Source organism: Ideonella sp. (genome assembly GCF_035254525.1).
In the GTDB taxonomy this organism is placed as follows: domain Bacteria; phylum Pseudomonadota; class Gammaproteobacteria; order Burkholderiales; family Burkholderiaceae_C; genus Ideonella.
On record NZ_DATFAN010000174.1, the window covers coordinates 1 to 57514 of the forward strand.

A 57514-nucleotide genomic window follows, 5' to 3' on the forward strand; every position below is an offset into this window, starting at 1 on the left:
GCTCGAGGAATCGGTGGTCTACCCCGAGGCGCAGCGTCGCGGCTGACAGCCTCGCCGGGCCTCGCCCGCCCCGGCCTGTGCGCCGTCAGATGTCGGACGACACCGGCAGCGCCGTGGTCTTCTTGACGGTGCGCAGCACCAACATCGAGTTCGAGCGCTCGACACCGGGCAGCCGCATCAGCACCTCGGTGTGGAAGCGTTCGAGGTCTTCGGCGTCGCGGTAGGCGAAGCGAATCAGGTAGTCGTTCGAGCCGGCCACGTAATAGCAGTCCAGGACCTGCGGTTCGTCGCGCACCGCCTGCTCGAAAGCATGCAACAGCGCATTGCTCATGTTCTCGAGGTTGATGATCGTGAAGCTGGTGCCGTGCTGGCCGATCGCCTTGGGGTTGAGCAGCGCCACGTACTGGGCGATGACCCCTTCGTCTTCGAGTTGCTTGACGCGACGCAGGCAGGCCGACGGCGACAGGTGCACTCTCTGGGCGAGCTCGACATTCGAGAGTTTGCCGTTGGCCTGCAGTTGTTCCAGGATCTGCCGGTCGATCGCATCCAATTGCGGTGTTCTGCTTGTCTCTCGCATATCGTTCTGAGTATCTCAGATTCCTTCGCAGAATATTGCGCCAACAAGGGTTGCCCCGTGCAGATCGCGCAAGCACATTGCGCGCCCGTTTCTCTAGACTCCATTCCCTATGAATACGCCACTCGACGCCTCCCTGGACGCGTACTGGATGCCGTTCACGGCCAACCGCCAGTTCAAGAAGGCTCCCCGCCTGTTCACCCGCGCCGAGGGCATGCACTTCTGGACCGATGACGGCCGCCAGGTGCTCGACGGTGTCGCCGGCCTGTGGTGCGTCAATGCCGGCCATGCACGCCCGAAAATCGTGCAGGCGATCGCGAACCAGTCCGCCGAGCTGGACTACGCCCCGCCCTTCCAGATGGGCCACCCCAAGGCCTTCGAGCTTGCGCAGAAGGTGGCCGAGTTGTCGCCGGCGGGGCTGAACAAGGTCTTCTTCACCAACTCGGGATCCGAGTCGGTCGAGACGGCGCTGAAGATGGCCATCGCCTACCACCGCGTGCGCGGCGAAGGCCAGCGCACCCGGCTGATCGGCCGCGAGCGCGGCTACCACGGCGTCAACTTCGGCGGCATCTCGGTGGGCGGCATGGTCGCCAACCGCAAGATGTTCGGCAACATGCTGGGCGGCGTGGACCACATCCGCCACACGCACGACCCGGCGCGCAACGCCTTCAGCGTCGGCCAACCCGCGCATGGGGCCGAGCTCGCCGACGACCTCGAGCGCCTGGTCGCGCTGCACGACGCATCGACCATCGCGGCGGTGATCGTCGAGCCGATCGCCGGATCCACCGGCGTCCTGATCCCGCCCGTGGGTTACCTGAACCGGCTGCGCGAGATCTGCGACAAGCACGGCATCCTGCTGATCTTCGACGAGGTCATCACCGGCTTCGGTCGCACCGGCGCGCCCTTCGCCGCGCAGACCTTCGGTGTCACGCCGGACCTGATCACCGCGGCCAAGGGCCTGACCAACGGCTGCGTGCCGATGGGCGCCGTGATCGCCAGGCAATCGATCTACGACACCTTCATGCAGGGGCCGGAGCACCTGATCGAGTTCTTCCACGGCTACACCTACTCGGCGCACCCCCTGGCCTGCGCGGCGGGCCTGGCCACCCTCGAGACCTACGCCGACGAAGGCTTGCTGACCCGCGCCGCCGAGCTGCAGGGTTACTTTGCCGAGGCGCTGCATTCACTCAAGGGATTGCCGAATGTCATCGACATCCGCACGATCGGCCTGGTCGGCGGCATCGAGCTGAGCTCCCGGCCGAATGCGCCGACGTTGCGCGCGTTCGATGTTTTCCTGGATTGCTACGAGGCCGGGGTGCTGATCCGCACCACCGGCGACACGATCGCCCTGTCGCCGCCGCTGATCATCGAGCGGGCGCAGATCGACCAGATCGTCGGCACGCTGGCCACCGCCCTGAAGCGCGTGGCTTGAAGACAGCGGCAGACGGAAAGATCAACGAACCGAGGGCTTGCCTAGCGCCTACCTTATGAGTTTCCTCAGCATCGACCGCGATCTCGCCCGCGATTCCTACTACGCTGCCACCACGCAGCGAGGGCCGGGGTTCCCCGCGTTGTCAGGGTCTGTCGACTGTGACGTTGCCATCGTCGGCGGCGGGCTCGCCGGCCTCAACGCCGCGCTGGAGCTGGCGGCCAGGGGTTTCAAGACGGTGCTGCTGGAAGCCAAGCAGGTGGGCTGGGGCGCGAGCGGGCGCAACGGGGGGCAAGCCATCCACGGCCTGGCGTGCGACCAGGAAACCATCGAGGCCCAGCTCGGCCTCGACGACGCCAAGCGCGTCTGGGCCATGTCGATCGAAGCGCTGGACCTGATCCGCGAGCGCATCGCCACCCACCACATCGATTGCGACTGGCGCGACGGCTACCTCGGCCTCGCGACGACGCGGCGCAAGGCGGCCGACCTCGCCACCTGGGCGGACCGCATGACCGCCGTCTATGGCGCCGAGTTCACTCCCATCGGGGAAGCCGAGGTGCCGCACTGGATCGCCAGCCCGCGCTACCGCGGTGGCATCCACGACCCCCGCTCGGGCCACCTGCACCCACTGAAGTATTCGCTCGGCATCGCCGCGGCGGCGGCCGGTGCCGGCGTGCAGATCCACGAGGACAGCCCGGTCACTGCGGTCGAACCGCAGGGCGCGACGGTGCGCGTGCGCACTGCCCAGGGCGAAGTACGCGCCCGGCAGGCGCTGCTGGCCGGCAACGTCTACCTGCAAGGCATGGCGCCGCAGCTCGAGGCGCGCATCATGCCCGTCGGCACGTACATCGTCTGCTCGGAGCCGATCGAGCCGCGGCTGTGCGATTCGCTGGTGCCCAGCCGCTCGGCGGTGTGCGACACCAACTTCGTGCTCGACTATTTCCGCCCGACCAACGACCACCGCCTGCTCTACGGCGGCCGCGTCAGCTACAGCACGATGACGCCGCCCAACCTGGCCGAAAGCATGCGCCAGCGCATGGCCGGCACCTTCCCGCAGCTGGCCGGCACCAGGATCCAGTACGCCTGGGGTGGTTTCGTCGACATCACGATGAACCGCGCGCCGGATTTCGGCCGCCTGGCGCCCAACCTGTACTACCTGCAAGGCTTCTCCGGCCATGGCCTGGCGCTGACCGGCCTGGCCGGCAAGCTGGTCGCCGAGGCGATGAGCGGCGACGCCTCGCGTTTTGACGTATTCGCACGCCTGAAGCACCATGCCTTCCCGGGCGGCCGCTGGCTGCGCACGCCGGCACTCGTGCTCGGCATGGCCTGGTATCGCCTGAGAGACCTGCTCGGATGAACGACATGACCCTGCCCCCAACCACCTCGCCCGACGTTGCGCCGGATGCCGCGGCGGCTGCGGCCAAGCCGGTCGTCCTGGTGCCCGCCTGCAACCGCATGCTCGGCGAACACCCCTTCCACATCGCCGGCAAGAAGTACCTCGATGCGGTCCGCCTGGCTGGAGGGTTGCCGTTGATCGTGCCCTCGGCCGAGCCGGCCGAGATCGACGTGCTGCTCGACATGGCCGACGGCGTGCTGCTGACCGGTTCCCCGTCGAACGTCCACCCGAGCCACTACGGCGAGGAGGTGCTCGACCCCTCGCTGCCGCAGGATCCGCTGCGTGACAGCTGGACGCTGCCGCTGATCCGCCGCGTGGTCGACCGTGGCATTCCGCTGCTGGCGATCTGCCGCGGGACACAGGAAACCAACGTCGCGCTCGGCGGTTCGCTGCACCAGGCGGTGCACACGATCGAGGGCCACGACGACCACCGCGGCGCCGAGGGCGCACGCGCGACCGAGCTCTACGGGCCGGCGCACGACGTGCTCGTCAGCGAGGGCGGCCTGCTCGAGAAGATCGTCGGCCAGCCGCGCTTCGAGGTCAATTCGGTCCATGGCCAGGCGGTGAACCGGCTGGCCGACGGCCTGCGCGTGGAGGCGCGCGCGCCCGACGGGGTGGTCGAGGCCTTTTCGGTCGCCGACTCCGCCGGGTTCGCGCTGTGCGTGCAGTGGCACCCCGAGTGGCTGGCGGCCGACAACCCGGTGTCGATGAAGCTGCTCGGTGCCTTCGGCGAGGCGTGCCGCCAGTACCGGCAACGTTGGCGGGAGGGGCGCCGCGGCCCGCACCCGTAGCGGGGCCCGCCTGACCCACCGCGGGGCCCGCGCGGCCCGCGCCCCGGCTCGATGCCGGGGGTACACCCGCGCGCAGTGAAACTACAGCAGGTGCCGATCATGGCCAGCAGAGAACACTTCAATTTCAGCGAGCTCGAACAGTGGCTCAACCAGAACCGCGTCACCGAGATCGAGTGCCTCGTGCCCGATCTGACGGGCGTGGCCCGCGGCAAGATCCTGCCGCGCCAGAAGTTCACCGAAGACCGCGGCATGCGGCTGCCCGAGGCCATCGTGGGGATGGGCGTGACGGGCGAATTCCCTGACGAGGGCCCGTACTACGACGTCATCAACCCGACCGACCGCGACATGCACCTGCGGCCCGACCCGGCCACCGTGCGCATCGTGCCGTGGGCGACCGACCCGACCGCCCAGGTCATCCACGACTGCTACGACCGCGACGGCAACCTGGTGCCCTTCGCGCCGCGCTCGGTGCTGCGCCGCGTATGCGACCTCTTTGCCGCCGAAGGCTGGGAGCCGGTGGTGGCGCCGGAGCTCGAGTTCTACCTCGTCGCCCGCAACACCGACCCCGACATGCCGCTGAAGCCGCCGATCGGCCGCAGCGGCCGGTCGGAAACCTCGCGCCAGGCCTATTCGATCGACGCCGTCAACGAGTTCGATCCGTTGTTCGAGGACGTGTACGACTACTGCGAGAAGATGGAGCTGAACGTCGACACGCTGATCCACGAGATCGGTGCCGGCCAGATGGAGATCAACTTCTTCCACGCCCACCCGCTGGGCCTGGCCGATGAGGTGTTCTTCTTCAAGCGCACGGTGCGCGAGGCGGCCCTGCGGCACGACATGTTCGCCACCTTCATGGCCAAGCCGATCGCCGGCGAGCCGGGCAGCGCGATGCACGTGCACCAGAGCCTGGTCAACAAGAAGACCGGCCGCAACCTGTTCAGCAAGGAAGACGGCACGCCCAGCGACGAGTTCTACTGGTACATCGGCGGGCTGCAGAAGTACATCCCGGCGGCGATGGCGCTGTTCGCGCCCTATGTGAACAGCTATCGCCGCCTGGCCCGCTTCACCGCGGCGCCGATCAACATCCAGTGGGGCACCGACAACCGCACGGTGGGCATCCGCTCGCCGGTGGCCTCACCGAGCGCACGCCGCATCGAAAACCGGGTGATCGGCGCCGATGCCAATCCCTATGTCGCGCTGGCCGCCACGCTGGCCTGCGGCTACCTGGGCATCAAGAACAGGATCCAGCCGACCCCGGAGTGCAAGGGCGACGCCTACCTCGGTGACTACCAGCTGCCGCGCAGCCTGGGCGAGGCGTTGAACCTGCTGCGCAACGAGAAGGCACTGGCCGAGGTGCTGGGCGAATCCTTCATCACCGTCTACACCGAGGTGAAGGAGATCGAGCACGCCGAATTCATGAAGGTGATCTCGCCGTGGGAGCGCGAGCACCTCTTGCTCCACGTTTGAAGCGAATCGAGGTCAACACATGAGCAACATCACCATCCAGGCGCCCGCCGTGGCGTCCAAGCGCTCGACCCGTGAATGGCAGCAGGCCGACACGGCGCACTTCCTGCACCCCTTCACCGACTTCGCCGCGCTGGCGCAGAAGGGCTCGCGCATCATCACCAAGGCCGAGGGCATCTACCTCTGGGACAGCGAGGGCAAGAAGCTGCTCGACGCAATGAGCGGCCTGTGGTGCGTTAACGTCGGCTACGGCCAGCAGGCCCTGATCGACGCGGCCACGCGGCAACTGAAGGAGCTGCCCTTCTACAACGCCTTCTTCCAGACGGCCACGCCGCCGGCCATCGAGCTGGCCGAGCTGCTCGCGCAGGTCTCGCCGCCGCAGTTCCAGCACGTGTTCTTCGCCGGCTCGGGCTCGGAGGGCAACGACACCATCGTCCGCATGGTGCGCCGCTACTGGGACATCCTTGGCCAGCCGGAGCGCCAGGTCATCATCAGCCGCAAGAACGGCTACCACGGCTCGACGATGGCCGGCGCCTCGCTCGGCGGCATGAGCTACATGCACGCCCAAGGGGGCCTGCCGATCCCCAACATCGTGCACATCGACCAGCCCTACGCGTTCGAGAACGGCAAGGGGATGGACCCGGCCGAGTTCGGCAAGGTGGCGGCCGGCTGGCTGGAGGCGAAGATCCTCGAGGTCGGGCCCGAGAAGGTGGCGGCCTTCATCGGCGAGCCGGTGCAGGGTGCGGGCGGCGTGATCGTGCCGCCGCGAACCTACTGGCCCGAGATCCAGCGCATCTGCGACAAGTACGGGATCCTGCTGGTCAGTGACGAGGTCATCACCGGCTTCGGCCGCACGGGTAACTGGTTCGGTTGTGAGACCATGGGTATCAAGCCCGACCTGATGACCTTCGCCAAGGGCGTCACCTCGGGCTACATCCCGCTGGGCGGGGTGATGGTCGGCGATCGCGTGGCCAAGGTGATGATCGAGCAAGGCGGCGAGTTCGAGCACGGCTACACCTACTCGGGCCACCCGGTGGCGTGTGCGGTGGCCGTCGCCAACATCAAGCTGATCCAGCAGCTCAAGCTCGTCGAGCATGTGCGCGAAGACGTTGGCCCGTATCTTGCAGAGCAGTTCGCTGGGCTGCGCGACCACCCATTGGTCGGCAGCACCGAGACATGCGGCTTGATGGGCGCGATCCTGCTGGTCAAGGACAAGGCGAAAGGCGAAGCCTTCGCCAGCCATCTCGAAGTCGGCATGCTCTGCCGCGGCCACTGCTTCGGCAACGGGCTGATCATGCGCGCCGTCGGCGACCGCATGATCATCGCGCCGCCGCTGGTGATGACCCGGGCGCAGGTCGACGAGATGATGGCCCTGATCCGCCGCTGCCTCGACCTGACGCTGGCAGACGTGCAGGCCAAGGGCTGGATCTGACGCCAACCGCGGATACCCTAACGCCTTCGTTCTCTTCCTGGTCCCCCTCCCTTCGTCACTCGGAGACTCCTTCATGAAGCTCAACAACGTCCGATCGGCCCTGACGCTTGCCACTGCCCTGCTGGTTGCCGCCAGCGGCGCTGCGCAGGCGCAGGAAGAAGAAAAGGTCCTGAACATCTACAACTGGTCGGACTACATCGCTGACGACACGGTCAAGAACTTCGAGAAGGAAACCGGCATCAAGGTCCGGTACGACAACTTCGACAACAACGAGATCCTCCACGCCAAGCTGGTGGCGGGCAAGACGGGCTACGACGTCGTCGTCCCCTCATCCAACTGGGCAGGTCTGCAGATCCTCGGCGGCCTGTTCACCAAGCTGGACAAGTCGCAGCTCCCGAACCTCAAGAACGTCGACCCGGCGATCGCCGCGCAGCTGGCCAAGATCGACCCGGGCAACGAGCACCTGGTCGACTGGCTGTGGGGCTACACGACGGTCGGCATCAACGTCGACAAGGTCAAGGCCGCGCTGGGCTCGACACCCATGCCCGACAACGTCTGGGATCTGGTCTTCAAGCCCGAGTACATCAGCAAGCTGAAGTCCTGCGGTGTCTCGTTCCTCGATTCGGCCGACGAAGTGGTGCCGGCCGCCATGCACTACCTCGGCAAGCCGCGCGTCTCGAAGAACGCGGCCGACTACACCGCCGCGCTGAACCTGCTGAAGTCGGTGCGGCCGCACGTGACGCTGTTCAGCTCCTCGGGATACATCAACGACATGGCCGGCGGTTCCATCTGCGTGGCATTGGGCTGGTCGGGCGACATCAACATTGCCCGCCAGCGCGCGATCGACGGCAAGACCGGCCAGAAGATCGAGGCGCTGCTGCCGAAGTCCGGCGGCCTTCTGTTCTTCGACGTGATGGCCATTCCCGCCGACGCGCCGCACCCGGGCAACGCGCACAAGTGGATCAACTACATCCTGCGCCCGGACGTAAGCGCGTCGCTGACCAACAAGGTCTTCTACGCCAACCCGACCATCGAGTCGAAGAAGTTCATCAAGCCCGAGGTCGCGAGCAACCCGACGGTGTTCCTCTCGGAAGAGAACGTGAAGAAGATGATCGGTTCGGCCGACCTGCTGAACAACGAGATCCGGCGCCAGCAGAACCGCGTCTACACCTCCTTCAAGACAGGACTTTGAGAGCTGCTCGGTTTGAATCGCATCAGCCAGAACCAAGTGGTTTGCGCGGATCCGGCTCTGCCGGTCCGCTGCAAAAGCCCCCTCGGGGGGCAGCGACCGGAGGGAGCGTGGGGGCACCAATGAATGACAACTCGAAGTACCTTCAGATCAAGGACGTGGTGAAGGACTTCGGCGGCTACAAGGCCGTCAACCATGTGAACCTCGACATTGCCAAAGGCGAGATCTTCGCGCTGCTCGGGTCCTCCGGCTGCGGCAAGACCACGCTGCTGCGCATGCTCGCGGGCTTCGAAACGCCCACCTCCGGCAGCATCATCCTCAACGGTGTCGACCTGGCCGACATGCCGCCCTACGAGCGGCCGCTGAACATGATGTTCCAGTCGTACGCGCTGTTCCCGCACCTGACGGTGTGGGACAACATCGCGTTCGGGCTGCGGCGCGACGGCTTGCCCGCGGATCAGGTCGCGGCGCGGGTCGAGGCGATGCTCAAGCTCGTGCAACTGGGCAAGTTCGCCAAGCGCAAGCCGCACCAGCTCTCGGGCGGCCAGCAGCAGCGGGTGGCGCTGGCGCGCAGCCTGGCCAAGCAGCCTCAGCTGCTGCTGCTCGATGAGCCGCTCGGTGCGCTGGACAAGAAGCTGCGTGAAGAGACGCAGATCGAGCTGGTGAACATCATCGAGCAGGTCGGCGTGACCTGCGTCATGGTCACCCACGACCAGGAGGAGGCAATGACCATGGCCTCGCGCATCGCGGTGATGAGCGAGGGCCGCTTCCTGCAGGTCGGCTCGCCGAGCGAGATCTACGAGACACCCGCCTCGCGCTTCGTGGCTGATTTCATCGGCAACGTCAACCTGATGGAAGGCACGGTCGCGGCCGACGAGCCCGACCACGTCATCATCGACTGCGCCGATTGCCGGCACTACGTAGGCCACGGCATCACCGGCACGCTGGGCATGCCTGTGGCGGTGGCGTTGCGGCCCGAGAAGATCCAGCTCAGCCCCGACCGGCCGAGCGGCGAGTTCAACGCCGTGCGCGGCACGATCGAGGAGCTGTCGTACTTCGGCAGCTTCACCGTCTACCGCATCAAGCTGGCCAGCGGGCTGGTGCTGGCCGTGAGCCAGGCCAATACCGAGCGGCACCGCGCGCATGAATTCACCTGGGGCGACACCGTGTGGGCGCACTGGACCGACGGTGCCCACGTCGTGCTGACCCAATGAAAGGCCGGCCATGAGCTTCGTCTGGCGCAAGCCGCGCTGGTGGCGCGGTCGCACGGCCGTGATCGGCCTGCCCTACGCGTGGTTGCTGATCTTCTTCCTCGCGCCGTTCCTGATCGTGTTCAAGTTCTCGGTCTCCGAGATGGGCGCGGTCGCGGTGCAGGATGTGCTGACGGTCGCCGACGGTGCCGTCAAGCTGGCGGTCAAGTATTCGAACTATGTCTTCATCACCAGCGACGACCTGTATTTCAAGGCCTATGTCTCGAGCCTGAAGTACGCGGCGGTGACGACGGCCTGCTGCCTGTTCATCGGCTACCCCTTCGCCTACTTCATGGCCCGCGCGCGCGCCACGCTGCAGCCGATGCTGCTGATGCTGGTGATGCTGCCGTTCTGGACCTCCTTCCTGCTGCGCGTCTATGCCTGGAAGGGCCTGCTCGACGAAGGCGGCTGGGTGGCCGACCTGCTCAGTGCGCTGCACGTCGATGCCTTCCTCCAATGGGCCGGCATGATCGAGGCGGCCGGCATGTACATGCACACGCCGTTCTCGCTGGTGGTGGGCATGACCTATACCTACCTGCCGTTCATGATCCTTCCGCTGTACGCCAACCTGGCCAAGATGGATCTACGGCTGCTCGAAGCCGCGGCGGACCTGGGGGCCACACCCTGGGTGGCGTTCTGGAAGATCACGGTGCCGCTGTCCAAGGCCGGGATCATCGCGGGCTCGATGCTGGTATTCATCCCCTGCGTCGGCGAGTTCGTCACCCCCGAACTGCTCGGCGGCCCGCAGACGTTGATGATCGGCCGCGTGCTGTGGGACGAGTTCTTCTCCAACAACGACTGGCCGATGGCCTCGTCGGTGGCGGTGGTGCTGGTGCTGCTGATCGTCGTGCCGCTGGCGGTGTTCAACAAGTACCAGGCCGAGGCCCAGGAGGCGCGCAAATGAGCAGCCACCGCGCTGTGTTCGGCGCCCGCTTCGCGGCGGGCTTCAGCCGGCTCTGGCTGGTGGGGGGATACCTGTTCCTCTACCTGCCGATGCTCACGCTGATCATCTACTCCTTCAACCAGTCACCGCTGCCCACCAAATGGGGGGGCTTCACGCTGGAGTGGTACGGCAAGCTCGCGCACGACAGCGAGATCCTCTCCGGGCTGTGGCTGTCGGTGAAGATCGCCTTCATGTCGGCCTGCCTGTCGGTGGTGTTCGGCACCCTGGCAGCCTTCGCGCTCGTCAAGTACAAGCGATTCTTCGGCCGCACGCTGTTCTCCGGCATGGTCAACGCGCCGCTGGTGATGCCCGAGGTCATCCAGGGGCTGTCGCTGCTGCTGATGCTGGTGTCGATCCAGAAGGCGATCGGCTTTCCCGAACGCGGGCTGATGACCATCCTGCTCGGCCACCTGATGATGGGCCTGGCCTACGCGTCGGTCGTCATCGCCGCCCGCCTGCAAGACCTGAACCCGCAGCTCGAGGAGGCGGCGATGGACCTGGGTGCCAAGCCCTGGCAGGTGTTCTACCTGGTCACGCTGCCGATGATCTCGCAGTCGCTGGTCTCGGCCTGGCTGCTGACCTTCAGCCTCTCGCTCGACGACGTCGTCGTGTCGGCCTTCCTGTCCGGCCCCGGCTCGACCACCATGCCGCTGGTCATCTTCTCGCGCGCCCGGCTGGGGCTGAACCCCAGCGTCAATGCGGTGGCCACCGTGATCATCGTCGTGGTCGCGGTGTGCGTCACCGTGGCCAGCATTCTCGTTGCCCGAGCCGAACGCAGGCGTGCTGCCGAAATCAGCGCGGCCCAGCGCGATATGTCCTGAAAGCCTTCACCCCGGAGACCCTATGAAGAAGATCCGACTGACCGCCCTGTCCGCGGCCTTGCTGGCCGCCTTCGCCGCACCGAGCGCCATGGCCCAGAGCAACGAGGAGTTGCTCAAGGAACTGAAGGCCTTGCGCGCCCGCGTCGAAGAACTCGAGAAGAAGGTGGCGACGCAGCCCGCCGCCGCGCCCGCCGAGCCCAAGTGGGGCATGACGCCCGAGCAGGTGCAGGAGTTCAACCGCATCGCGGTGAAGACCGAGGCGCTGGAAGACGTGATCGAGAGCCAGGGCTTCAAGGGCCTCAAGGTGTCCGGGTTCATCGAGCCGGTGTTCATCTACAACCAGCGGCAAGACCGCGCCGGCTTCCAGTTCCTGAACCAGCAGGGTGACGGCTATTACTACGACACCTCGTTCATGGGCTCGGCCACGCTGGACCTGCTGAAAGAGACCGAAGGCGGCACGTTGTGGCACCTGACGCTCACGCCCAATCGCGGTGTCGGTGCGGGCATCGACGGCCTGTCGATCATCCAGGAGGCCAGCGTCTCCGTCCCGCTGGGCAGCCTGCAGACCCGTCTGATCGCCGGCCAGATCCCTGACTGGTCGGGGTACGAGTACCAGCAGCCCACGCTGAACCCGTTCACCACCCACAACCTGCTGTACGACTTCACCCTGCCCTTCGGCTACACCGGCGTCGGCCTGGACATCAAGGAGGGCAAGTGGTGGGTGCGCACCGCGCTGGCGAACGTGAATGCGACCATCCGCAACGCTGGCGAGAAGTCGCCGGTGTGGGCCTTCCGCGTCGACTACGCCAAGGGCGAGTTCAACGGCTGGGGCTTCGCGAGTCTGGTGGGCAAGTCACCGAACTTCAACACCGGCAACAACACGATGGCCTACCTCGCCGAGCTGGATGGCTACTTCATCCGCGGCGACTGGACACTGCAGGGCCAGGTCAGCGTCGGCAAGCAGAAGGACGGCGCGATCACGCCGGCGGCCGACGGCTCCTGGCGCGATTCGCAGTGGGCCGGCATTTCCGGCCTGGCCGGCTACATGTTCACCCCGCGGCTGCAGGGCCTGGTGCGCGCCGACTACATCAAGAACGACAAGAACGGCGGCGGCCTGTACACCTACAACGGCTACACGAGCTTCGACGAGGAAACCGGTGCCCCGGTGTACGGCAACGATGACCGCAACGGCATCGGGCCTGATCTGAACGGCGACGTGAACCGCGGCGCGAACCGCTACGCTCTGAGCCTCGGCCTGAAGTACGCCTTCGACAAGGCCACGACGATGAAACTCGAGTACCGCCTTGACGGCGCCGACCGCCGCGTCTTCTACGACGTGACCGACGGCACCTACAAGAAGAACAACTCGTTGCTCGGCGCGTCGATGGTTGTCGCGTTCTGACGGTCGGGCGCCGCGCCGGTGGCCGCCAACCGGCGGCCACTTTCACTTCCACAGCAGGATCCTCACCATGTCCACCATCGACTGGGCCCAACGCGCCGCCACCTTGCACATCGACGGCCGCAGCGTGATCGACGGCAAGCGCGTCGATGCCGCCGACGGCCAGACTTTCGCCAAGCATTCACCGATCGACAACCGCCTGCTCGGCCCGATCGTGCGGGGCCAGGCGGCCGATGTCGACGCCGCCGTGCGCAGCGCCCGCGCCGCCTTCGAAGACCGCCGCTGGGCCGGCAAGTCGCCGGCGGCGCGCAAGAAGATCCTGCAGCGCTTTGCCGACAAGATCCTCGCCGCCAAGGAGGAGCTCGCCCTGCTCGAAACGCTGGACATGGGCAAGCCGATCCAGTATTCGCTGTCCGTCGACGTGCCCTCCACCGCCCGCTGCATCGCCTGGTACGCCGAGGCGGTGGACAAGATCTACGACGAGATCGCGCCGACGCCGGATTCGGCGCTGGCCCTGATCACCCGCGAACCGATGGGCGTGATCGGCGCCATCGTGCCCTGGAACTACCCGATGATCATGGCCGCCTGGAAGCTCGGCCCCGCGCTCGCGGCCGGCAATTCGGTGGTCCTCAAGCCCAGCGAGAAGAGCCCGCTGACCGCGCTGCGCCTGGCCGAGCTGGCGGTCGAGGCGGGCCTGCCGCCCGGCGTGTTCAACGTGGTGCCGGGCTACGGCCACGAGGCCGGCGAAGCGCTGGCGATGCACATGGAGGTCGACGCGATCGGCTTCACCGGCTCCACCCGCGTGGGCCGCCGCATGTACGAGTACGCGGGCAAGAGCAACCTCAAGCGCGTCTACAACGAGCTGGGCGGCAAGTCGGCTTTCCTCGTGTTCGACGACTTCGGCGACATCGAGCGCGCCGCCCGCACCGTCGCCGGCAGCATGTTCTTCAACCAGGGCGAGAGCTGCAACGCGCCGTCGCGGGTACTGGTTCAGGCCGGCATCGCGGACGAGTTCGCCAGGCTGGTGGCCGCCGAGGCACCGAAGTACGCCCCCGGCGACCCGCTGGATGCCGGCACCGAGCTGGGTGCCCTGGTCGACGAGGGCCAGATGCGCACCGTGCTGTCGTACATCGACGCCGGCCACCAGGAGGGCGCGAAAGTCCTCGCCGGCGGCCGCCAGGCCCGCAGTGAGACGGGCGGCTACTATGTCGAGCCGACTGTCTTCGCCGAGGTCAACAACGGGATGAAGATCGCCCGCGAGGAGATCTTCGGCCCAGTGCTGGGCATCATCAAGTTCCAGACCGAAGCCGAAGCCGTCGCGCTCGCGAACAACTCGACCTACGGCCTGCAGGCCAGCGTGTGGAGCGACAACATCAACCGCGCCCACCGCGTGGCCCGCGCGCTGCGCGCCGGCACCGTGCACGTGAACCAGTACGACGAGGACGACATCACCGTGCCCTTCGGCGGCTACAAGCAGAGCGGCAACGGGCGCGACAAGTCGCTGCACGCCTTCGACAAGTACACCGAACTGAAGACGACCTGGATCCGTCTGGGCTGATCGCACGCCCCATGATCGACATCCAACAGCGCTTGGCCTCTCAGGGCGTGCACACCGTGCTCGCCCAGTTCACCGACATGCACGGCGTGGCCAAGGGCAAGTACGTGCCCCTGGCCAAGCTGCCCGAGTTGATCGAGACCGGCGCCGGTTTTGCCGGCCCGTCGATCTGGGGCACGGCGTTGCCGCGCACCGGGGCGCGGGCCGAGTACTACGCGCGCGCCGACGCCGGGCGCATCCAGCCCATGCCGTGGATGCCGGGCTATGCGCGTGCCGTCTGCAGCGGCTATGTCGACGGCGAGCCTTTCGACGCCTGCCCGCGCCAGGTGTTGCAGCGCGCGACCGCCCGCCTGGCCGAACGCGGCTGGCTGCTCAATACCGGCATCGAGCCCGAGTTCTTCCTGCTCAAGCACGAGGCCGGCCAATGGCGCCCGGCCGACGATGCCGACCGCCTCGACAAGCCTTCGTACGACCTGAAGTCGCTGCCCCGCCAGGCGGGCTTCCTACATGCGCTGCACGACGCGCTGGCGCGCTGCGGCCTCGACGTGCTGCAACTCGACCACGAAGACGCGCACGGCCAGTACGAGGTCAATTTCGCGTTCGACGAGGCGCTGGCCAGCGCCGACCACCTGATGCTGTTCAAGCTCGCGGCCCAGGCTCTGGCCGAAGAGCGCGGCATGGTGTTCTCGATGATGCCCAAGCCCTTCGCGAACCAGCCGGGCAGCGGGCTGCACTTCCACCTGTCGCTGTGGGATTCGTCGGGGCGCTGCGCCTTCGCCCCCGCCAGCCAGGGCGGCGGGGACCTGCTGTCGCCGCTGGGCCGGCAGTTTCTCGCCGGCGTGCTCGCGCATTCGCCGGCACTGTGCGCACTCGCCGCGCCCACCGTGAACAGCTACAAGCGGCTGGTCGTCGGCGAATCGCTATCGGGCACCTCCTGGGCGCCCGCCTACATCGCGCACGGGCCGAACAACCGCACGGCCACCTTGCGCACCCTGCCCGGCCGCTTCGAGTGGCGGCTGCCGGATGCGAGCGCGAACCCTTACCTGGCGACCGCTGCGCTGATCGCCGCGGGGCTGGATGGCGTCGACCGCGGCCTGGACCCGGGCCCCGACTGCACCGAAGACCTGTTCAGGCTGTCGCCCCGCGAGATCCGCGAGCGCGGGTACGGGCTGCTGCCGCAGTCGCTGGAGCAGGCGGTCGATGCGCTGGCGGCCGACGCGGTCGTGCGCGGTGCCCTCGGCGACACGCTGGCCGGTGAGTTCATCCGCCTGAAGCGCATGGAGTGGGTCGAGTTCGCCCGCCATGTCAGCGGCTGGGAACTGCAGCGTTATGCGGCCACCTTCTAGCGGTGGCCCACGGCTGCCCCGGCGTTCCCGGCACTGATGGGCCGGCCCACCCCCTGGCTGGCCTACGCCTGCCTCGCGGCCAGCATGGCCCTGGTGGGCAGCTACGTGGGCCTGTCGCGCGCGCTGGTGGCCGCGCTGCCGGTGTTCCTGTTGGCGTGGCTGCGTTTCGGCATCGCCGCGGTCGCGATGGCCGGCTGGGTGACGCGGCGCCCGAGCGATGTCGCCCTGTCTCGCCACGAGCGGGTGCTGCTGTTCTGGGAGAGCTTCCTCGGCAACTTCCTGTTCTCGATCTTCATGCTGTACGGCGTGGCCGCCACCTCGGCGGTCGCCGCCGGCGTGGTCATGGCGGGCATCCCTGCCGCCGTGGCGCTGCTGTCCTGGCTCTTCCTGGGCGAGCGCATCGGCCGGCGGGTGGGCGCCGGCATCGCCTGCGCCGTCGGCGGCATCGCCTGGCTCGCGCTGGCCCGCACGGGCACGGCCACACGCGCCGGCGCACCCGGCCATGAGCCGCTTTGGGGCCATGTGCTGCTGCTGGGCGCGGTGTTTTGCGAGGCGGCCTACGTGGTGATCGGCAAGCGCCTGACCGCGCAGGTCTCGCCGCGGCGCATCAGCGCGCTGATCAACCTGTGGGGCCTCGCGCTGGTGACACCCCTGGGCGTGTGGCAGGCCTTGCAGTTCGACTTCGCCACGGTCGCACCGGCCACCTGGGGGCTGCTGCTGTTCTACGCCCTGGCCGCGAGCGTCGTCACCGTCTGGTTGTGGATGCAGGGCCTGCGCAGCGTGCCCGCGCCGCGCGCCGGCGTCTTCAGCGTTCTGCTACCACTTTCGGCCACGGCTGTGGGTGTTCTTCTACTCGGCGAAACCTTGAGTTCTGGGCAGTTTTTCGCACTTCTCCTGGCATTGGCAGGACTGCTGCTGGCCACTTGGCCGGACCGTGCATCTGCCAAGTAACGCCACGACGCGCTCGGGCATTGAGGGATTTTGTAACAAGGGGGTCCCTTAGGATCCGCCCGCCTTTGCCGACCTAAGCGCCCATGCCCAGCCAAAACGCCTCCCGCTCCCTCCCGTTCCGCCAGCTGCTGGCGGCCGTCATGTCAGCCGTGCTGGTTTCCTGTGGAGGAGGCGGTGGAGGTGCCACCGACACCTCCGGCGGCACCGAGAGCGTCCCACCGGAGGAGGGGCAGGGATCCGACCAGACCCAGGCCCAGGCCACGAACTGGTCAGACCCGGCCACCTGGGGGGGCACGCTGCCGACGGCAGGTGCCGCGGTCGTCATTCCCGCGGGCAAGTCCGTCGTCCTGGACACCATGACGCCGGCGCTGGGCGATGTGCGCATCGAAGGCACGCTGAAGCTGGCCGAGCGCGACGTGGCCCTCAGCGCCGCATCGATCACCGTGACCGGCACGCTGCAGGCCGGCTCGGCCGCCGCACCGTTCACCCACCGTGCCACGCTCACGCTGACCGGCAAACCGACCGGCACCAACGATGGCGTCTCGCGCGGGCTGCGTGTCAACGGCGGCAAGCTGCTGCTGTACGCCACCTCGCCGCAGCCGGCCTGGACCAAATTGAACCAGCATGCCGACGCCGGCGCCAAGCAGCTCACGCTGAAGCAGAGCACCGACTGGAAGGCCGGCGACCAGATCGTCGTCGCGCCGACCGACCACTACGGCATCTCGTCCACCGAAGCCTTCACGCTGGCCTCGGCCGGCGGCGCGACCGTCACGACGACCGCCGGCCTGGCCAAATCGCGCTGGGGGCGGCTGCAATATCCCACCTCCAGCGGCCTGTCGCTGACGAAGGATGCGAACTACACCCCGCCGGCCGCGCCGGCGCCGACCGAGCTCGACGAACGCGCCGCCGTCGGCAATCTGAGCCGCCACATCGTGATCGAGGGCGTCGACGACGACGCCTGGCGCAACCAGGGGTACGGGGCCCATGTGATGGTCATGAGCCTGAAGTCCCAGGTGCAGATCGACGGCGTCGAGTTCCGCCGCGCCGGCCAGGCCGGCCAGCTCGGCCGCTACCCGGTGCACTGGCACTTGCTGAGCTACGACATCGGCACCGGCGCCGAGCTGGGCGACGCCGTCGGGCACTTCATCCGCAACAGCACCATCTGGAACTCGGCCAACCGCTGCGTCGTGATCCACGCCACCAACGGCGTCAGCGTGCAGAACAACATCTGCTACGACATCAAGGGCCATGCCTTCTTCCTCGAGGACGCGGTCGAGCGGCGCAACGTGTTCGACGGCAACCTGGCGCTGAAGATGCGCGCGCCCCAGGACAAGAACGTGCTGAAGATCCACGAGAGGCCGGATCTCTTCCAGGGCGGCCCGTCGGGCTTCTGGATCACCAACCCCGACAACACGGTCACCAACAACCACGCCGGCGACGCCCAGGGCAACGGCATCTGGCTGTCGTTCCCGCTCAAGTCGCTGGGCCTGTCGCGCACGGTCAAGCTGTGGCCGCGCTACACCCCGCTCGGCAAGGTCGAATACAACACCGTCCACACCTCTCGAACCCCCGGCATCATGATGGAGTGGGTGCCGGTCGACGACAACGTCGCGCACCCCGAGGAGACGCAGGGCACGCTGGTCCCGCAGCGCTACGTGCCGATGAAGAACGGCAAGGCCTGCCTGGACGGCAACGGCCAACCGTACGACTTCTGCCCGGACGACCAGATTCGCGTGACGGTCAAGCGCACCACCTCGTTCAAGAACAACGACGGCGCCTACCGCAACCGTGTCACCTGGCCGGACTACCTGGAATGGGCAGTGGCCGACAACGTGGGCCTGGCCTTCGGCGGCCAGGTGATGAAGGGCACGATCCAGCGCGGCCTGATGGTGGGCACGAGCCTGAACCACACGGCATCGAAGTACCCGAGCGGCGCGGCGCTGCCCGCGGGCATCGCAACCTACCACTCGACGGTCGGGATCCTGAACAACACCTTTGTCAGCTTCCCGTTCGTCGATGGCGCGACCAGCGGCGCGTTCAGCACCGAGGACTACTACACCACAGCGGTCGAGCGCGGCAAGGCCCGCAACGGCAACAACCTGCTGATTGCGAGCGCCGCCGGCTATCGCACGCTGCAACCCGGGCTGCGCAAGGACCACCTGGCCAGCGAGAACTGGGCACTGGCCGGCGCGCTGTGGGACACCGAAGGCCAGTGGGGCCCGAAGAACTGGTACACCGTGCCCGATTCCCCCTTCCTGACGCTCGGCGCGAACTGCGTCGACGCCAAGCCGGCGGGCCGCAACGGCAAGAGCTGCGAAGGCGAGTTTTACGGCATCGAATCCATCCAGACGGATTTCGACTCCTCGCGCTTCCAGTTCGCTGCGGCGATCAACGCGTCGCGGCAGGACAGCAACGGCAACGAGGTCGCCTCGTGGCGGGTGGAGAACGGCTACAACCACTATGTGAATTCCGACGTGGCCAAGAACTATGCCTGCGACCCCCATGTCGCCCCGCCTCCGGGCAACTTCTGTTCCTGGGAGCTGGGCTGGATGCGCCACTTCGCCGCTCGCCCCGGTGGCCGATACGTGCTGAGCTTCCCCGGCTGGCCGGCCGCCAAATGGGTGGCGCTGAACATCACCAACGCCGCCGACGCGTCGGACAACGTGCTGATGGCGGTGAAGTTCAACGGCGGCGTGACCGCTGCCGCCTACACCGTCGCCGGTTCGCAGTGGGACCGTGAGCAAGGCAGCTACGACCCCAACTACCTGAAGCGCAGCAACGTGCGGACCATGACGGCCACGACCAGCGTGGCGGCCGTGGCCGCTTCTTCGGGCGACAAGTTCTACCAGGACAAGGCCAACAACCTGGTGTGGTTCAAGCACGTGGGCAACATCCCCTTCCCGGGCCTGGACGGGATGGAGAAGAACAGCGACGACGATCTGTACCGCGTCTATTCGGCAGTGGTGTACCCGAAGGACACCTGCACCGGCGCCGGCAGCCTCGACGCCTGCCTGGCGCGCATCAAGAACCTGCCGTGACGCGCGCTTCACGCTGTCGTGTGGCCGCCCTTGTCGCCGCTGCTGCCGCGGCGGCGGCGGCCATGCTGGCCGGCTGCGGGCCGGTGGCCGGCCAGCCGGCGGCCCCGCAACGGCAGGTCGAGCAGCTCGTCGCGCGCTGTGTCGACGCCATGTCACGCGAGGTCTGCGTGGCTCAGCGCGATGGCGCCGCCAACGCCAGCACGCCCGCCGCCAGCCAGGTCTTCGTGGCGGGGGCCGGCGCGATCGATGCGCGGGCCTACAGCGAGATACGCGCGGCCGGCGAGGCGATGTGTGGCCTGGTCAAGCAACGCTGCAGCAGCGGCTGGAATGATGGTGCCTGCAAGACGGCGCGCAGCCTGTGGCCCGAGCAGGTCAAGTCCTGACCAGCAGCAGCCGCGCCAGTCATTCAGCGCGCCGCAGTCGCCTCGCGCGGCTTGAGGATCAGCGCACGGGTCGTGCCGTAGACGCGATTCACGCCCGTGGCGGCAATCAGCCCCTTGTCGCTGATCGCGCTGGCGGCGGTGATCGTCCAGTTCGCCCGATGGCGTTCGACCAGCAACTCGTTGAGGTCGAAGACGGCGCTCCCCTCGACCAGGAACCCGCGCTGCTCGCCCGACGAGGTGGTCGCCACCCCGACGACCTGACCGTTGCCATTGACGCCGCTGGCGCAGGCGTAGCTGCCGCCCAGTGACGGCAGGGCCGTCATCACGCCGCCGACGTAGCTGAACGCCTGCGTCACCTCGCCGCCCGCGAGCTTCGAGCAGCCGACCACCTGGCGCGCCTCGTTGAGTGCATAGGCCTGTGCCCAGTCGCCCCCCAGGTGGCCCAGGTCGCGCATCTTTCCGCGGTGGATGATGAAGGCATGCGTCGTATCGGCAGCGGTGCTCCCGTAACCGACAAGATCACCACGGTCGTTGATCGCCGTGGCCACGCTTCGGCCGCCGCCCAGCGTCCCCAGTTCCTGCACGCCCGTCGAGGCGGACCAGACGAACGCGCGCTCACGCCCGTCGACCCCGAACGCACTACCGACGACCTGCCCCTGGTTGTTGACGTCGTTGCCGTAGCTGTCGTTGGCGCAGCCCCCGCAGTAGTCATCCGGCAAGCCGCCGATCGCATGGCTGCTGACACCATCGAAGTAGTAGGCATGGGTCGTGTTGGCGATGTCCGCTGACGTGCCGGCGACCACGCCGGCGTCGTTCATTCCGCCGACCGAGGCGAAGGGCCAGTGCGGGATGTACAGCGGCGGGATGTACTCGCAATTGAACTTGTCGCAGCGGTAGCCTACCGAGCCCCCGAGCTGGGACCAGACGAGTGCGCCGATGACACCGTGCTTGTTGATCGCCGCACTCGACGAACCCGAGGTGGTGTCCGGTGGCCAGAGCAGCGGCGGTTCGATCACCCGGTAGGTTGTTGCGGCTTCCGCGGCGCCGCAGGCGATGCAGGCGGCGGCCGCCAGGGCGACCTGCAGGATTCGATGGGTTCGCATCAGATTCTCCCTTGAGAATGAACCGGAACCGAGCATGAACGATCACCGCCCTGACGGCATGACAGGCATCAACGGCGCGGCGGCCAGTGACACCCCCCTGGCCTGCTGGCTGACCTGCGTCGGGGTCTCGCCCTTCAGGTGGTGATCGGACCAGACCTGCCGCCAGCGCCGCGCACCTGGTTGGCCGTGACGCAGGCCCAGCATGTGGCGCGCGACATGCGCCCAGGGGATGCCGTGGCGGCCGGCCAACTGCTCCATGTGGGCGACCATCGCGGCCTCGACCGCGTCACGCTCGGGCACCGGCCCGGTCTCGCCGTAGAAGCGTGTGTCCCATTCGGCCATCAGCCAGGGATTGTGATAGGCCTCGCGGCCGAGCATCACGCCATCCACATGCTGCAGTTGCTCGGCGATCTCGTCGTTGCCCTGCACGCCGCCGTTCAGCACAATGGTGAGCGCGGGGAAGTCCTTCTTCAACTGATGGACGAACTCGTAGCGCAGCGGCGGAACCTCGCGGTTCTCCTTCGGCGACAGGCCCTTCAGCCAGGCATTGCGGGCGTGGGCGATGAAGACGCCGCAGCCGGCCTCGGCGACGATGCCGACGAAGTCGCGCACAAAGCCGTAGCTCTCCTCCTTGTCGATGCCGATGCGATGCTTCACGGTCACCGGCACCGCACCGCCGGCCGCGTCGACCATCGCTTTCACGCAATCGGCCACGAGCTGCGGCTCGTTCATCAGGCAGGCGCCGAAGGCCCCGCGCTGCACGCGCTCGCTCGGGCAGCCGCAGTTGAGGTTGACCTCGTCGTAGCCCCAGTGCAGCGCCAGCTTGGTGGCGAAGGCCAGTTCCTCCGGCTCACTGCCGCCGAGCTGCAGTGCGAGCGGGTGTTCCTCGGGGCTGTAGTCCAGGTGGCGCGGCTGGTCGCCATGGCGCAGCGCGCCGGTGGTCACCATCTCGGTGTACAGGCGCGTTCGCTTGGTGATCAGGCGATGGAAGAACCGGCAGTGGCGGTCGGTCCAGTCCATCATCGGGGCGACGGACAGGCGCCAATCGGGTGCAGGGGCAGTCACCCCGGGATTATCGGCGGCGCGCCATCATCGGGCTGCCCGCGCGGCATTGCGCTCCAGGCCCTCGGCGTAGCGCGGCAGCAGCGCCAACGGCAGGTCGTGGCCCATGCCGGCGATGAAATCACTGGTCGCGCCGTGGATGCGCCGGGCCAGGTCGCGCCCGTTCTCGACCGGGATCAGGGGATCCGCCTCGCCATGGATCACGTGGGTCGGCGTGACGATGCGCGCCAGCAGTGGCGTGCGGTCGCCGTCGGCCGCCACCGCGATGAGCTGGCGCAGGGTTCCGGCCGGACGCCAGGCGCGCTGGACGTCACGCAGCATGCGCGCGCGAAACGCCTGGGGTTCGGGCGGGTAGGCCGGGCTGCCGATCACCCGAAAGAGCTGCTCGTAGTGCTCGAGCAGCGCCGCGATATCGTGCCGCCGCGGCCGTTGCAGCAACACCCGGCGCGCAGCCAGCGTGGCCTGCGGCAGGCGGCGCGCGCCGCTGGTGGTCATCATCAGGTTCAGGCTGCGCACGCGCTCGGGGAACTCGGCCGCCAGGTGCTGCGCGACCATGCCGCCGAGCGATGCACCGAGGACGTGGGCCGAGCGCACGCCCAGCGCATCGAGCACGCCGATCGCGTCGCGCGCCATGTCGATCAGCCGGTACGGCGCCTTCACCGGCCAGTGCAGCATGTGTTGCAGCGTCGCGATGCCAAGGTGCGGCACCCCCAGATGGTCGAAGCCCTGGCTCAGCCCGGAGTCACGGTTGTCGAACCGGATCACCCGAAAGCCGCGCGCCACCAGCAACTGCACCAGTTCGTCGGGCCAGCTCGTGAGCTGCATCCCGAGGCCCATGATCAGCAGCAGCGGCTGCCCGCCGGGCGGGCCTACGTCCTCGACTTCGAGGGCGATGCCGTTGGCGCTGACCTGCATGGTCAGGCGGCGGCCGGCTCGGCGCGCGCCGGCGTCGGCTTGAAGAACCAGCGCTTGGCGCCATCGGCCTCGAACCGCTGCCAGCGCCCCGCCGGCTGGCGCAGCCGATCGGCGATGAGGTACATCGTCAGCGGGTTCAGCCCCATGCCGACGTGGCTGGCGCGGACCTCGATGTTCTCGGTGTGCGGCAAGTCGGGGTTCTGGCTGCACTGCCAGGCGACGACGCCGTCGCTGCGCGAATAGATCGAGGTGGTCGGCACGGCGGGCGGCTGGCGGATGCCTGCGATCACCTCGGGGTCGTGCGCCGACTGGCCGCTGACGAATTCGAAGAAGCGCCAGGCGTTGGTGGCCCGCGGATGCCCGGCGAACGGCGAGCCGAGCGTGATCACGCAGCGCACCAGGTCGGGGTGCTCCTTCGCGAGTTCGCGCGCGTAGATGCCACCCAGGCTCCAGCCGATCAGGCTGACCCCCTGGCCATGCCGGTAGTGCAAGGCACGCAGTTGCTCGACACAGGCCTCGAGCACCCCGTGGCGGGGTCCGAAGTTGAAGCCTTGGCGCCACGGGTGCGGCTCGTAGCCGCGGTCGCTGAGGAAACTGCGCATCGGCACCGTGCTGAAATCCGATACCCCAAGGCCGGGGAAGACGATGACCGGGTGGCCGTCGCCCGACGGCAGCTGGCGCAGCCATGGGGCCGCCGCGAGCAGCGCGGCAAATTCCCAAGGTGCGCGCCCTTCGAGCGCGAGTTTCAGCAGACCCGGCGGGCGCAGCGTGGAATCGGAATCGGTGTCGGCAGATACGGGTGCGGGCATCCAGCCATCTTAGCGAGCCGCGCTGCGCCGCGGTCGGGCGCTTGCCCTAGCCGGCGGTGTCGCCATGGCGACAGGCAGGGTCTGCATCTCCTCGTAAGCCTGGCGCACGCAGTCGGCGAACCGGGTCACATCCGGCATCGCGACCGCGTCGGCCATCATGCCGAAATCCATGTGCCGGTCGTAGCTCTGCACCGTGACGTTCAGGGCCAACCCGTGCACGATGATGCTGGTCGGGTAGTTGGTCAGCATGCGCGCGCCGGCCAGGTACAGCGGCACCTGCGGCCCGGGCACGTTCGAGATCGCGAGCGTCGCCACCGGCGGGATCTTCTCGGCCACCTTGGCCCGGCCGTAGACCGAGCGCGCCGCCTCCATCAGCCAGGGCACGCCGATGCTCGGGAAGTCGGTCGGCAGCACGCTCTTGAGCGAGCCCATCGTCGCCTTCATCGAGGCCGACGCGGCGCGAATGTGGGCCAGGCGCCGCAGCGGGTCGGCCAGGTGCGTGCCCAGGCTGATGAAGCTCAGCGAGGCCTGGTTGTCCGAGCTCGTGTCGCCCGCCGCGCGCAGCGAGATGGGCACGGCGGCGATCATCGGCTTGCGGGGGACTGCGAGGTGGTGGCTGGCGAAGTAGCGCCGCAGGCCGCCGGCGCACAGCATCAGCACCACGTCGTTCAGCGTGCACTCGTGCGCCTTGGCCAGCGCCTTCATCTCGGCCAGCGGCAGCGACAGGCTGGCGAACGCCCTGCCCGGCCCGACCGACACGTTCAGCAGCGTGCGCGGCGCAAGCGCCAGGTTGCTGACCTTGCTGCCACCCTTGGCCCTGCCCAGCAGCGAGGTATTGGAGATGACTGCACCGGCAGCGCGCGTCAGGCTGGTGACGGTGCCCGGCAGCTCCCGGATGATCTGCCCCACCTGCAGCGCTTCGCTCGCCAGGGCACCGCGCAGCATCTCGGCCATGTCGTGGCGGAAGACCTTGGTCCGCTTCGACGGCCTCGCCTCGATGGCGCGCGGCTCGGGCGTCAGGTCGAACAGGATGTTGGCCAGCGCGACGGCGGCCTGGCCGTCGACCGCGGCATGGTGAACCTGGCTGTACAGGCCGACGCGCTTGTGCCCGTCCGTCGACTTGCCCAAACCTTCGAGCACGTGGAAACGCCAGAGTGGGCGGCTGCGATCCAGCAGCTTGGGGTGCAGCTCGCCGACCGCGGCCTGCAACTCGGCCAGGCCGTCGCCCTTCTTCGCCGACGCCGGCAGCTTCACCTCGACCACGTGGTGCTCGAGGTCGGGCGCCGCATCGACCCAGGCCGGGTTCGCCAGGTTCAGCGGCATCCACCACAGGCGCCGGCGCAGCGCCGGCATCAGGGGCAGCCGGTCGGCCATCAACTGCCGCAGGTGCTTGACGAAGAGACCGCGGTAGCCGGCCGGCAGCTCGAAGATGTGCAGCGCGCCGACATGCATCGGCATCTCGGGCGACTCGAGGAAGAGAAAGCTCGCGTCCAGGCCGCTGAGTTGGAGCATGGCGTGTCGATGCGCTGAGGGGACGGGCCGATGCTAGGCCCCCGCCCTGCCCGCGGCGCTCGGGTGTCGCCCTAGGAGCGCCCCGGCACGATGCGCTCAGCGCAGGCCGGCGAGCGGATGCGCGTGAGCCGGCCAGGGGCTCGCGAAGAAGGCATCGATCATCGCCTGAGTCACCTCGGCCACCTGCGGCGGGTTCCAGCGCGGCGCGTGGTCCTTGTCGACCGCGAGGGCACGGATGCCCTCCACCGTTTCACTGGCCGCGCCGGGGCGCAGTTGGAAGCAATGACGCACCAGGTCGCGTTCCATGCGCAGGTCGTCGGCCAGGCTCATCGTGCGGGCGCGGCGGACCTGCTCCACCGTGACCGCCATCATCAGCGGCGAGCGCTGGGCCAACGCGGCCCGCGTGGCCTCGGCCCAGGCGCTGCCATCGTGCCGCAGCGATTCCACGATGCCGGCCAGATCCGCCGCAGCGAAGTGCCGGTCGATCGCCTCACGGTGCGCCGACAACGCAGCCGGTGCAGGCGCGGCCACGGCGTGGGCACGCAGCGCGTCGGCGATCGACTGCATCGTCAACCACGGCAACGCGGCCAGCGCGCCGATGACCTGCGCCAGTGCGCTCGAAGGCAGCTCGATGTCGGCCAGGCCGGCGGCGATCGCATCCGCTGCGTGCAGGGTGTGGCCGGTCAGTGCGAGGTACTCGCCCAGGCGCCCGGCGCAGCGCGAGAGGAACCAGCCGCCGCCCACATCGGGGAACAGGCCGATGTGGGTCTCGGGCATCGCGAGCTTGCTGTGCTCGGTCACCACGCGGTGCGAGGCGCCCTGGCTGATGCCCATGCCGCCGCCCATGCAGATGCCGTCCATCCACGCGATGTAAGGCTTGGGGTAGCCGTGGATCAGGTGATTGAGCGCGTATTCCTCGGTGAAGAAGTCCTCCAGCCGCGGGTCGCCGGAGAGCGCGGCCACGTGGAAGAAGCGGATGTCACCGCCGGCGCAGAAGGCCGGCGCCTTGCCGGGCCGCCCAGCGCCGTGCACCAAGACAGCATCGATCGTGTCGTCCTGTTCCCAGGCGCGAAGCCGGTTCGCCAAGTCGCGGATCATGCCCAGCGACAGCGCGTTCAGCGCGGCGGCGCGGTTCAGCGTGATCACCCCCAGGCGGCCGCGTTGCTCGGCCAGGAGGTGCGTTTCGGCGGGTGAAATCACGGCGTCGGTCATCGGGAGAACCACGTCAGAAGGCGGCGCCACGCCGCGTCAGCGCAATCAGTTCGTTGGCAGCCAGCGCGCCCAGCACCACGGCCCCGCCGCCGAGCGCCGCGGTGGACGGCGCCTCGCCGGCGCCGAGCCAGGCCCAGGCGACACCGAACAGCACCTCGAGCAGCGCCAGCAAGGCGACTTCGGGGGCGGCGAGCGTGCGCGCGGCCGTCACCGCCATCACGCAGGGAATGGCCAGCTGGCCGACACCGAGCGCGGCGAGCCAGGCGACGTCGCCGGCCGAGGCCTGCAGCGGCCAGGCCAGCGGCAGCGTGACCGCCGCCGACAGCAGCGCGCCGATCAGCAAGGCGGGCAGCATGTCGGCCGGCGCATCGCCGTGCGAGGCATGCTGGATCAGCGTCCAGTTGATGGCCGAGGCGGCCGGCACGCCGAGCGCGACCAAGGTGCCCAGCACGTGCTGCTCACCGGCACCGCTGATGTCGGCGCCGTACATCCAGGCAATGCCCGCACCGGCGGCGATGATCGCGGCCCAGGTCCGTGCCGGCAGCCGGTGGTGCAGGAAGAACCGCGACAGCAGCGCGGTGAACAGCGGCGCCGTGGCCATCACGACCAGCACGTTCGCCACCGTGGTCATCGTGATCGCCACCATGAAGGCGGTGAACATCACGCTCCAGCACAGGCCCGAGAACCACAGCAGCCGCCCACCCGTGCGCAGCCGCCCGGCCAGCGCCGCCGGCCCACGCAGCCAGGCCAGGATCGCGAACAAGCCGACCCCGTTGAACAGGCTGCGCCAGAAGGTCACCTCGAACGAGCGCGCTGCCTCGAGCTGTCGCGAAACCACGCCCGCCGTGCTCCACAGCAGCGTGACGAGGACCATGATGAAGACGGCGCGCCGGTGCGTCATGCGCCTTCGCGTGAGGCGCGCTTGCGGTCGTGCTCCTTCAGGTGGCGCTTGCGCAGGCGGATGCTCTTCGGTGTGATCTCGACCAGTTCGTCGTCCTCGATGAACTCGACGCCATACTCCAGCGTGAGGTCGATCGGCGGCGTGATCTTGATCGCGTCTTCCTTGCCGCTGACACGGAAGTTCGTGAGCTGCTTGGTGCGCGTCGCGTTGACCACGAGGTCGTTGTCGCGGCTATGCACGCCGACGATCATGCCTTCGTAGACCGGATCGCCCGCCTTGACGAACATGCGGCCGCGGTCATCGAGCTTGCCGAGTGCGTAGGTGAAGATCTCGCCGTCGTCCATCGAGATGAGCACGCCGTTCTTGCGGCCGGCGATCTCACCCTTGTAAGGCTCGTAGCCGTCGAAGATGTTGCTGATCAGGCCGGTGCCGCGGGTCAGGTTCATGAACTCGTTCGAGAAGCCGATCAGGCCGCGCGCCGGAATGCGGTATTCCAGCCGCACGCGGCCGTTGCCGTCGGTCTCCATGTTGACGAGCTCGGCCTTGCGCTCGCCGAGCGCCTGCATCACGCCGCCCTGATGCGTGTCTTCCACGTCGGCGGTGACCAGCTCGATCGGCTCGTGCTTTTCGCCGTTGACCTCGTGGAACACCACGCGCGGCTTGGACACGGCCAGCTCGTAGCCCTCGCGGCGCATGTTCTCGAGCAGAATGGTCAGGTGCAGTTCGCCGCGGCCGGAGACCTCGAAGATGCCGTCTTCGTCGGTCTCCTTCACCCGCAGCGCCACGTTGCTTTGCAGCTCCTTCTGCAGCCGGTCCCAGATCTGGCGGCTGGTGACGAACTTGCCTTCACGGCCCGCCAGCGGCGACGTGTTGACGCAGAAGTTCATGGTCAAGGTCGGCTCGTCGATCTTCAGCATCGGCAGCGGCTGCGGATCCAGCGGGTCGGTGATGGTGACGCCGATGCCGATGTCCTCGATGCCATTGATCAGCACGATGTCACCCGGGCCGGCCTCGGTGGCCTGGACGCGCTCCAGGCCCTCAAACTTCAGCACCTGGTTGATGCGGCCCTTGATCGTCCGGCCGTCGGGGCCCTCCATCACCAGCACGTCCATCGACGGCTTGATGGTGCCGGCGTTGACGCGGCCGACGCCGATGCGGCCGACATAGGTGGAATAGTCGAGCGACGAGATCTGCAGCTGCAAAGGCGCGTTGGGATCGCCCTCGTGGGCGGGCACATGCTGGAGCACGGTGTCGAACAGCGGGGTCATGTCGGTGCCCCATTGCTCACCGGGCGTGCCTTCGGTCAACGAGGCCCAGCCGTTCAGGCCGGAGGCATAGACCACGGGGAAGTCCAGCTGCTCCTCGGTGGCGCCGAGCTTGTCGAACAGCTCGAAGGCCGCGTTGATCACGTAGTCGGGCCGCGCGCCGGGCTTGTCGACCTTGTTGACGACGACGATGGGCTTCAGGCCGAGGGCCAGCGCCTTCTTCGTGACGAAGCGGGTCTGCGGCATCGGGCCTTCCTGGGCGTCGATCAGCAGCACCACGCCGTCGACCATCGACAGCGCACGCTCGACCTCGCCGCCGAAGTCGGCGTGCCCCGGGGTGTCGACGATGTTGATGTGGGTGTCCTTCCAGCTGACCGCGCAGTTCTTGGCCAGGATGGTGATGCCACGTTCCTTTTCGATGTCGTTGCTGTCCATCACGCGCTCGGCGACCTTCTCGTTCTCGCGGAAGGTGCCGCTCTGGCGCAGCAGTTGGTCGACCAGCGTGGTCTTGCCGTGGTCGACGTGGGCAATGATGGCGATGTTTCGGATCTGGCGGGTCATGTCGTTCTTTCAGGATTCGTCAGCAGAGCCTGCACCTCGATGGGGCTGAGCAGGCGGTCGGCGATCAGTTCACCGGCGGTGATGTGGGCGCTGCCCAGGAAGGCAGCAAGCTCGGGGCCATAGACGCGGACGGCGGCACGGTCGGGCTCGTCGACGCGGCGGCGCAAGCCGGAAAGGAATCGCGCCGCCTCGGCCTCGGCCAGCCGCAGCAGCGGCCAGTCGCCGAGCAGGCAGTCCGGCGGGTGCAGCAGCGCGTCGCGTGCCGGCTCGTCGAGCCCGGCCAGTGCATCGAGCGTGATCGCGCCGGCCAGCGTCAACGCGCCGGTGCCGGTGCGGCGCAGCGCGGCCAGGTGCGCGCCGCAGCCCAGTCGCTCGCCAATGTCTTCGGCCAGCGTGCGAATGTAGGTGCCCTTGCTGCAGCGCACGCCAATCGTCAGCTCCAGCGACGCATCGTCCCAGCCGAGCATGTCGATCGCGTGAATCGTGACCCGGCGCGCTTCACGTTCGACCTCGATGCCGGCCCGGGCGTATTCGTACAGCGCCCGGCCGTCCTTCTTCAACGCCGAGTGCATGGGCGGCACCTGGTCGATCGCCCCGACGAAGGCAGCGCAGGCCGCGTCGATCTGCGCCGGTGTCACCTCCACCGGCCGCTCTTCGATCACATCACCTTCGCGGTCACCACCGGTGGTGCGCTGGCCGAGCCGCAGCACCGCCGTGTAGGCCTTGTCGGCGTCCAGGCTGGCCTGGCTGAATTTGGTGGCCGCACCGAAGCAGATCGGCAGCAGGCCCGAGGCCAGTGGATCCAGCGTGCCCGTGTGCCCGGCCTTCTCGGCGCGGTACAGGCGCTTGGCCTTCTGCAAGGCGTCATTGCTCGACAGGCCGACCGGCTTGTCGAGCAACAGCACGCCGTGCAGGGCACGGCGGGGCACGCGGGGGCGCTGCAGCAAGCTCAACTCACTCGTCCTTCGCCCGCGTCGCGTTGGCGCGCTGGATCAGCGAGTTCAGCTCGGCGGCCCGCTCGGTCGTCTGGTCGAACTTGAAGTGCAAGGTCGGCACGGTGTGGATTGCCAGCCGCTTGAACAGGCCGTTGCGGATGAAGCCGGCCGCCTCGTTCAGCCCGGCTTCGCATTCCTGCGGGTTGCCCACGAGCAGCGAGAAATACACCGTCGCGTGCGCATAGTCGGGCGTGACCTCGACCGCGTTGATCGTGACCAGGCCGACCCGCGGGTCCTTCAGCTCACGGATCAGCTCGGCCACGTCGCGCTGGATCTGGTCGGCCACCCGGTGGCTGCGGTTGGGAATGCTGCGCTTGTGTTTCATGGCTCTTGCGTCCCTTCAAAAGCAAGAAACCCCGCCGAAGCCGGCGGGGTTTTCCTGGCATGAAGCCGGACCCGCCTTACAGCGTTCGGGCGACTTCCTTGACTTCGAAGAACTCCAACTGGTCGCCCTCGGCAATGTCGTTGTAGTTCTTCAGCTTGATACCGCACTCGAAGCCTTCCTTGACCTCTCGCACGTCGTCCTTCTCGCGCCGCACCGACTCCACTTCACCCGTGTAGATGACGATGTTGTCGCGCAGCAGGCGGAACTTCGCACCGCGGCGCACCAGGCCCGAGGTGACCATCGAGCCGGCCACGGTGCCGATCTTCGAGGCCACGAAGACCTTGCGGATCTCGGCCGTGCCCAGCGCTTCTTCCCGCTGCTCGGGCGCCAGCATGCCGCTCATCGCCGCCTTCACCTCGTCGACCGCGTCGTAGATGATGTTGTAGTAGCGGATGTCGACGCCATTGCCCTCGGCCAACTTGCGCGCACCGGCATCGGCGCGCGTGTTGAAGCCGATGATGATGGCCTTCGAGGCGATCGCCAGGTTGACGTCCGACTCGCTGATGCCACCGACCGCCGCGTGGACGATCTGCACCTTGACCTCGTCGGTCGACAGCTTGAGCAGCGAGGTGCCGAGCGCTTCCTGCGAACCCTGCACGTCGGCCTTGATGATCAGCGGCAGGGTCTGCGCCTGGCCTTCGCCCATGTTCTCGAACATGTTCTCCAGCTTGGCGGCCTGCTGCTTGGCCAGCTTCACGTCGCGGTACTTGCCTTGGCGGAAGGTGGCGATCTCGCGCGCACGCCGCTCGTCGGCCAGCACCATGAAGTCGTCGCCCGCCTGCGGCACTTCCGTCAGGCCCTGGATCTCGACCGGGATCGACGGGCCCGCTTCGGCGGTGTTCTTGCCGTCCTCGTCGAGCATGGCGCGCACGCGGCCGTAGCTGGCGCCAGCCAGCACGACATCGCCGCGCTTCAGGGTACCCGACTGCACCAGCACCGTGGCCACGGGGCCGCGGCCCTTGTCCAGGCGGGCTTCGATCACGAGGCCCTTGGCCATCGCCTCGGCCGGGGCCTTCAGCTCCAGCACTTCGGCTTGCAGCAGCACCTGCTCGAGCAGTTCGTCGACACCCTGGCCGGTCTTGGCCGACACGGGCACGAACGGCGAATCGCCGCCGAACTCTTCTGGCACGACCTGCTCGGCCACCAGTTCGCTCTTCACGCGCTCGGGGTTGGCTTCCGGCTTGTCGATCTTGTTCATCGCCACGACGATGGGCACGCCCGCCGCCTTGGCATGGTGGATCGCTTCCTTGGTCTGCGGCATCACGCCGTCGTCGGCGGCCACCACCAGGACGACGATGTCGGTCGCCTTGGCGCCGCGGGCACGCATCGCGGTGAACGCGGCGTGGCCCGGGGTGTCGAGGAAGGTGATCATCCCGCGCGGCGTGTCGACGTGGTAGGCGCCGATGTGCTGCGTGATGCCACCCGCTTCGCCCGCGGCCACGCGGGCTCGGCGGATGTAGTCGAGCAGCGAGGTCTTGCCGTGGTCGACGTGGCCCATCACGGTCACGACCGGCGCACGCGGCAGTTGCTCGCCGCCGGCTGCGGCTTCTTCCTCTTCCGAGAAGGCTTCCGGGTCGTCCAGCTTGGCGGCCAGGGCCTTGTGGCCCATTTCCTCGACCAGGATCATCGCGGTCTCCTGGTCCAGCTGCTGGTTGATGGTGACCATCTGCCCCAGCTTCATCAACTGCTTGATGACCTCGGAGGCCTTGACCGCCATCTTGTGGGCGAGGTCCGCCACCGAGATGGTCTCGGGCACATGCACCTCTTGCACCACCGGTTCGGTCGGCGCCTGGTAGGTCGAGCCGCCGGCACCCTCGCGGCTGTCGCCACGGCGGCCTCCGCGCGGTGCACGCCAACCCGGTCGGCCAGCGCCGCTGTCGGTCCTGCCCTTGGCGGCGGCGCCGCGCTTCTTGGCGTCGTCGGCCCAGCTGGACGAGAGCTTCTCGGACTTGACCGACTTCTTGTCACCCGGCTTGGCCGCCGTGGCCGCCGTGGTCGTACCCGGGGCGCCCGGGACGGCCTTGGCCTTGTGGATCGTGCCCTTGATGCCCTCCTTGGCCGCAGCGTCGGCCGGCTTCGGCTCCTCGGGCTTCTTGGCGACCATCACTTTCGCCTTGCGCGACATCATGTCGCGGATGGCGGCGGCTTCGGCTTCGGCAGCCTGGCGGCGCTTGCCCAGGTCGGCCATGCGCTGCTTCTCCTCGGCATCGGCATCGGCGGCCTTGATCACGCGCAGGCCGGGTTTGGGCGTTGCGGCGGGCGCTTCGGCTGGGGCCGGAGCCGTGGCTGGCGAAGGTGCGGCTGCGGCAGGGGCCGGAGCGGCGGCTGCGGGCGCAGCCGGCTCGGCGGCCGGGCCGGCAGCCTTGGCCAATGCGGCCTGGGCCGCAGCCGCCGCTTCCGCGGCGGCCTTCTCGGCCGCGGCGGCTTCAGCGGCGGCGCGCTCGGCGGCTTCGCGTTCGGCACGCTCACGCTCCTCGCGCTGGCGGCGCTTCTCGGCGAGTTCTTCCTCCTGGCGGCGGATCAGCTCGGCCTGGTGGCGCGCCTCCTCCTCGCGGCGGGCGAGTTCGGCCTCGTCGACCACCGGCGCGGCCGGTGCGGCCTCCTCCTCGTGCGCCGTGCCGGGCACGTCGTCACGCTTGACGAAGACGCGTTTCTTGCGCACCTCCACCTGGATGGTGCGCGCCTTGCCGGAGGCATCGGCCTGCTTGATCTCGCTGGTCGACTTGCGCGTCAGCGTGATCTTCTTGCGGTCGCCGACGGCCGTGCCGTGCGAGCTGCGCAGGAATTCAAGCAGACGTTCCTTGTCGGTCTCGGTCAGCGAGTCGTCCGGCGACTTCTTGGCGACGCCGGCCGACTGTAGCTGCTCGAGCAGCGTCGCCGCGGGCCGATTCAGCTCCGTGGCGAGTTGGGCGACGGTGGTCACTGCCATGTCTTCAGTTCCTTGATCTTGATGCCGGTGTCTCGTGGGCGCTTGGGTTGAGGCGGTCGTTGATCAGGCGTTGAACCAGTGTTCACGTGCCTTCATGATCAGCGCCTTGGCCTGCGCGTCGTCCACGCCGGTCATCTCGATGAGTTCGTCGACGGCCAGGTCGGCCAGGTCGTCGCGGGTGTGCACGCCGCCATCGGCGAGCTTGGCGATCAGGTCGGGGGCGAGCCCCTGGCCGTCGAATTCCAGGTCACGAAGGTCCTGCGAGACCTCCTCGACCTTCTCCTCGCGGGCGATCTCCATCGTCAGCAGCGCATCCTTCGCCCGGGTGCGCAACTCGGAGACGGTGTCCTCGTCGAAGCCTTCGATCTCCAGCATTTCCTGCAGCGGCACGTAGGCCACCTCTTCCAGGCTGGTGAAGCCTTCTTCGATCAGGATGTCGGCGACTTCCTCGTCGACATCGAGCTTGTCGACGAACAGCTTGCGGATCGAGCCCGATTCCTCGGCCTGCTTGGCGGCCGATTCCTCGGCGGTCATGATGTTGATCCGCCAGCCGGTGAGCTCCGATGCGAGGCGCACGTTCTGGCCGCCGCGGCCGATGGCGATCGCGAGGTTCTCCTCGTCGACGACCACGTCCATCGCGTGCTTTTCCTCGTCAACGACGATCGACTGCACGTTGGCCGGCGCCAGCGCGCCGATCACGAACTGCGCCGGGTCCTCGGACCACAGCACGATGTCGACGCGCTCGCCGGCGAGCTCGTTGGTCACGGCGGTCACGCGCGAGCCGCGCACGCCGACGCAGGTGCCGATCGGGTCGACCCGCTTGTCGTGCGAAACGACGGCGATCTTGGCGCGCGAACCGGCATCGCGGGCGCAGCTCTTGATCTCCAGCAGCCCCTGCTCGATCTCGGGCACCTCCTGGGCGAACAGCTCGACCATGAAACCCGGCGCCGAGCGCGACAGCATGATCTGCGGGCCGCGGGCGGCCGTGTCGATGCCGGCGATGAAAGCCCGCACGCGGTCACCCGAGCGCAGGTTCTCTTTCGGGATCATCTCGTTGCGCTTCAGGCGGCCTTCGACGCGGCCCGACTCGACGATGATGTCGCCCTTGTCCAGGCGCTTGACGGTGCCGACGAAGATCTTCTCGCCGCGCGAGAGGAAGTCGTTCAGCAATTGCTCGCGCTCGGCGTCGCGGATCTTCTGCAGGATCACCTGCTTGGCAGCTTGCGCACCGATGCGACCGATCGGCACCGATTCGACAGGCTCCTCGATGTAGTCGTCGACCTCGATGTCGTCGATCTGCTCCTTGGCCTCGAACAGCAGGATCTCGGCGTCGGGAATCTGCAGACCCGCTTCGTCTGGCACCACATGCCAGCGGCGGAAGGTCTCGTACTCGCCGGTTTCGCGGTCGACGGTGACACGAATGTCCACCTCGCCACCGTGCAGCTTCTTGGTGGCCTGGGCCAGTGCCGCCTCGACAGCGCCGAACACCACGTCGCGGTCCACGCTCTTCTCGCGCGAGATCGCATCGACCAACATCAGCATTTCGCGGTTCATTGTTGTTGACCTCCGTCAGTTTCGCCGGCCGGTGACTGCGTGGCCGGCGCGCCCTTGCCTCGGCGCCCCTTGAAATCGAGCACCGGCACCAGCCGGGCTTCGCGAACCTCTTCGAAGGCAAAGTCGAGTACCTGATCGACCTTGCCATCGTTGAAAACCAAATGCCATCCCGAGCCCTCGGCAGCCCCTTCGGCGGGAGCCACCAGCGTGCCCTGGAACTTCTTGCGCCCCTGGAAGGGCAGCTTCAGCGTGATCTGCACCAGATTGCCCGCAAACCGGACGTAGTCTTCGACCCGTTTCAGCGGCCGGTCGAGCCCAGGCGACGAGACCTCGAGCCGCGCGTAGTCGGCGCCGGCCACCTCGAGCGCATACTGCAGCTGCCGCGTGACGGCTTCGCAATCCTCGACGGTGACGAATTCGTGCTCGCCCGTCGGGTAGGCCCGGCCAGGAACGCGGTCGATGTAGACACGCAGCAACCCGCCTGCCGAGCGCTCGACATCAACGAGTTCATAACCCAAACCGGTCACCGTCTTCTCGACGGCCTGGCTCCAGCTCATCTGGCGGCAAATACCCTTGCAATCAATGGAAAACCACTCACGCAAAAAAAATGGGCTGGATGAATCCGCCCACTTTTCAAGTGTGTTCACGCAATTCTAGCGAAAAGCGGATTGTAGCCTGCAAGAGCCATACCCGCAAGGCGCGAGAGAAAGAAGTGCGAGAATCCAGCCCCATTCCAACCCCTTCGGAGACTGCATGGGATTCCTCGCCGGCAAGCGCCTTCTGATCACCGGCCTGTTGTCAAACCGCTCCATCGCCTATGGCATCGCCCAGGCTTGCCGCCGCGAAGGCGCTGAGCTGGCGTTCAGCTACGTGGGTGAGCGCTTCAAGGATAGGATCACCGAGTTCGCCGCCGAGTTCGGTTCGAACCTCGTGTTCGACTGCGACGTCGGGGACGATGCCGCCATCGAACGGCTGTTCACCGACCTGAAGACCGCCTGGCCCGAAGGTTTTGACGGGTTCGTCCACTCGATCGGCTTCGCGCCGCGCGAGGCCATCGCCGGCGAGTTTCTCGACGGGCTGACACGCGAGAACTTCCGCATTGCGCACGACATCTCGGCCTACAGCTTCCCGGCGCTGGCCAAGGCGGCGCTGCCCAGCCTGCGCCCCAATGCCGCGCTGCTGACGCTGAGCTACCTCGGCGCCGTGCGCGCCGTGCCGGCGTACAACACGATGGGCCTGGCCAAGGCCTCGCTCGAGGCCAGCGTGCGCTACCTGGCGGCCAACCTGGGCCCCAAGGGCATCCGCGTCAACGGCATCTCCGCCGGCCCGATCAAGACCCTGGCAGCCTCCGGCATCAAGGGCTTCGGCAAGCTGCTGGAGGTCTTCTCGAAGAACGCCCCGCTGCGCCGCAACGTGACGATCGAGGACGTCGGCAATGTGGCCGCCTTCCTGCTGTCCGACCTGGCCGCCGGCGTGACCAGCGAAATCACGTACGTCGACGGCGGCTTCAGCCATGTCATGATCGGCGACGTGCCGACCTGACGGGTGCGGGGCGCGCGCAGCGCCGCCCCATTCAAGTGGCGTGCGCGGATCCGGCTTTGCCGGTCCGCTGCGCGAGCCCCCTCGGGGGGCAGCCCCCGGAAGGGGGCGTGGGGGCCTCAGTCTCTCACGCAATCGACGTAGTAGCGCTTGTCGCCGCCTTCGACCTCCACGCCGACGAGGCCGTGCACGTCGGTGTCGAAGCCCGGGTAGGCCTTGTTGAAGGCGCGGGTGAAGCGCAGGTAGTCGACGATCTTCTTGTTGAAACGCTCGCCCGGGATCAGCAGCGGGATGCCCGGCGGGTACGGGGTCAGCAGCGAGGTCGTGATGCGCCCTTCCAGCTTGTCGACCTCGACCCGCTCGATGCGCCGGCGCGCGATGTTCGCGAAGGCCTCGCTGGGGTTCATCGCCGGGTGCAGGTCCGACAGGTACATCTCGGTGGTCAGCCGCGCGATGTCGCCCTTGGCGTACATCGCGTGGATGCCCTGGCACAGGTCCTTGAGGCCCATGCGCTCGTAGCGCGGGTGCGCCGCGCAGAACTCCGGCAGGATGCGCCACAGCGGCTGGTTCCTGTCGTAGTCGTCCTTGAACTGCTGCAATGCCGTGAGCAGCGTGTTCCAGCGGCCCTTGGTAATGCCGATGGTGAACATGATGAAGAACGAGTACAGGCCCGTCTTCTCCACCACCACGCCATGCTCGGCCAGGTACTTGGTGACGATCGAGGCCGGGATGCCGGTCTCGGCGAACTTGCCCGACACATCGAGCCCCGGCGTGATGATGGTCGACTTGATCGGGTCGAGCATGTTGAAGCCGGCCGCGAGGTTGCCGAAGCCGTGCCACTTCTCGTTGGCCTTGAGAACCCAGTCCTCGGGCTTGCCGATGCCCGCGGTGGCCAGCTTGTCCGGGCCCCAGACCTTGAACCACCAATCGCGGCCGTAGTCCTTGGCGACCTTGCGCATCGCACGGCGGAAATCCAGCGCTTCGAGGATGCTCTCCTCCACCAGCGCGGTGCCGCCCGGCGGCTCCATCATCGCGGCGGCGACATCGCACGAGGCGATGATCGCGTACTGCGGCGAGGTCGACGTGTGCATCAGATACGCCTCGTTGAAGAGGTCGCGATCGAGCTGCACCGTCTGCGAATCCTGCACCAGCACCTGCGAGGCCTGGCTGATGCCGGCCAGCAGCTTGTGCGTGGACTGGGTCGCGTAGACCATCGCTTCCTTCGGCCGGACCCGGCCCTTGCCCATCGCGTGGTAGGTGCCGTAGAACTTGTGGAAGGCGGCGTGCGGCAGCCAGGCCTCGTCGAAGTGCAGCGTGTCGACCCAGCCGTCGAGCGTGTTCTTGATCGTCTCGGTGTTGTAGAGCACGCCGTCGTAGGTGCTCTGCGTGACGGTCAGGATCTTCGGGCGGACAGTCTTCGGGTCGACACCCTGCAGCAGCGGGTGCTTGGCGATCTTCTTCTGGATCGAAGCCTTGCTGAACTCGCTCTCGGGGATCGGGCCGATGATGCCGTAGTGGTTGCGCGTGGGCGTCAGGAACACCGGCACCGCCCCGGTCATGATGATCGAGTGCAGGATGGACTTGTGGCAATTGCGGTCGACCAGCACCACGTCGCCAGGCGCGACGTTGTGGTGCCAGACCATCTTGTTGCTGGTCGAGGTGCCGTTGGTGACGAAGAAGCAGTGGTCGGCGTTGAAGATGCGCGCCGCGTTCTTCTCGCTCGCGGCCACCGGGCCGGTGTGGTCGAGCAGCTGGCCGAGCTCCTCCACCGCGTTGCAGACGTCGGCGCGCAGCATGTTCTCGCCGAAGAACTGGTGGAACATGCGGCCGATCGGGCTCTTCAGGAAGGCCACGCCGCCGGAGTGGCCCGGGCAGTGCCACGAGTAGGAGCCATCCTGTGCGTAGTGCATCAGCGCACGGAAGAACGGCGGCGCGAGCGAATCGAGGTAGCTCTTGGCTTCGCGGATGATGTGGCGCGCAACGAACTCCGGCGTGTCCTCGAACATATGGATGAAACCGTGCAGCTCGCGCAGGATGTCGTTCGGGATGTGCTGCGAGGTGCGCGTCTCACCGTACAGGTAGATCGGAATCTCGGCGTTGCGAAAACGGATCTCGCTGATGAACTTGCGCAGGTTCAGCACCGCCGGGTCCAGCTCGGGCCCAGGCGTGAACTCCTCGTCGTCGATCGACAGGATGAACGCGCTGGCGCGGCTTTGCTGCTGCGCGAACTGCGACAGGTCGCCGTAGCTCGTCACACCGGTCACTTCGAACCCTTCCTTCTGGATCGCCTCAGCCAGCGCGCGAATGCCCAGGCCCGAGGTGTTCTCGGAACGGAAGTCCTCATCGATGATCACGACGGGAAAAGAAAAGCGCTGCATGGCGTCGGCCCCTCTTCGGGCGGGCTGAAAATGGAAAGCGCGAAGTGTAGGGCCGAAGGAAGGAGACGGAGATGACGTGGGATCAATCCACGGCCTGGTGGGTCGCCACCGGGCTGCTGGTGGTGCTGGAGCTGACCAGCGGCACTTTCTACCTGCTGATGCTGGGCATTGGCACGGCGGCCGGGGCACTGGCTGCCCATGCCGGTCTGCCCTTTCCCGGCCAGCTCGTGGCCGCGGCCGCAGTGGGTGGCGCCGCCGTGACCTTCTGGCGCCGCCGCCGCCTGGCACACCCTGCCGCACCGCGTGCTGCCGAGAACCCCGACGTGAACATGGACGTGGGTTCGCGCGTGCAGGTCGACGCCTGGGGCGACGATCGCCAGGCCACGGTGCATTACCGCGGCGCGGCCTGGAACGCCCGCTTCGGCGGCAGCGGCGCGCCTGCCCCCGGTGAGCATGTCATCGTCGCCGTCGAAGGCCTGCAACTCGTACTCGATCGCGCGGTGCGCTGATCACCACCCCATCATCACGACAACCACCACAACAAACGGAAGAACCCGATGGAAATCGTTGCCCTGATTCTCTTTGCCATTGCCGCGCTGTTCATCGTGCGCGCGGTCAAGGTCGTGCCGCAACAGAACGCCTGGGTCGTCGAACGGCTGGGCCGCTACCACGCCACGCTGGCACCGGGGCTGAACTTCCTGGTGCCCTTCGTCGACCGCCTGGCCTATCGCCACTCGCTCAAGGAGATTCCGCTCGACGTGCCGAGCCAGATCTGCATCACCAAGGACAACACCCAGCTCACCGTCGACGGCATCCTTTATTTCCAGGTGACCGATCCGATGCGTGCGAGCTATGGCTCGTCGAACTACATCGTCGCGATCACCCAGCTCGCGCAGACGACGCTGCGCAGCGTGATCGGCAAGATGGAACTGGACCGCACCTTCGAGGAGCGCGAGATCATCAACAGCTCGGTCGTCGCCGCGCTCGACGAGGCCGCCCTCAACTGGGGCGTGAAGGTGCTGCGCTACGAGATCAAGGACCTGACGCCGCCCGCCGCCATCCTGCACTCGATGCAGGCGCAGATCACAGCCGAGCGCGAGAAGCGCGCACTGATCGCGGCGTCCGAAGGCCGGCGCCAGGAGCAGATCAACATCGCCACCGGCGAGCGAGAGGCCTTCATCGCCCGCTCGGAAGGCGCCAAGCAGGCCGAGATCAACAAGGCGCAGGGCGAGGCCGCAGCCATCATTGCCGTGGCCGAGGCCACCGCCAGTGCGATCCGCCAGGTGGCCGCGGCCATTCAGCAGCCAGGCGGCGAGCAGGCGGTGCAACTGAAGGTCGCCGAAAAGGCGGTCGAAGCCTTCGCCCAGCTCGCGCAGAAGAACAACACGATGATCGTGCCGGGGAACATGAGCGAGGTCTCGGCACTCGTGGGCAGCGCGATGGCGCTGATGCGCAGCCCCACCACCCACCCCGGCGTCGCGCGCTGAGCCGCGGAATTGCTGGGCTAGAATGCTCGGCTGTCCCCGCGGAGGGATGGATGAGTGGTTTAAGTCGCACGCCTGGAAAGCGTGTGTGGGTTAACAGCCCACCGCGGGTTCGAATCCCGCTCCCTCCGCCAGAGACCTAGGAAATACGGGCCTTCAAGGCCCGTTCTGCTTTTCTGCCCAGCTTCCTGCCCCGGCGCGCAAGCACGACCCCGTCTGGACGTACCTGGATCAGTTCACCCGCCAGGCGGCCGTGTCCAAGATCGACGGCGGCTGAACTCGACGGCGCTCAGGGGCTGGCTTCCAACGCTACCCCGTTGACGCTGAGGGCCGCCTTTCGCAGCGCCTCCAGCATCGCCCTGCCGGCAGGTGACAGCAGCCGGTCGCTGCGCGTGATCAGGCCATACGCGTCCATCTTGCAAGGCAGCTGGATGGGCAGAACCGCCGCCATGCCGTGCTCCGCGTAGTAGCGCCCCACGTCAGCGGCCAGCACCGCCAGCAGGTCGCTCTGCTGCAGCATCCGCGTGGTGAACAGCAGCGCGGCAGTCTCGATCAGATTGACCGGGGGCTCCAGGCCCTCCTCCCGGAACATCAGCTCGAAGCGGTGTCGCAGGACGCTGCCCGCCGGCGGCACGATCCAGCCTGCGCTGACCAGGTCGCGCAGGCAGAGCTTGGGCATCGCCAGGAGCGGGTGCCCGGGCCGAGCCACCGCGGACGCGGGCTCCTCCACCAGCGGCTGGTAGCGCAGCGCGGTCTTGTCGTGCGTCTCGAACAGGCGTCCGACCATCATGTCGAGCTTGCCCTGCTGCAACCGCTCCATCAGCACGTCGCTGGTTTCGATCTGCACGGCGACGCGCAGACTGGGATGCTCCTGCTTCACCAGTGCGATGGCGGCGGGCATCAACGTCATGCCCGGCGTCGTGATCGCCCCCACGCTCACCTGGCCGAAGCGACCGCTCTTCAGCGCCTCGATCTCATCATGAGCTTGCGAGAGGCTGGCCAGCGCCATGCGGGCGTGGCGGATCATGGTTTCTCCGTACCAGGTCGGCCGCACGCCCCGCGGGAGGCGCTCGAACAGCTGTGCGCCCAGGGCATCCTCCAGGTCCTTCAGCAGCTTCGACGCTGCCGGCTGCGACATGTTGAGCACCTGTGCCGCCCGGTGGATGTTGCCCTCCTCATCCATCGCCACCAGCAGCAGCAGTTGACGCGTCTTCAGGCGGGCGCGGATGAACCAGTGGGTATACGGAACTGACATGGCGGGCTGAACGCGCTGGAGATATCCAAGATCGTATATGGATGGGGCCAGAGAATCCATTGGTCAGTTATCAGTCTGGTTCGTACCATCCCGCGCCATGTGACAGCCCTGCAGACCATGGCCACGCTCAAGCACTACATCAACGGGCGCTGGGAAACCGGCGTCACCCTAGGCACGCGCGAGAACCCGTCCGACCTGTCCGAAACGGTGGCCGAGTTCGCCCGCGCCGATGCCGCGCAGGCCGAACGCGCGATCCGGGCCGCCGCCGATGCGCGCGACGAATGGGCCCTCAGCACGCCGCAGCGCCGCTTCGACGTGCTGGATGCGATCGGCAGCGAAATCCTCGCCCGCAAGGAAGAGCTCGGCCGGCTGCTGGCCCGCGAGGAGGGCAAGACGCTGGCCGAAGGCATCGGCGAGACCACACGCGCCGGGCAGATCTTCAAGTTCTTCGCCGGCGAGGCCCTGCGCATCCCCGGCGAGAAGCTCGCCTCGGTCCGGCCCGGTGTGGAGGTCGAGGTCACCCGCGAGCCGGTGGGCGTGGTGGGGCTGATCGCGCCGTGGAACTTTCCGCTCGCCATTCCCGCCTGGAAGATCGCGCCAGCCCTGGCCTATGGCAACACGGTGGTGTTCAAGCCGGCCGAGCTGGTGCCTGCCTGCGCCAACGCCCTGGCCGACATCATCAGCCGGTCGGGCCTGCCGGCGGGCGTGTTCAACCTGGTGATGGGCAGCGGCCGGCTGGTCGGCCAGACCCTGGTGGACAGCCCCCTGGTCGATGCGATCAGCTTCACCGGGTCGGTGGGCGTGGGCCGGGGCATCCTCAAGGCCACCGCCGCGCGCCAGGCCCGGGTGCAGCTCGAGATGGGCGGCAAGAATCCGCTGGTGGTGCTGCACGACGCTGACGTCGAACAGGCCGTCGATTGTGCGGTGCAGGGCGCGTTCTTCTCCACCGGCCAGCGTTGCACCGCATCCAGCCGGCTGATCGTGACACCCGGCATCTTCGACCGCTTCGTCAACGCCCTGCGCGAGCGCACGCAGGCCCTGGTGGTGGACAACGCCCTGAAGCGAGGCACCGACATCGGCCCGGTGGTGAGCCACGACCAGTTGGAGCAGGACCTGTCGTACGTGGAGATCGGCCGCCGCGAAGGCGCCGAGCTGCTGACCGGCGGCGAGCGCCTGAAGCGCGACACCAAGGGCTACTACATGAGCCCGGCGCTGTTCATCGCCGACCCGCAGCACCGCATCGCCCGCGAGGAGATCTTCGGTCCGGTGGCCTGCGTGATCCGCGCCCGCGATGCGGAGCACGCGCTGGCCCTGGCCAACGACACGCCCTTCGGCCTGTGCGCCGGCGTGTGCACGACGAGCCTGAAGCATGCCGCGCACTTCAAGCGCCACGCGAAGGTGGGCATGGTGATGGTGAACCTGCCCACCGCGGGCGTGGATTTTCACGTCCCCTTCGGCGGCCGCAAGGGCTCGAGTTACGGACCACGCGAGCAGGGGCGCTACGCCGCCGAGTTCTACACGACGGTGAAGACCGCCTACATCGGCGCGAAGTGAGCTTCGACATCCACAGTGGTCGCTGACGCACCGGCCTGGCCAGGGCAGCACGCGGCCCTTCTTTCCGGCCGGGTGGAACCGGCATTCATGACAGCAACAGTAGGAGACATTGCGTGAAAGCAAGCCAACGCCTGACCCTCATCGCCAGCCTCGTCGCAGGCCTGTGCACCGTGGGCGGGCCCGTCGCCGCGGCGACAAGTGAAACCTATGCATGGAAGAACGCAGCCTGGGGTGGCGGCGGCTTCGTCACCGGCACCCTTTTCCATCCCAAGGTGCAAGGCCTGGCCTACGCCCGCACCGATGTGGGCGGCCTTTACCGGCGTGACCCGGGCTCGACCAAGTGGACGCCGCTCATGGACCACATCATCCGGCCCGACTCGCAACTGACCGGCGTGGTGTCGGTCGCGGTCGATCCGCGCGACCCGAGCAAGGTCTACGCCGCCGGCGGCATGTACCTGCCCTGGTGGGGCCATCCGGCGGCGATCTTCCGCTCGTCCGACCGCGGCCGGACCTGGGTGCGCACCGACCTGCCCATCAACCTCGGCGGCAACTCCGACGGCCGCGGCACCGGCGAGCGGCTGGTCGTCGACCCGAACAACGGCTCCATCCTGTTCCTCGGCACCAACCAGGACGGCCTGTACAAGTCCATCGACGGCGGCGCGACCTGGGCCAAGGTCACTTCCTTCGGCCCGAGCAGCGTGAACTTCGTGCTCTTCGACCCGGCTGGCAAAAAGGGCCAGCCCACCAAGACGCTGTACGCCGGCGTGGCCACCACGACCGAGGCGAGCCTCTACCGCTCCACCGACGCCGGCGCCACCTGGACCGCCGTGCCGGGCGGCCCGGCCGGCCTGATGCCGCTGCAAGGCGCGCTGGACGCCAACCGCAACCTGCTGCTGACCTACTCCAACTTCTTCGGCCCCAACGGCGTCTCGTCGGGCGGCGTGTGGAAGTTGGCACCGCCGACGCTGTCCTGGTCGGACATCTCCCCCGAGCCCGGCACCTACTTCGGCTACGGCGGCGTCAGCGTCAGCGCCACCGATCCCAACGTGATCGTCGCCACCTCGCTGAACCGCTGGTGGCCCGGCGACGAGGTCTATCGTTCGAACAACGGCGGAGCCTCCTGGGAGCCCTTGCGCACCAAGAGCACGATGAACGACAGCGGCTACAGCTGGCTGACCGCCTACTCCGGCGGCGACCTGCAGGGCCACCTCGGTCATTGGATGACCGACATCGACATCGACCCGTTCGATCCCGGCCACGTCATGTACAACACCGGCTACGGCCTCTGGGAGAGCGGCACCCTCGCCGCCGACACGCCGCAGTGGAACTTCGCGGTCAACGGCCTGGAAGAGACCTGCATCACCCGCATCATCTCGCCGCGCCGCGGGGCGAGCGTGCTCGCCACGCAAGGCGACGTGGGCGGCGTGCGCTACGCGAAGAACTTCAAGAGCACCCAGGGCTACTTCGCCGAGCCCAACGTCACCAACCTCGACATCGACACCGCGGAGCACAACTCCAACCTGGTGGTGCGCACGGCCACCAGCGGCTTCGGCGCCTACATCTCGAGCGACAACGGGGTGACCTGGTCGCACATGCCGAGCTCGCCGGTCACCACCAATGACGGCGGCTCGATCGCGGTGTCGGCCCGCGGCAGCTCGATGGTGTGGGTCCCGGGCGGCCAGTCGGCCCACTACTCGACCGACGGTGGCGCCAGCTGGACCCCCTCCACCGGCTACCCGACAGTCGGCAGCTTCTTCTCCGGCACCTTCGTGCGCCCGGTCGCCGATCGCGCGGTCGACGGCCTCTACTACGCCTACGACTTCAACACGGGCAACCTGCTCGAGAGCGTCGACGGCGGCCGCAGCTTCAGCGTCAGCCTGGGCGGCCTCGAGGTCCTGCCATCCTGGGGCTCGCAGAACTCGCTGGTGTCCATCCCGGGCGGCAAGGCGCGCGACTTGTGGCTGGGCACGCCCAATGGCCTGTACCACATCGACGGCGCGGGCGCGCCGGCGCAGAAGCTGCCCAGCGTGCAATTGGCCGCCGCCGTCAGCTTCGGCGCGCCTGCGCCGGGCGCCACCTACCCGGCCCTCTTCGTGGCCGGCGTCGTCGATGGGATCAACGGCATCTGGCGCTCGGACGACCAGGGCGCGAACTGGGTGCGCATCACCGACGACGCGCACGAGTTCGGCGGTGTCAATACGCTGGCCGGCGACCGGCAGCTCTACGGCCGGGTCTACCTCGGCACGGGCTGCCGCGGCGTGATGGTCGGCACCCGCTGAAACAGCGCCGAGGGCCTGCCGTGCATCGTGTGCGGCAGGCCTGAGACGGGCCTCAGCCAGCCACCAGCGCCCGCTGCAGCGCCACGGCATTCAGCACTCGGCGCAGGCCGAGCTGCTGGGTGTCCTGCTCAGCCGCCAGGCGCGCGTTGCGCGCCTGCAGCCAATCCAGCCGGCTGATGGCGCCCACGGCCAGGCGCAACTCGGCCAGGCGCTCGCCCGTGCGGGCCTCGGCCAGACGGCGGGCCTGCGCCGCTTCTTCCTCCTGCAGCCTCGCCTGCTCGGCGGCGAGTTGCTCGATCTCGACCAGCGCGCGATGCATGGCGTCGCGCAGCGCCAGGGCCGCGACTTCGTGTTCGCCCTGCGCGTCCAGGCGCTGCAGGTCGAGGCGCCGCCAGTCGATCATCGGAACGAGCAAGGTGCTGCCCAACCGGGCCAAGGGGTGTTCCAGCCACTCGCTCCAGCGCGTGCCGCCGGTGCCCAGGGCCAGGTCGAACCTCAGCTGCGGATAACGCGCCGCCTCGGCGCCGCGCAGCCGCTGGAGCGCGGCATCGAGCGCGGCCCGCGCCTGTTGCACGTCGGGACGACGGGCGAGCACCTGCTCGGGCGATTCGCTGGCGCGCCAGTCGGCCGGCGGCTGCGAAGGCAGCGCCGGTGCTGGCGGCGGCACGAATGCCGGGTCCGCGAGCAACAGGCCGAGCTGCAATCGCTGCCGCGTGGCCAGCTCGGCCTGCTGCGCCGCCTGCAGGCGCAAGCCCTGCAGCGTGGCGGCGGCCTTGTCGATCTCGATCGGCAGCAGCTTGCCTTCCCGCACCCGCAGCCGTGTCAGCGCCACCGCCTGCTCGGCGCCGTCGATCTGCAGCGCCAGGCCGGGCGCCTGGGCGGTGGTCACGGCCAGCGTCCACCAGGCCTCGGCCACGCGCGCGCGCACCAGCACACGCGCGGCGGCCCAGTCCGCCTCGGCGGCACGCGCCTGCGCCGAGGCCGCCTGCTGCGCGTGAGCAAGGCGCTGCCACAAGTCGACCTCGTAGCTGGCACCGAGGTTCACCGACACCGAACGCTGCAGCGGGGCGTCGCCGTCGAGCGCGCGGGTGGCCCCGGCGGCGGCGTCCAGCGCGGGCGTGGGCTGGCGCGCCAGCCCGGCCATCCGATCCTGTCGCTGCGCCGCCTGCCAACGCAGCAGTGCCTGCGCGATGTCCCGGTTGACCGCCAGCGCGCGCTCCTGCAGCCGTTCCAGGGCCGCGTCGGTCGGCCCGACCCACTGCCCGGAGGTTGGTGTGGCTTGCAGCGTCGCCCAGGCCGCAGGCGCGGCCATGACCGGCGCGTCGTCCGGTGACGTCGGCAAGGCGCAGCCAGCCAGCAACGCCGCCATCGCCCAGGTCCCGCGGCGCAGCCGCTTGCTCATCGTCATCACCTTACTCCCTCGCCAGCGCATCGACGGGGCTCAGGGCCGCCGCCCGCCTGGCCGGCAGCGTGCCGAAGACCAGGCCGACGACGCTCGACACCCCGAAGGCGACGAGCAGCGCGCCCCCGCTCACCTCGACCTGCAACCCGCTCTGCACCCGGTTCAGCACCTGCGCCGCGAGCCAGCTCAACAGGACCCCCGCCACGCCGCCGAGGCAGCACAGCAGCACCGCCTCGACCAGGAACTGCAGGCGCACGTCGGCCTGTCGCGCGCCCACCGCCATGCGGATGCCGATCTCGCGCGTGCGCTCGCTCACCGAGACCAGCATGATGTTCATCACCCCCACGCCGCCCACGAGCAGCGAGATCGCGCCCACGCCGGCGAACAGCAGCGACATGACGCCGGTCACCTGCTGGAACTTGCGGAAGTCCTCGTCCGCGCTCCAGATGCCGAAGTCCTCAGCGCCGTGCAGGGCCCTCAAACGGTAGGAGATCTGCTTTCGCAGTTCGTCCGGCGGCACGGTGACGTCGAGCAGCACGTTGAAGTTGTCGGCATCGATGCGCAGGTCCAGCTTCTGCGCGAAGGTGGTGTGCGGCACGAAGACGCGGCCCAGCCAGGAGCCGAACTGGGCGAAGCCGCCGCTGTCGGCCACCACGCCGACGATCGTGACCGGCAGGGCCACCCCTTCCGGAGCGGCGGCGCCCATGCCAGCCGGCTGGACCTGAGGCGCCACGAGCAGCGTGCGCCCGATCACCACCTCGCCCGGCCGGAACAAGTGGTCGCGCGCCTTGTCGTCGATCAGCGCCACCTGGGCGCGCGAATCGAAGTCGCGCTGCGTCAGCTCGCGCCCCTGCACCACCTTGAGCTTGCGCATCGCCAGCGTGTGGGCCTCGGTGCCGAGCACGCTCACCATGCTGTCGCGGCTGGCATGGCGCGCCGTCATCTGCGCCTCGCGTTCGAAGGTGACGCCCCGCACGCCGGGCAGCGCCCGCACCGCGGCCAGCTCGGACGGCAGGAAGGGCCGCGGCACCGTGCCCGGCGGCAGCGCCGGGTTGCCACGGTAGACGAGGATGCGGCCCTGCATGAAGGCGCCCACGTCGCGCTCGACGCTGCCACGCGCCGCGCTGGTCAGCGCCACGATGCTGACCACGGCGGCGATGCCGATGCTGATGCCCAGCATCGACAGCACCGAGCGCAGCCGGTTGCCCAGCAGCGCCTGCAGCGCCGACTGCAGCGCTTCGTGCCACTGCCCGCGCAGCCGCTGCCACCAGCCGCCGCTGGCCGGAGCGGCGTCCTCCGCCGACGGCGCGGCGGGGTGGTGACCAGCCGGCGTGCCGCTGTCGCGCACGACGCGCCCGTCGCGCAGCTCGATGATGCGCCGGGCGTGCGCCGCCACCGTGGCATCGTGGGTGACGAGGATGATGGTGTGGCCGCGGCGGTGCAGCTCGGCCAGCAACGCCAGCAGCTCGGCCCCCGACTGCGAATCCAGGGCACCGGTGGGCTCGTCGGCGAGGATGATCTGGCCGCCGTTCATCAGCGCGCGGGCGATGGACACCCGCTGCTGCTGGCCGCCGCTCAGTTCGTTGGGCTTGTGGTGCAGCCGCGTCCCGAGCCCCAGGCGCTGCAGCAGCGCCTGGGCGCGCTCATGGCGCGCTCCGGCGGCCACGCCGGCGTACACGGCAGGCAGCCCCGCGTTGGCGCGCGCGTCCAGGTGCGGCAGCAGGTGGTAGCGCTGGAAGATGAAGCCGAAGCGCTCGCGGCGCAGCGCGGCGAGCTCGTCGGGCGACAGCGCACCGGCATCGCGGCCGTCGATCGCCAGGCGGCCGGCGGTGGGCACGTCCAGGCAGCCGAGCAGGTTCATCAAGGTGCTCTTGCCCGAGCCGGACTGGCCCATGATGGCCACGAATTCGCCCGCCTCGATGGCCAGGTCCACGCCATCGAGCGCCAGCACGTCGATGTCGCCCAGCCGGTAGTGCCGGCCGACTCCGGCAAGCTCGATCAGCGCCACCGCGTCAGACCGACGAAGCGGCGGCGGCCGCGGCGGAGGCAGCGTCGGCCGGCGGCGGCGCAAGCAGCACCTTGTCGCCGGCCTTCAGGCCCTCGGAGACCTGCACCTTCGCGCCGTCCTGCAGGCCGGTGCGGATGCTGCGCGGCTCGGGCTTGCCGTCCCGGCCCAGCACCTGCACGGCGTAGCGGCCGTCGTCGCCGCGCGCGCCCAGCGCCACCATCGGGATGGCCAGCACCTTGTCGGCCCGGCCGGTCTCGATGCTCACCTGCACCGTCATGTCGGACAGCAGCCGGCGCTCGCGGTTGGGCACCTCGAACAGCACGTTGTAGAAGACCGCGTTGCCCGCGCGTTCGGGAATCGGCTGGATCACCCGCACGCGGCCCTCGTGGCGCTGGGCCTCGCCGGCCAGGGTGACGAAGCTCGCCTTCTGCCCCGGGCGAACCTGGCCGATGTCGGCCTCGGGCACGCGCGCCCGCACGGTGATCTCGTCGAGGTCGGCCAGCGTGACCATCACCGGCGTCACCTGGATCGCGATGACGGTCTGGCCCTCCTGCACCGGCAGGTTCACCACCGTGCCGCCGATGGGTGCCGTGATGGCGGTGTAGCCCAGTCGCAGCCTGCGCTGCACGAGCTCGGCCTGCAGCCGGTTCAAGGTGGCCGTCTGGCCGCGCAGGTCGGCCTCGAGCCGGGCGAGCTCGGTGTCGGCGCGCTCGGCTTCGGCGGCGGCCGTGGCCTCGCCGCCGAGCAGGCGGTGCTGGCGCTCGGCCTCGCGGCGTGCCAGGCCTAAGCTGGCGCGCGTGCTGTCGATCAGCGCCGCCTGTTGCGCCACGGCGGCGTCGGCCTGGGCCACATCGCTTTCGGCGAGCGCCGGGTCCAGGCTGACCAGCAGCTCGCCCTTCTTCACCTGCTGGCCGAGCTGGACGTGGATCTTCTGCACCTGGCCGCTCACCTGGGCGCCGACATCCACTTTCGTGCGCGGCTGCAGCACGCCGGCGGCCAGCACTGTCTGCGTGATGTCGGCGGCCGCGGCCTCGCCGGTGGGCGGAGGCGCTGGCGGGGTGCGTGGCGCGAAAGCGCTCCAGGCGGCGGCGCCGGCGGCGGCGAACACCGCCAGCAGCCCGATGCGGACCCACCACGAGCGCCAGGCGCGTCGAAGGCGCCCTGCCGGGCGCGCGCGGGCGTTCATGCTTTCCGTCATGGCTTCTCCCTCACTCTTTCTTGTTCGAGCGCCGATGGTAGGCGTCGTAGACCTGCTGCGCCAAGGCCTCCGCCTCACGCTGCTGTTCTGGGGTCAATGGCGGAAGCTTGGAAAACCGCTCCAGCTTGGCGATGAGCTCCCGGCTCGATGCGGCGCTGCCGGGGTTGCCTTCGCCGACGATGCACAGCCAGGCTTCCTTGTAGGCCTCCCGCTCGGTGCGGCTCGTGCCGTAAGCCTGCGAGTCCACCATGAACGCGTACGACGTCAGCGCGCCAAGGTCCCCGGCCTGGGCCAGCTGGCGCACCTCGGCCTGCAGCTTGTCGACCATCGCCGGATCGGCCTCGGCCTTGCCGTCGTGGGTGAGCCAGGTCAGGTAGGACATCGCCGCACCGGGCGCACCGCCTTCGTAGGCCTTCTGGAACAGCTCGCCCCGGCGGGCCAGCGTGGAGTCGTCGAAGACCTGGCAGCGTCGCGCGTCGCTTTGCGCGCGGTCGACTTGTTCGTTGGTGATGCCGCCGAACGAGTCGAGGAATTTCCTGATGGACTCCGGCACGAGCGAGATGATGTCGCGCGTGACCTGCATGGCTTCGGCCGCCTTCGCCGCGTGAGCACAGAACTGCAGCACGTTGGCCGCCTTCTGCGCCTCCTGCGCGCTGCCACTGCCGAACCCCAGCTGGACCTTGCGCAGCAGGTCGGCCGCGGAGTCGTTGCCGAACGGCCCTGGGGGTGGCATGGCCGATGCGGCCGATGCCGAAGCTGCCGCAGATGGGGGTGAGACCGGCGTCGGCGCCGCGCTCGGCTCGGCCGCCTGCGGCAGCGCCTCGGGCGCGGAAAGGGGCACGGCCGTCGAAGGCACGCTCGCCGACGATCGTGAGTACATCCAGCCCGCGCCGGCCAACGCGATGGCCACCGCGGCGATCCATGGGCCCTTGCTCACTGGGCCGCCGCCTCGACGACAACACGGCCCAGAATGCCCGACGGCTGGCCCCGCTGCGCCTCCACCAGCACGGTGACCTCGCGCCGCGCCGCCCCCTTGGGCAGCAGGACCGCGAACGGTGCGGCATCGGTCGTCGCCTTCTCGCCGAGCTTGACGCCGTCGACCCAGACCTCGGCCTTGCCGGCGATGGCGCCGAAGGCCAGGCGTCCGCGGCCGTCGTTGCGGTCAGCGCGCACGGAGAACCCGGTGCGGTACAGGCGGAAGAGCTCGGCTTCCGGCCCGCGGCGGATCGGCGGCTCGTCCCAACCCCAGGAGTTCATGTCGGTCTCGGCCAGCTTGACGTTGGGGTCGGGCCGCTGGGCAAAGGCGGGCGAGACGCGCCAGCTCAGCAGCGGCGTCGTGGGCTCGGCGGTCGGCACGCTCGGCGGCGCGCTGGCGGCCTGCAGGGCAATCACCGTTTCAGCGCCTTGCACGCCCTGCGCCGAGGCGCGCAGCTTCAGCACGCCGCGGCCGTTGCGACGGCTCTGCACGATCACCTGCGCCAGGCCGTTGAACAGGCTGCGCTCGCTGGCCTTGTCCGCCTCGTGCGAGTTCGGGTCGCCGTTGCCGACGCCGATGATCGCGCCCTCGCCTTGCGCCTCGAAGCTCACGCGCAGGTTCGAGGTGGGCACCGGTCGGCCTTGCGCATCGACCGCGCTCACCGTCACCGGCACCGCGTCGAGCCCGTCGCCCGCGAGTGCGGTGCGATCCGGCATGAGCAACAGCCGCGCGGGCGCCCCGCTCGTCTCGACGGTGTCGCGTGCCAGCTCCTTGCCGGCCTGCAGGGCGACCGCCTCGATGCGGCCCGGCGCATAGGGCACCTGGAAGTGCGCCATCTCGAACGGATCGACGTCCTGCTCGCCGACGATCGCGCCGTTGAGCAGCAGCCGCACGCGCGGCGCATTGCTCGCCACCATCACGTGCACCGGCTGACCCTCGCGCCCCGGCCAGTTCCAGTGCGGCACCAGCTTGACGACCGGGCGGTCCTTCAGCTTCGTCCACTGGGCCTGGTGGATCCAGAACGCGGTCTTGGGGAACGCGGCCAGGTCCATCGCGCCGAAAAATGAGCTGGCGCTGGGCCATTCGAACGGCGTCGGTTCGCCGCGGTAGTCGATGCCGGTCCAGATGAACGAACCGGCGATGAATGGCCGCTGGGCGATGGCACGCCAGGCGTCGCGGTGGGTGTTGCCCCACGAGGACGGCTCCTCGTCGTAGCTGGCCAGGACTTGCGCCGCGCGGTCGCTCACGAACGCGCCGCGCGTCATGAAGGCCGAGGTGTCCTCCGTGCTCGTCATCGGCCGCTTCGGATACGCGCGGTGGTAGGCGTCGTAGGTGCCGATCTGGTAGTTCACGCCCACGACGTCGAGCGCATCGGACGCGTTCAGGCCGGCCATCAGGCCGCCGTGCATGGCCCCCGTCACCGGGCGCGTGGCATCGAGCTTCCTGATGGCCGCGACCATGCGGCGCGCCATCTCGTAGCCGGCCTCGGTGCTCTGCAGCGGCTCCTCGTTGAAGATCGACCACAGGATCACGCTCGGGTGGTTGCGGTCGCGCCGCACCAGCCAGGTGAGCTGCTGGAGATAGTCGGGCGAGGGGTTGAAGTTGCGGTTCTCGTCCATGACGAGCAGGCCCATCCGGTCGGCCATGTCCAGCACTTCGGCCGCCGGAGCGTTGTGCGCGAAGCGGATCGCGTTGACGCCCATCTCCTTCAGGCGGCGCAAGCGGAACTCCCAGATCGACTCCGGCACGGCCACGCCCACCCCGGCATGGTCCTGGTGGACGCACACGCCGTACAGCTTCAGCCCCTCGTCGTTGAGGAAGAAGCCCTTGTCCGCATCGAAGCGGATGGTGCGAAAGCCGGTCTGCACTTCCGTGCGGTCGAGTTCGTTCGTGCCCTCGCGCAGCACCGCGCGAACGCGGTACAGCTGGGGATCATTCAGCGACCAGAGCTTGGGCCTGCGCACTTCGAGGCTCGTGCGAGCGACGGCCGAATCCAAGGCGCCGACCTGTGCTCGCAGGCTGCCCTTGGCGACCTCGGTGCCTGCCGGGTCGAACACCGTCACGTCGATCACCGCGCTGCGAGCGGCCTTCGCGCTGCTTTCCAGCGTCACCTCGACCGGCAGCGTCCAGCGGCCGTCCTGCTTCACCGGATTGGCATGCAGGCCGTCGGTGGCGATGTGCAGCGCATCGCGCTTGACCAGCCAGGTGTGGCGGTAGATGCCGGCGCCCTCGTACCACCAGCCTTCCATCGCGTTGGCGTCGACCCGCACGGCGATCGTGTTGGGGTCATCGCCATACCGCACGAACGGCGTGATGTCGATCGAGCGGCCGTTGTAGCCCGACCAGTTGTGGTTGACGACGACCCCGTTCACCCACACCGTGCTGTGGGTGGCGATCGCGTCGAACTGCAGCTCGAGGTGGCGGCCACGGTCGGACTCGTCCAGCTTCAGGTAGCGCCGGTACCAGCCGATGCCGCGCGGGCGGTAGCCCTGCGAGGCGTTCTCGTTGCGATCGAACGGGCCTTCGACGGCCCAGTCATGCGGCAGATCCAGGCGCCGCCAACCCGAGTCGTCGAAGTCGGCCGAGGCGGCCCCCCAGGCGCCATTGGCCTTGCCATTGTGGTAGCTCATGCCGTGGCCCTTGACGGGCGGCGCCGGGACCTCGCCGAGGTGGAAGAGCCAGCCCGTGTCGAGCGACAGGCGCTCCCGGCTGGCGGCCAGCGCCGGCAATGCGAAGGTCAGCAGCGCGAGCAAGGCGCAGGCACGGCGGATAAGTGGGTGCATGTTCTTCTGGCAGACGGAGGTCTAGTTGAGGGCGGGTTCCAGCGTGACCAGCACGACATCGTTGCTGCGCATCGGCAGGTGCCATTGCTTGGGCGAGCCCATCTCGAAGTAGGCGGTGTGCGCATCGAACCAGGCCGGCTTGCGGACGCCCTCACGGGTCATCAGGCCGAATCCGCCATGGAAGGGCCGATCGGGTGGGCCTGGCTCCTCGAAGAGGTCGCTATGAGTCCAGTAGCTCATCGCCTGCGCGAAGCCGCGGGTGCCGCGCAGCTTCGTGAGGATCCACGACGCGTGCCGCCGCCGACGATGACGATCTTGCAGACTGCCTTGTCATTCATGTGCCACTCCGGGGCGGGCTCTGGAGCCGATATTGGTAAGACCAGAATCGGCGCAAGGATACACGGGCAGGTCGACTGTTCGCCGCCCTCGCAGAGGCAATTTCCTCGACTTGGGGGCGGATACCACAGTAAGGCCGATTCGCACCGCTTGCCTCACTGATATGGCGAAGCTGGTCAGACCGGCAAAAGATGGACTCCCGGCCATGAGCGGGCACTCGAGCAGCTCAGTCCGAGTGCGGGTCGAGAGGCGGTTCGTCGGAGCCGACGGTCCCCAGCTGTCGACTCGGGCGGTGCAGGATCGTCGTCCTGGTGGAACCTCCCTACGCGTAGAGACGCCCGGCCCTCAGACATGGGCAGGCCGATGTGAACCCGGTCGAGGAGCTTGGCTTCATGCACACCCGCGACCTCGCCGACCCCGCTGGGCACATGTGGGGAATATTCTGGATGGATCCGGCGGCGATTCCGCCCGCTGGTCAACAGAGCTGAGAGGCGATCAGCCCGCGGTCCAATCGGCGTGGCCGTGGCGGTCGAGCCAGGCAACGACGGCCTCCCAGTTGCTGACGCGCGTCGCCAGCGGGGTGGGGTTCTGGCGCAGGCGCACGATCCGCAGCTCGGGGCTGACGTCCACACCCAGGAATTCGAGCACCTCGACGAAGCGCTCGTCCAAGGTTTCGCTTTGCAGATGCATCACGCCGGCGCGGCCCGCAATGCGCTGGTTGAAATTTGCGTAGCGCTTCGTCGAGAGCTCGACGAAGCGGGCCAGGTGGTCGATGTCGACCTCGATGGCTGCGGGCGCTGCGTCCGCAGCGGCGCCGCCCTTGCCGGTAACCTTTGGCTCACCACCCTTGGTGGCCAAGGCAGTCCACTGCCCCGTCGTGCGCGCCGTCTGCGTCGAGACGAACTGCGCGAGCTTGTTGCCGCGCTCCAGCACGATGAGCCGGTAGCGCGGGTCGGCGCGGACGTGCTGGCGCACATCCGGGTGGTGCTTGAGGAACAGCTTGAAACCGAACAGGCGCTTTGCCGGGAAGGCCTGGTCCGACAGCGCCGCCACCTGCTCGAGCGCGACGAGCGGTTGCGCATCGCGCTCCTCGATGCTGGGCAGCCGCGCCTTGAATTCGCCGGTCAGCGCCGAGTACACGGTGTGCCGGTTGAACAGCTCGCGGTGACAGGCGATCTCGGGATGTTCGTTCAGGCGCGTGGTCAGGTATTCCGAGCCCGTGCGTGCCTGGGCGATCACACAGAAACGTTGCGAATGGCCCATGCCACGCATGATACGAAACGGCAGATCGCCGAGGCGGGCCCTGTTCCCCTCGTTTGGGATGCTTGCCCTCTACCGGGACGGCACGATCTCACTTACGATCGCGTCGCCAACGGTTGGCGCAAGGGGACGTGAGTGAAATTCAGCCAGGACGCTCTTCTCAACGCGGCAGCCACCATCGTGGCCGGCCAACTCCAGGCGCGCGCTGCGAGCCAAGCCATGGCCGGCGGCGACGACGTGAGCCAAATGCTGCTCGAGGCGATGACGCAGGTATTGGGCGGCATCGACCTGATGGAAGAGCAGGCCAAGTCCGAATCAATGGACCTTTGGGAGCGCTTCGGCACGAGCGAACGCTGACACGACGCGCTCTGGCCTGCTGGAGGCATGCAGATTGCCGCCGTGGGGGAGCGCGAAAGGAAGCCACCATGTCCACCCGCCGATCGATGCTGAGGCTGCCGCTGCTCGGCCTGCCGCTTGGCCTGTCCGTCAGCCGGCCCGCCCTGGCCGCGCCACCGCGCCTGACGCTGCGCGGGCCGGACATCATCGATCCCAGTGGCCAGCCCATCATCCTGCGTGGGTGGAACTGGGGTCACTGGGAGCAGATCCTGCCCCAGGACGCCGCGGAAAACGTCGCCCAGGGCGCCAACGTCGTCCGCATCCCGCTGCGCTGGTGGGGCAAGTACCGCACCAAGAATGTCGACAGCCGCGACGACGCGGCCACCGCCACGGCCGGCATCGCACCCGCCAACTTGCAGCGTCTTGACGAAGCGATCCGGTCGGCCTCGAGCGCCAAACTGTGGATCGTGCTGTTCATCGATTCCGACTGCGGGCAGAACGGCACGCAGCCGGACGGGCGGCGCTACTGCGATCCGAGTGACCAGTACGGCAACAACGGTCACAATTTCTGGACCGATCCGCCGATGCGCAAGAAGTTCGTCGCCATCTGGCGCTTCGTGGCCAACCGCTACAAGGACACGCCCTACCTGGGCATGTTCGAGCCATTGCCGGAGTTGAACCCGCCTGGCGTATCGCCCGCCGAGATCAAGGCGTTCTATGCCGAGTTGATGGGCACCATCCGCGAGGTCGCGCCCGGCGTGCCCTTCCTGATCGGTGGGCGACACTACCAGACCAAGGCGATGGACGAGGTCTACGACCCGGCCTGGAAGGACGTGGTCTACACCGGCAACCTGTTCCTGCACGCCAAGGCCCGCGGCACCGACGAGGCCAGCCTGGCCGACTACCGCGAGCGCGTCAAGCAGCTGGTGGACTTCCGTTCGCGGCACCAGGTGCCCGTGTTCGTGCAGCAGATCGGCGTGCGCTCGCGGGACGACCCGGATCGCCGCGGCGTGAAGGAGATGATGCAAGCGATGGTCGCCAACCGCATCGGGTTCACCTGGTGGACCTATCGCGGCGCCGGCAATCCCAACGAGTTCTCGGTGGTCTACCCGCAGGGCAAGGAGTGGGTGGTCAAGCGCGACTGGATGGATGCGATCTCGTCGACGTTCAAGCAGCGCTGAGAGGCACGGCGCTGCGCAGGCACGAAAAAAGGCCCCGCGTCGCGGGGCCTCTTGCTGGGTGATCGAGCCGACGATCAGCGCACGACGGCGATCTGTTCGCGGTTGCCACCCTTGTAGGTGAACAGGGTCAGCGCACCGTTCTTGATGTCGCCCTTCTCGTCGAAGGCGATGGTGCCGGTCACGCCCTTGTAGCCGCTGGTCTTGGCGAGCACCGGCAGGTACTTGGCCGGTTCGGCCGAACCGGCCTTGACCATCGCATCGACCATCACCATCGTCGCGTCATAGACGTACGGGGCGTAGATCTGCACATCGGCACCGAACTTCTTCTTGAAGTCGGCCTTGAACTTCTCCATGCCGACCTTCTGCGCGCCCTCGACGCCA

46 protein-coding genes and 1 tRNA gene are annotated in these 57514 nt (G+C 68.2%); 23 read left to right on the forward strand and 24 right to left on the reverse strand.

Going from position 1 to position 57514, the window contains the following annotated elements:
* Positions 1-85 precede the first annotated feature (85 nt).
* On the reverse strand, positions 86-577 hold the full coding sequence (locus tag VJ693_RS18285; RefSeq protein WP_324156465.1) for an Lrp/AsnC family transcriptional regulator: 492 nt from the start codon (positions 575-577) through the stop codon (positions 86-88).
* Between the two features lie 109 nt (positions 578-686).
* Between VJ693_RS18285 and VJ693_RS18290 the strand changes: the two genes are divergently transcribed.
* The 15 genes from VJ693_RS18290 to VJ693_RS18360 all read left to right on the forward strand — a co-directional run bounded on the left by VJ693_RS18290 (position 687) and on the right by VJ693_RS18360 (position 19961).
* Entirely contained in the window at positions 687-2006 is a 1320-nt protein-coding gene (locus tag VJ693_RS18290; RefSeq protein ID WP_324156467.1) for an aspartate aminotransferase family protein, read from the forward strand.
* Between the two features lie 55 nt (positions 2007-2061).
* Positions 2062-3360, forward strand: coding sequence for an FAD-binding oxidoreductase (locus VJ693_RS18295; protein WP_324156469.1), 1299 nt, complete (start codon positions 2062-2064; stop codon positions 3358-3360).
* A 5-nt stretch (positions 3361-3365) separates the two neighbouring features.
* Positions 3366-4190 carry a gamma-glutamyl-gamma-aminobutyrate hydrolase family protein gene (locus VJ693_RS18300; protein WP_324156471.1) on the forward strand — a complete coding sequence of 275 codons (825 nt, stop codon included), beginning with the start codon at positions 3366-3368 and terminating at the stop codon, positions 4188-4190.
* Between the two features lie 99 nt (positions 4191-4289).
* A complete protein-coding gene (locus VJ693_RS18305; RefSeq protein ID WP_324156473.1) occupies positions 4290-5657 on the forward strand; it encodes a glutamine synthetase family protein in 1368 nt (455 codons plus the stop codon).
* Positions 5658-5676: 19 nt separating this feature from the next.
* Positions 5677-7086: an aspartate aminotransferase family protein gene (locus tag VJ693_RS18310; protein WP_324156475.1), complete on the forward strand. Its 1410-nt coding sequence runs from the start codon at positions 5677-5679 to the stop codon at positions 7084-7086.
* A 73-nt stretch (positions 7087-7159) separates the two neighbouring features.
* Positions 7160-8278 carry a polyamine ABC transporter substrate-binding protein gene (locus VJ693_RS18315; RefSeq protein WP_324156476.1) on the forward strand — a complete coding sequence of 373 codons (1119 nt, stop codon included), beginning with the start codon at positions 7160-7162 and terminating at the stop codon, positions 8276-8278.
* Positions 8279-8397: 119 nt separating this feature from the next.
* Positions 8398-9489 (forward strand): ABC transporter ATP-binding protein, encoded by a 1092-nt coding sequence (locus VJ693_RS18320; protein ID WP_324156477.1) that lies wholly within the window; start codon positions 8398-8400, stop codon positions 9487-9489.
* A gap of 10 nt (positions 9490-9499) precedes the next feature.
* A complete protein-coding gene (locus VJ693_RS18325) occupies positions 9500-10429 on the forward strand; it encodes an ABC transporter permease subunit (protein WP_324156479.1) in 930 nt (309 codons plus the stop codon).
* A complete protein-coding gene (locus tag VJ693_RS18330; RefSeq protein WP_324156481.1) occupies positions 10426-11289 on the forward strand; it encodes an ABC transporter permease subunit in 864 nt (287 codons plus the stop codon). The genes VJ693_RS18325 and VJ693_RS18330 overlap by 4 nt, the downstream gene beginning before the upstream one ends.
* Before the next feature lie 22 nt (positions 11290-11311).
* Positions 11312-12691 carry a DUF3138 family protein gene (locus VJ693_RS18335; protein ID WP_324156483.1) on the forward strand — a complete coding sequence of 460 codons (1380 nt, stop codon included), beginning with the start codon at positions 11312-11314 and terminating at the stop codon, positions 12689-12691.
* Positions 12692-12758: 67 nt separating this feature from the next.
* Positions 12759-14246: an aldehyde dehydrogenase gene (locus VJ693_RS18340; protein WP_324156485.1), complete on the forward strand. Its 1488-nt coding sequence runs from the start codon at positions 12759-12761 to the stop codon at positions 14244-14246.
* Positions 14247-14257: 11 nt separating this feature from the next.
* Positions 14258-15589 carry a type III glutamate--ammonia ligase gene (glnT, locus tag VJ693_RS18345; protein ID WP_324156487.1) on the forward strand — a complete coding sequence of 444 codons (1332 nt, stop codon included), beginning with the start codon at positions 14258-14260 and terminating at the stop codon, positions 15587-15589.
* A gap of 36 nt (positions 15590-15625) precedes the next feature.
* On the forward strand, positions 15626-16540 hold the full coding sequence (locus tag VJ693_RS18350) for a DMT family transporter (RefSeq protein ID WP_324156489.1): 915 nt from the start codon (positions 15626-15628) through the stop codon (positions 16538-16540).
* 140 nt (positions 16541-16680) lie between these two features.
* Positions 16681-19578 (forward strand): G8 domain-containing protein, encoded by a 2898-nt coding sequence (locus tag VJ693_RS18355; protein WP_324156491.1) that lies wholly within the window; start codon positions 16681-16683, stop codon positions 19576-19578.
* 20 nt (positions 19579-19598) lie between these two features.
* Positions 19599-19961, forward strand: a complete 363-nt coding sequence (locus VJ693_RS18360; RefSeq protein ID WP_324156493.1) for a hypothetical protein — start codon at positions 19599-19601, stop codon at positions 19959-19961.
* Between the two features lie 23 nt (positions 19962-19984).
* Here VJ693_RS18360 and VJ693_RS18365 read toward each other — a convergent pair whose 3' ends face one another.
* From VJ693_RS18365 to rimP, 13 genes are all read right to left on the reverse strand, one after another.
* Positions 19985-21064 carry a hypothetical protein gene (locus VJ693_RS18365; protein WP_324156495.1) on the reverse strand — a complete coding sequence of 360 codons (1080 nt, stop codon included), beginning with the start codon at positions 21062-21064 and terminating at the stop codon, positions 19985-19987.
* 42 nt (positions 21065-21106) lie between these two features.
* Positions 21107-22129 carry a tRNA dihydrouridine(20/20a) synthase DusA gene (gene dusA / locus VJ693_RS18370; protein WP_324156497.1) on the reverse strand — a complete coding sequence of 341 codons (1023 nt, stop codon included), beginning with the start codon at positions 22127-22129 and terminating at the stop codon, positions 21107-21109.
* Positions 22130-22153: 24 nt separating this feature from the next.
* Positions 22154-23041, reverse strand: coding sequence for an alpha/beta hydrolase (locus tag VJ693_RS18375; RefSeq protein ID WP_324156499.1), 888 nt, complete (start codon positions 23039-23041; stop codon positions 22154-22156).
* A 2-nt stretch (positions 23042-23043) separates the two neighbouring features.
* A complete protein-coding gene (locus tag VJ693_RS18380; protein ID WP_324156501.1) occupies positions 23044-23850 on the reverse strand; it encodes an alpha/beta hydrolase in 807 nt (268 codons plus the stop codon).
* Positions 23851-23859: 9 nt separating this feature from the next.
* Entirely contained in the window at positions 23860-25362 is a 1503-nt protein-coding gene (locus tag VJ693_RS18385; RefSeq protein ID WP_324156503.1) for a wax ester/triacylglycerol synthase family O-acyltransferase, read from the reverse strand.
* A gap of 96 nt (positions 25363-25458) precedes the next feature.
* Entirely contained in the window at positions 25459-26574 is a 1116-nt protein-coding gene (locus tag VJ693_RS18390) for an enoyl-CoA hydratase/isomerase family protein (protein WP_324156505.1), read from the reverse strand.
* A gap of 13 nt (positions 26575-26587) precedes the next feature.
* Positions 26588-27475 (reverse strand): DMT family transporter, encoded by an 888-nt coding sequence (locus VJ693_RS18395; protein WP_324156507.1) that lies wholly within the window; start codon positions 27473-27475, stop codon positions 26588-26590.
* A complete protein-coding gene (gene typA, locus VJ693_RS18400; protein WP_324156509.1) occupies positions 27472-29301 on the reverse strand; it encodes a translational GTPase TypA in 1830 nt (609 codons plus the stop codon). The genes VJ693_RS18395 and typA overlap by 4 nt, the downstream gene beginning before the upstream one ends.
* Entirely contained in the window at positions 29298-30254 is a 957-nt protein-coding gene (gene truB / locus VJ693_RS18405) for a tRNA pseudouridine(55) synthase TruB (protein WP_324156511.1), read from the reverse strand. The genes typA and truB overlap by 4 nt, the downstream gene beginning before the upstream one ends.
* Position 30255: 1 nt before the next feature.
* Positions 30256-30621 carry a 30S ribosome-binding factor RbfA gene (rbfA, locus tag VJ693_RS18410; protein WP_324156513.1) on the reverse strand — a complete coding sequence of 122 codons (366 nt, stop codon included), beginning with the start codon at positions 30619-30621 and terminating at the stop codon, positions 30256-30258.
* Positions 30622-30697: 76 nt separating this feature from the next.
* Positions 30698-33610 carry a translation initiation factor IF-2 gene (gene infB, locus VJ693_RS18415; RefSeq protein ID WP_324156515.1) on the reverse strand — a complete coding sequence of 971 codons (2913 nt, stop codon included), beginning with the start codon at positions 33608-33610 and terminating at the stop codon, positions 30698-30700.
* A 63-nt stretch (positions 33611-33673) separates the two neighbouring features.
* A complete protein-coding gene (gene nusA / locus VJ693_RS18420) occupies positions 33674-35164 on the reverse strand; it encodes a transcription termination factor NusA (protein WP_324156517.1) in 1491 nt (496 codons plus the stop codon).
* Entirely contained in the window at positions 35161-35721 is a 561-nt protein-coding gene (rimP, locus tag VJ693_RS18425; RefSeq protein WP_324156545.1) for a ribosome maturation factor RimP, read from the reverse strand. Before rimP ends, nusA begins: the two co-directional genes overlap by 4 nt.
* Before the next feature lie 196 nt (positions 35722-35917).
* Here rimP and fabI point away from each other — a divergent pair, with 196 nt between their 5' ends.
* Positions 35918-36706, forward strand: coding sequence for an enoyl-ACP reductase FabI (fabI, locus tag VJ693_RS18430; protein WP_324156519.1), 789 nt, complete (start codon positions 35918-35920; stop codon positions 36704-36706).
* Between the two features lie 116 nt (positions 36707-36822).
* On the opposite strand, the gene VJ693_RS18435 is transcribed toward fabI, so the two are convergent.
* Positions 36823-39081: an arginine/lysine/ornithine decarboxylase gene (locus tag VJ693_RS18435; RefSeq protein WP_324156521.1), complete on the reverse strand. Its 2259-nt coding sequence runs from the start codon at positions 39079-39081 to the stop codon at positions 36823-36825.
* Between the two features lie 71 nt (positions 39082-39152).
* Here VJ693_RS18435 and VJ693_RS18440 point away from each other — a divergent pair, with 71 nt between their 5' ends.
* The 3 genes from VJ693_RS18440 to VJ693_RS18450 all read left to right on the forward strand — a co-directional run bounded on the left by VJ693_RS18440 (position 39153) and on the right by VJ693_RS18450 (position 40699).
* On the forward strand, positions 39153-39590 hold the full coding sequence (locus tag VJ693_RS18440; protein WP_324156522.1) for an NfeD family protein: 438 nt from the start codon (positions 39153-39155) through the stop codon (positions 39588-39590).
* Between the two features lie 48 nt (positions 39591-39638).
* Positions 39639-40568 carry a stomatin-like protein gene (locus VJ693_RS18445; protein WP_324156524.1) on the forward strand — a complete coding sequence of 310 codons (930 nt, stop codon included), beginning with the start codon at positions 39639-39641 and terminating at the stop codon, positions 40566-40568.
* 40 nt (positions 40569-40608) lie between these two features.
* A tRNA-Ser gene (locus VJ693_RS18450) sits at positions 40609-40699 on the forward strand.
* Positions 40700-40854: 155 nt separating this feature from the next.
* Here the strand turns inward: VJ693_RS18450 and VJ693_RS18455 are convergent.
* On the reverse strand, positions 40855-41820 hold the full coding sequence (locus VJ693_RS18455; protein ID WP_324156546.1) for a LysR family transcriptional regulator: 966 nt from the start codon (positions 41818-41820) through the stop codon (positions 40855-40857).
* Positions 41821-41937: 117 nt separating this feature from the next.
* Between VJ693_RS18455 and VJ693_RS18460 the strand changes: the two genes are divergently transcribed.
* Both VJ693_RS18460 and VJ693_RS18465 read left to right on the forward strand, forming a co-directional pair.
* Positions 41938-43374: an aldehyde dehydrogenase family protein gene (locus VJ693_RS18460; protein WP_324156526.1), complete on the forward strand. Its 1437-nt coding sequence runs from the start codon at positions 41938-41940 to the stop codon at positions 43372-43374.
* A gap of 113 nt (positions 43375-43487) precedes the next feature.
* Positions 43488-45653, forward strand: a complete 2166-nt coding sequence (locus VJ693_RS18465) for a sialidase family protein (RefSeq protein WP_324156527.1) — start codon at positions 43488-43490, stop codon at positions 45651-45653.
* Between the two features lie 52 nt (positions 45654-45705).
* On the opposite strand, the gene VJ693_RS18470 is transcribed toward VJ693_RS18465, so the two are convergent.
* The 7 genes from VJ693_RS18470 to VJ693_RS18500 form a co-directional block, all read right to left on the reverse strand.
* A complete protein-coding gene (locus tag VJ693_RS18470; protein ID WP_324156529.1) occupies positions 45706-47061 on the reverse strand; it encodes a TolC family protein in 1356 nt (451 codons plus the stop codon).
* Between the two features lie 4 nt (positions 47062-47065).
* A complete protein-coding gene (locus tag VJ693_RS18475; protein ID WP_324156531.1) occupies positions 47066-49063 on the reverse strand; it encodes an ATP-binding cassette domain-containing protein in 1998 nt (665 codons plus the stop codon).
* A gap of 4 nt (positions 49064-49067) precedes the next feature.
* Entirely contained in the window at positions 49068-50261 is a 1194-nt protein-coding gene (locus VJ693_RS18480; protein ID WP_324156533.1) for an efflux RND transporter periplasmic adaptor subunit, read from the reverse strand.
* A gap of 10 nt (positions 50262-50271) precedes the next feature.
* Complete coding sequence (locus tag VJ693_RS18485; protein ID WP_324156534.1) at positions 50272-51198, reverse strand: hypothetical protein; 927 nt, start codon at positions 51196-51198, stop codon at positions 50272-50274.
* The gene (galA, locus tag VJ693_RS18490; RefSeq protein WP_324156536.1) at positions 51195-54020 is read right to left on the reverse strand and encodes a beta-galactosidase GalA; all 2826 of its coding nucleotides are present in this window, start codon (positions 54018-54020) and stop codon (positions 51195-51197) included. The genes VJ693_RS18485 and galA overlap by 4 nt, the downstream gene beginning before the upstream one ends.
* Before the next feature lie 21 nt (positions 54021-54041).
* Positions 54042-54341, reverse strand: coding sequence for a GH39 family glycosyl hydrolase (locus VJ693_RS18495; protein ID WP_324156548.1), 300 nt, complete (start codon positions 54339-54341; stop codon positions 54042-54044).
* A gap of 510 nt (positions 54342-54851) precedes the next feature.
* Positions 54852-55619 carry a hypothetical protein gene (locus VJ693_RS18500; protein WP_324156538.1) on the reverse strand — a complete coding sequence of 256 codons (768 nt, stop codon included), beginning with the start codon at positions 55617-55619 and terminating at the stop codon, positions 54852-54854.
* A gap of 132 nt (positions 55620-55751) precedes the next feature.
* On the opposite strand from VJ693_RS18500, the gene VJ693_RS18505 reads away from it, so the two are divergent.
* Positions 55752-55973 carry a hypothetical protein gene (locus VJ693_RS18505; protein ID WP_324156539.1) on the forward strand — a complete coding sequence of 74 codons (222 nt, stop codon included), beginning with the start codon at positions 55752-55754 and terminating at the stop codon, positions 55971-55973.
* Positions 55974-56041: 68 nt separating this feature from the next.
* On the forward strand, positions 56042-57133 hold the full coding sequence (locus VJ693_RS18510; protein WP_324156541.1) for a glycoside hydrolase family 5 protein: 1092 nt from the start codon (positions 56042-56044) through the stop codon (positions 57131-57133).
* Between the two features lie 74 nt (positions 57134-57207).
* Here VJ693_RS18510 and VJ693_RS18515 read toward each other — a convergent pair.
* Positions 57208-57514, reverse strand: a 307-nt coding sequence (locus VJ693_RS18515; RefSeq protein ID WP_324156543.1) for an ABC transporter substrate-binding protein, incomplete at its 5' end; no start/stop codon positions are given.

Excerpts from the sequence above, each read along its gene's own strand:
- VJ693_RS18325 (WP_324156479.1), top strand. The coding sequence starts at position 9,500 with ATGAGCTTCGTCTGGCGCAAGCCGCGCTGGTGGCGCGGTCGCACGGCC.
- infB (WP_324156515.1), bottom strand. The coding sequence starts at position 33,610 with ATGGCAGTGACCACCGTCGCCCAACTCGCCACGGAGCTGAATCGGCCC.
- VJ693_RS18290 (WP_324156467.1), top strand. The coding sequence starts at position 687 with ATGAATACGCCACTCGACGCCTCCCTGGACGCGTACTGGATGCCGTTC.
- VJ693_RS18310 (WP_324156475.1), top strand. The coding sequence starts at position 5,677 with ATGAGCAACATCACCATCCAGGCGCCCGCCGTGGCGTCCAAGCGCTCG.
- VJ693_RS18445 (WP_324156524.1), top strand. The coding sequence starts at position 39,639 with ATGGAAATCGTTGCCCTGATTCTCTTTGCCATTGCCGCGCTGTTCATC.
- VJ693_RS18455 (WP_324156546.1), bottom strand. The coding sequence starts at position 41,820 with ATGTCAGTTCCGTATACCCACTGGTTCATCCGCGCCCGCCTGAAGACG.
- VJ693_RS18300 (WP_324156471.1), top strand. The coding sequence starts at position 3,366 with ATGACCCTGCCCCCAACCACCTCGCCCGACGTTGCGCCGGATGCCGCG.
- VJ693_RS18320 (WP_324156477.1), top strand. The coding sequence starts at position 8,398 with ATGAATGACAACTCGAAGTACCTTCAGATCAAGGACGTGGTGAAGGAC.
- VJ693_RS18435 (WP_324156521.1), bottom strand. The coding sequence starts at position 39,081 with ATGCAGCGCTTTTCTTTTCCCGTCGTGATCATCGATGAGGACTTCCGT.
- VJ693_RS18390 (WP_324156505.1), bottom strand. The coding sequence starts at position 26,574 with ATGACCGACGCCGTGATTTCACCCGCCGAAACGCACCTCCTGGCCGAG.
- rimP (WP_324156545.1), bottom strand. The coding sequence starts at position 35,721 with ATGAGCTGGAGCCAGGCCGTCGAGAAGACGGTGACCGGTTTGGGTTAT.
- nusA (WP_324156517.1), bottom strand. The coding sequence starts at position 35,164 with ATGAACCGCGAAATGCTGATGTTGGTCGATGCGATCTCGCGCGAGAAG.
- VJ693_RS18500 (WP_324156538.1), bottom strand. The coding sequence starts at position 55,619 with ATGGGCCATTCGCAACGTTTCTGTGTGATCGCCCAGGCACGCACGGGC.
- VJ693_RS18285 (WP_324156465.1), bottom strand. The coding sequence starts at position 577 with ATGCGAGAGACAAGCAGAACACCGCAATTGGATGCGATCGACCGGCAG.
- fabI (WP_324156519.1), top strand. The coding sequence starts at position 35,918 with ATGGGATTCCTCGCCGGCAAGCGCCTTCTGATCACCGGCCTGTTGTCA.
- VJ693_RS18460 (WP_324156526.1), top strand. The coding sequence starts at position 41,938 with ATGGCCACGCTCAAGCACTACATCAACGGGCGCTGGGAAACCGGCGTC.
- VJ693_RS18470 (WP_324156529.1), bottom strand. The coding sequence starts at position 47,061 with ATGACGATGAGCAAGCGGCTGCGCCGCGGGACCTGGGCGATGGCGGCG.
- VJ693_RS18315 (WP_324156476.1), top strand. The coding sequence starts at position 7,160 with ATGAAGCTCAACAACGTCCGATCGGCCCTGACGCTTGCCACTGCCCTG.
- VJ693_RS18350 (WP_324156489.1), top strand. The coding sequence starts at position 15,626 with ATGGGCCGGCCCACCCCCTGGCTGGCCTACGCCTGCCTCGCGGCCAGC.
- VJ693_RS18355 (WP_324156491.1), top strand. The coding sequence starts at position 16,681 with ATGTCAGCCGTGCTGGTTTCCTGTGGAGGAGGCGGTGGAGGTGCCACC.
- VJ693_RS18365 (WP_324156495.1), bottom strand. The coding sequence starts at position 21,064 with ATGCGAACCCATCGAATCCTGCAGGTCGCCCTGGCGGCCGCCGCCTGC.
- glnT (WP_324156487.1), top strand. The coding sequence starts at position 14,258 with ATGATCGACATCCAACAGCGCTTGGCCTCTCAGGGCGTGCACACCGTG.
- VJ693_RS18340 (WP_324156485.1), top strand. The coding sequence starts at position 12,759 with ATGTCCACCATCGACTGGGCCCAACGCGCCGCCACCTTGCACATCGAC.
- VJ693_RS18330 (WP_324156481.1), top strand. The coding sequence starts at position 10,426 with ATGAGCAGCCACCGCGCTGTGTTCGGCGCCCGCTTCGCGGCGGGCTTC.
- VJ693_RS18305 (WP_324156473.1), top strand. The coding sequence starts at position 4,290 with ATGGCCAGCAGAGAACACTTCAATTTCAGCGAGCTCGAACAGTGGCTC.
- VJ693_RS18480 (WP_324156533.1), bottom strand. The coding sequence starts at position 50,261 with ATGACGGAAAGCATGAACGCCCGCGCGCGCCCGGCAGGGCGCCTTCGA.
- VJ693_RS18395 (WP_324156507.1), bottom strand. The coding sequence starts at position 27,475 with ATGACGCACCGGCGCGCCGTCTTCATCATGGTCCTCGTCACGCTGCTG.
- VJ693_RS18335 (WP_324156483.1), top strand. The coding sequence starts at position 11,312 with ATGAAGAAGATCCGACTGACCGCCCTGTCCGCGGCCTTGCTGGCCGCC.
- galA (WP_324156536.1), bottom strand. The coding sequence starts at position 54,020 with ATGCACCCACTTATCCGCCGTGCCTGCGCCTTGCTCGCGCTGCTGACC.
- rbfA (WP_324156513.1), bottom strand. The coding sequence starts at position 30,621 with ATGAAACACAAGCGCAGCATTCCCAACCGCAGCCACCGGGTGGCCGAC.
- VJ693_RS18380 (WP_324156501.1), bottom strand. The coding sequence starts at position 23,850 with ATGCCCGCACCCGTATCTGCCGACACCGATTCCGATTCCACGCTGCGC.
- typA (WP_324156509.1), bottom strand. The coding sequence starts at position 29,301 with ATGACCCGCCAGATCCGAAACATCGCCATCATTGCCCACGTCGACCAC.
- VJ693_RS18440 (WP_324156522.1), top strand. The coding sequence starts at position 39,153 with ATGACGTGGGATCAATCCACGGCCTGGTGGGTCGCCACCGGGCTGCTG.
- VJ693_RS18385 (WP_324156503.1), bottom strand. The coding sequence starts at position 25,362 with ATGCTCCAACTCAGCGGCCTGGACGCGAGCTTTCTCTTCCTCGAGTCG.
- VJ693_RS18510 (WP_324156541.1), top strand. The coding sequence starts at position 56,042 with ATGTCCACCCGCCGATCGATGCTGAGGCTGCCGCTGCTCGGCCTGCCG.
- VJ693_RS18295 (WP_324156469.1), top strand. The coding sequence starts at position 2,062 with ATGAGTTTCCTCAGCATCGACCGCGATCTCGCCCGCGATTCCTACTAC.
- VJ693_RS18375 (WP_324156499.1), bottom strand. The coding sequence starts at position 23,041 with ATGCAGGTCAGCGCCAACGGCATCGCCCTCGAAGTCGAGGACGTAGGC.